At 43.1% G+C, this 57,671-nt stretch carries 51 protein-coding genes and 3 tRNA genes; 27 read left to right on the plus strand and 27 right to left on the minus strand.

The genetic code is table 11. The annotated features are described in order from the left end of the window. Window positions 1-102 precede the first annotated feature (102 nt). Window positions 103-666 carry a DUF4256 domain-containing protein gene (locus LJ707_RS18110; RefSeq protein WP_228953695.1) on the minus strand — a complete coding sequence of 188 codons (564 nt, stop codon included), beginning with the start codon at window positions 664-666 and terminating at the stop codon, window positions 103-105. A 221-nt stretch (window positions 667-887) separates the two neighbouring features. On the opposite strand from LJ707_RS18110, the gene LJ707_RS18115 reads away from it, so the two are divergent. Then, the gene (locus LJ707_RS18115; protein WP_228953697.1) at window positions 888-1,310 is read left to right on the plus strand and encodes a hypothetical protein; all 423 of its coding nucleotides are present in this window, start codon (window positions 888-890) and stop codon (window positions 1,308-1,310) included. Between the two features lie 68 nt (window positions 1,311-1,378). Here LJ707_RS18115 and LJ707_RS18120 read toward each other — a convergent pair whose 3' ends face one another. Beyond that, complete coding sequence (locus tag LJ707_RS18120; RefSeq protein ID WP_228953699.1) at window positions 1,379-2,482, minus strand: hypothetical protein; 1,104 nt, start codon at window positions 2,480-2,482, stop codon at window positions 1,379-1,381. Between the two features lie 335 nt (window positions 2,483-2,817). Next, window positions 2,818-3,258 (minus strand): nuclear transport factor 2 family protein, encoded by a 441-nt coding sequence (locus LJ707_RS18125; RefSeq protein WP_228953701.1) that lies wholly within the window; start codon window positions 3,256-3,258, stop codon window positions 2,818-2,820. 103 nt (window positions 3,259-3,361) lie between these two features. Between LJ707_RS18125 and LJ707_RS18130 the strand changes: the two genes are divergently transcribed. Then, window positions 3,362-3,748 (plus strand): helix-turn-helix domain-containing protein, encoded by a 387-nt coding sequence (locus tag LJ707_RS18130; protein ID WP_228953703.1) that lies wholly within the window; start codon window positions 3,362-3,364, stop codon window positions 3,746-3,748. A gap of 72 nt (window positions 3,749-3,820) precedes the next feature. Here the strand turns inward: LJ707_RS18130 and LJ707_RS18135 are convergent, their stop codons facing one another. From LJ707_RS18135 to LJ707_RS18150, 4 genes are all read right to left on the minus strand, one after another. Beyond that, a complete protein-coding gene (locus LJ707_RS18135) occupies window positions 3,821-4,090 on the minus strand; it encodes a hypothetical protein (protein WP_228953705.1) in 270 nt (89 codons plus the stop codon). 2 nt (window positions 4,091-4,092) lie between these two features. Beyond that, entirely contained in the window at window positions 4,093-5,112 is a 1,020-nt protein-coding gene (locus LJ707_RS18140) for a hypothetical protein (RefSeq protein ID WP_228953707.1), read from the minus strand. Between the two features lie 264 nt (window positions 5,113-5,376). After that, window positions 5,377-5,448, minus strand: a tRNA-Glu gene (locus LJ707_RS18145). A 67-nt stretch (window positions 5,449-5,515) separates the two neighbouring features. Beyond that, window positions 5,516-5,587, minus strand: a tRNA-Glu gene (locus tag LJ707_RS18150). 168 nt (window positions 5,588-5,755) lie between these two features. Between LJ707_RS18150 and LJ707_RS18155 the strand changes: the two genes are divergently transcribed. From LJ707_RS18155 to LJ707_RS18190, 8 genes are read left to right on the plus strand one after another with little or no spacing between them, the layout of a single operon-like run. Then, on the plus strand, window positions 5,756-6,268 hold the full coding sequence (locus LJ707_RS18155; protein ID WP_255679003.1) for a nucleoside deaminase: 513 nt from the start codon (window positions 5,756-5,758) through the stop codon (window positions 6,266-6,268). Window positions 6,269-6,281: 13 nt separating this feature from the next. Continuing rightward, the gene (locus tag LJ707_RS18160; RefSeq protein WP_228953709.1) at window positions 6,282-6,563 is read left to right on the plus strand and encodes a DUF427 domain-containing protein; all 282 of its coding nucleotides are present in this window, start codon (window positions 6,282-6,284) and stop codon (window positions 6,561-6,563) included. After that, window positions 6,560-7,942, plus strand: a complete 1,383-nt coding sequence (locus LJ707_RS18165; RefSeq protein WP_228953711.1) for a mercuric reductase — start codon at window positions 6,560-6,562, stop codon at window positions 7,940-7,942. Before LJ707_RS18160 ends, LJ707_RS18165 begins: the two co-directional genes overlap by 4 nt. A 6-nt stretch (window positions 7,943-7,948) precedes the next feature. Beyond that, window positions 7,949-8,914: an ABC transporter ATP-binding protein gene (locus LJ707_RS18170; protein WP_228953713.1), complete on the plus strand. Its 966-nt coding sequence runs from the start codon at window positions 7,949-7,951 to the stop codon at window positions 8,912-8,914. Continuing rightward, window positions 8,907-10,481 (plus strand): ABC transporter permease/substrate-binding protein, encoded by a 1,575-nt coding sequence (locus LJ707_RS18175; protein WP_228953715.1) that lies wholly within the window; start codon window positions 8,907-8,909, stop codon window positions 10,479-10,481. The genes LJ707_RS18170 and LJ707_RS18175 overlap by 8 nt, the downstream gene beginning before the upstream one ends. Then, window positions 10,481-11,632 (plus strand): ergothioneine biosynthesis protein EgtB, encoded by a 1,152-nt coding sequence (gene egtB, locus LJ707_RS18180; protein ID WP_228953717.1) that lies wholly within the window; start codon window positions 10,481-10,483, stop codon window positions 11,630-11,632. The genes LJ707_RS18175 and egtB overlap by 1 nt, the downstream gene beginning before the upstream one ends. 23 nt (window positions 11,633-11,655) lie before the next feature. Next, window positions 11,656-12,639: an L-histidine N(alpha)-methyltransferase gene (locus LJ707_RS18185; RefSeq protein WP_228953723.1), complete on the plus strand. Its 984-nt coding sequence runs from the start codon at window positions 11,656-11,658 to the stop codon at window positions 12,637-12,639. Between the two features lie 32 nt (window positions 12,640-12,671). Further along, on the plus strand, window positions 12,672-13,481 hold the full coding sequence (locus LJ707_RS18190) for an SDR family oxidoreductase (RefSeq protein ID WP_228953725.1): 810 nt from the start codon (window positions 12,672-12,674) through the stop codon (window positions 13,479-13,481). On the opposite strand, the gene LJ707_RS18195 is transcribed toward LJ707_RS18190, so the two are convergent. From LJ707_RS18195 to LJ707_RS18205, 3 genes are all read right to left on the minus strand, one after another. Continuing rightward, window positions 13,478-14,305, minus strand: a complete 828-nt coding sequence (locus LJ707_RS18195) for a response regulator (protein WP_228953727.1) — start codon at window positions 14,303-14,305, stop codon at window positions 13,478-13,480. The two genes, LJ707_RS18190 and LJ707_RS18195, sit on opposite strands and share 4 nt — an antisense overlap. After that, window positions 14,290-17,460 (minus strand): two-component regulator propeller domain-containing protein, encoded by a 3,171-nt coding sequence (locus LJ707_RS18200; protein ID WP_228953729.1) that lies wholly within the window; start codon window positions 17,458-17,460, stop codon window positions 14,290-14,292. Before LJ707_RS18200 ends, LJ707_RS18195 begins: the two co-directional genes overlap by 16 nt. 274 nt (window positions 17,461-17,734) lie before the next feature. Continuing rightward, window positions 17,735-18,766 carry a LacI family DNA-binding transcriptional regulator gene (locus tag LJ707_RS18205; RefSeq protein WP_228953731.1) on the minus strand — a complete coding sequence of 344 codons (1,032 nt, stop codon included), beginning with the start codon at window positions 18,764-18,766 and terminating at the stop codon, window positions 17,735-17,737. A 254-nt stretch (window positions 18,767-19,020) separates the two neighbouring features. Here LJ707_RS18205 and LJ707_RS18210 point away from each other — a divergent pair, with 254 nt between their 5' ends. Next, entirely contained in the window at window positions 19,021-20,349 is a 1,329-nt protein-coding gene (locus LJ707_RS18210; protein WP_228953733.1) for an APC family permease, read from the plus strand. A 19-nt stretch (window positions 20,350-20,368) separates the two neighbouring features. Then, window positions 20,369-21,553, plus strand: coding sequence for a PLP-dependent aspartate aminotransferase family protein (locus tag LJ707_RS18215; RefSeq protein WP_228953735.1), 1,185 nt, complete (start codon window positions 20,369-20,371; stop codon window positions 21,551-21,553). Between the two features lie 25 nt (window positions 21,554-21,578). Here LJ707_RS18215 and LJ707_RS18220 read toward each other — a convergent pair whose 3' ends face one another. Continuing rightward, window positions 21,579-22,958, minus strand: a complete 1,380-nt coding sequence (locus tag LJ707_RS18220) for a S41 family peptidase (RefSeq protein ID WP_228953737.1) — start codon at window positions 22,956-22,958, stop codon at window positions 21,579-21,581. Between the two features lie 294 nt (window positions 22,959-23,252). Here LJ707_RS18220 and LJ707_RS18225 point away from each other — a divergent pair, with 294 nt between their 5' ends. Then, complete coding sequence (locus LJ707_RS18225) at window positions 23,253-24,143, plus strand: ATP-grasp domain-containing protein (protein WP_228953739.1); 891 nt, start codon at window positions 23,253-23,255, stop codon at window positions 24,141-24,143. 46 nt (window positions 24,144-24,189) lie between these two features. Here the strand turns inward: LJ707_RS18225 and LJ707_RS18230 are convergent, their stop codons facing one another. From LJ707_RS18230 to metG, 4 genes are all read right to left on the minus strand, one after another. Next, the gene (locus LJ707_RS18230) at window positions 24,190-24,864 is read right to left on the minus strand and encodes a nuclease-related domain-containing protein (RefSeq protein WP_228953741.1); all 675 of its coding nucleotides are present in this window, start codon (window positions 24,862-24,864) and stop codon (window positions 24,190-24,192) included. A 118-nt stretch (window positions 24,865-24,982) separates the two neighbouring features. Then, a tRNA-Arg gene (locus tag LJ707_RS18235) sits at window positions 24,983-25,054 on the minus strand. A gap of 85 nt (window positions 25,055-25,139) precedes the next feature. After that, complete coding sequence (locus LJ707_RS18240; protein ID WP_228953744.1) at window positions 25,140-25,889, minus strand: hypothetical protein; 750 nt, start codon at window positions 25,887-25,889, stop codon at window positions 25,140-25,142. 87 nt (window positions 25,890-25,976) lie between these two features. Beyond that, a complete protein-coding gene (gene metG, locus LJ707_RS18245; protein WP_228953746.1) occupies window positions 25,977-28,049 on the minus strand; it encodes a methionine--tRNA ligase in 2,073 nt (690 codons plus the stop codon). 41 nt (window positions 28,050-28,090) lie between these two features. Between metG and LJ707_RS18250 the strand changes: the two genes are divergently transcribed. After that, on the plus strand, window positions 28,091-28,993 hold the full coding sequence (locus LJ707_RS18250) for an LD-carboxypeptidase (protein WP_228953753.1): 903 nt from the start codon (window positions 28,091-28,093) through the stop codon (window positions 28,991-28,993). A gap of 52 nt (window positions 28,994-29,045) precedes the next feature. Further along, window positions 29,046-29,453, plus strand: coding sequence for a DoxX family protein (locus LJ707_RS18255; RefSeq protein ID WP_228953755.1), 408 nt, complete (start codon window positions 29,046-29,048; stop codon window positions 29,451-29,453). A gap of 63 nt (window positions 29,454-29,516) precedes the next feature. Here the strand turns inward: LJ707_RS18255 and LJ707_RS18260 are convergent, their stop codons facing one another. From LJ707_RS18260 to LJ707_RS18270, 3 genes are read right to left on the minus strand one after another with little or no spacing between them, the layout of a single operon-like run. After that, window positions 29,517-30,503, minus strand: coding sequence for a DUF1735 domain-containing protein (locus LJ707_RS18260; RefSeq protein ID WP_228953757.1), 987 nt, complete (start codon window positions 30,501-30,503; stop codon window positions 29,517-29,519). 21 nt (window positions 30,504-30,524) lie between these two features. Further along, a complete protein-coding gene (locus tag LJ707_RS18265) occupies window positions 30,525-32,225 on the minus strand; it encodes a SusD/RagB family nutrient-binding outer membrane lipoprotein (protein WP_228953760.1) in 1,701 nt (566 codons plus the stop codon). A 19-nt stretch (window positions 32,226-32,244) separates the two neighbouring features. Further along, window positions 32,245-35,352 (minus strand): SusC/RagA family TonB-linked outer membrane protein, encoded by a 3,108-nt coding sequence (locus LJ707_RS18270; protein ID WP_228953762.1) that lies wholly within the window; start codon window positions 35,350-35,352, stop codon window positions 32,245-32,247. A 184-nt stretch (window positions 35,353-35,536) separates the two neighbouring features. Here LJ707_RS18270 and LJ707_RS18275 point away from each other — a divergent pair, with 184 nt between their 5' ends. The 4 genes from LJ707_RS18275 to LJ707_RS18290 all read left to right on the plus strand — a co-directional run bounded on the left by LJ707_RS18275 (window position 35,537) and on the right by LJ707_RS18290 (window position 40,410). Beyond that, on the plus strand, window positions 35,537-35,869 hold the full coding sequence (locus tag LJ707_RS18275; protein ID WP_228953764.1) for a PadR family transcriptional regulator: 333 nt from the start codon (window positions 35,537-35,539) through the stop codon (window positions 35,867-35,869). 33 nt (window positions 35,870-35,902) lie between these two features. Next, a complete protein-coding gene (locus LJ707_RS18280) occupies window positions 35,903-37,579 on the plus strand; it encodes a PspC domain-containing protein (protein ID WP_228953766.1) in 1,677 nt (558 codons plus the stop codon). Further along, on the plus strand, window positions 37,576-37,782 hold the full coding sequence (locus tag LJ707_RS18285) for a hypothetical protein (protein ID WP_228953768.1): 207 nt from the start codon (window positions 37,576-37,578) through the stop codon (window positions 37,780-37,782). Before LJ707_RS18280 ends, LJ707_RS18285 begins: the two co-directional genes overlap by 4 nt. A gap of 126 nt (window positions 37,783-37,908) precedes the next feature. Further along, window positions 37,909-40,410 (plus strand): outer membrane beta-barrel family protein, encoded by a 2,502-nt coding sequence (locus tag LJ707_RS18290; RefSeq protein ID WP_228953771.1) that lies wholly within the window; start codon window positions 37,909-37,911, stop codon window positions 40,408-40,410. A 285-nt stretch (window positions 40,411-40,695) separates the two neighbouring features. On the opposite strand, the gene LJ707_RS18295 is transcribed toward LJ707_RS18290, so the two are convergent. The 3 genes from LJ707_RS18295 to LJ707_RS18305 are packed head-to-tail and all read right to left on the minus strand — an operon-like array spanning window position 40,696 to window position 42,574. Next, on the minus strand, window positions 40,696-41,463 hold the full coding sequence (locus LJ707_RS18295; protein ID WP_228953773.1) for an exodeoxyribonuclease III: 768 nt from the start codon (window positions 41,461-41,463) through the stop codon (window positions 40,696-40,698). A gap of 56 nt (window positions 41,464-41,519) precedes the next feature. Continuing rightward, window positions 41,520-42,218 (minus strand): peptidylprolyl isomerase, encoded by a 699-nt coding sequence (locus LJ707_RS18300; protein ID WP_228953775.1) that lies wholly within the window; start codon window positions 42,216-42,218, stop codon window positions 41,520-41,522. Then, window positions 42,215-42,574 (minus strand): hypothetical protein, encoded by a 360-nt coding sequence (locus tag LJ707_RS18305; RefSeq protein WP_228954086.1) that lies wholly within the window; start codon window positions 42,572-42,574, stop codon window positions 42,215-42,217. Before LJ707_RS18305 ends, LJ707_RS18300 begins: the two co-directional genes overlap by 4 nt. A gap of 90 nt (window positions 42,575-42,664) precedes the next feature. Here LJ707_RS18305 and LJ707_RS18310 point away from each other — a divergent pair, with 90 nt between their 5' ends. The 3 genes from LJ707_RS18310 (at window position 42,665) to LJ707_RS18320 (ending at window position 46,441) form a co-directional block, all read left to right on the plus strand. Further along, entirely contained in the window at window positions 42,665-42,991 is a 327-nt protein-coding gene (locus LJ707_RS18310) for a hypothetical protein (RefSeq protein ID WP_228953778.1), read from the plus strand. A gap of 59 nt (window positions 42,992-43,050) precedes the next feature. Next, window positions 43,051-45,372, plus strand: coding sequence for a TonB-dependent receptor domain-containing protein (locus LJ707_RS18315; RefSeq protein ID WP_228953780.1), 2,322 nt, complete (start codon window positions 43,051-43,053; stop codon window positions 45,370-45,372). Window positions 45,373-45,460: 88 nt separating this feature from the next. Next, entirely contained in the window at window positions 45,461-46,441 is a 981-nt protein-coding gene (locus LJ707_RS18320; protein WP_228953782.1) for an alpha/beta fold hydrolase, read from the plus strand. Here LJ707_RS18320 and LJ707_RS18325 read toward each other — a convergent pair. The 3 genes from LJ707_RS18325 to LJ707_RS18335 are packed head-to-tail and all read right to left on the minus strand — an operon-like array spanning window position 46,436 to window position 49,058. Then, on the minus strand, window positions 46,436-46,972 hold the full coding sequence (locus tag LJ707_RS18325) for an O-acetyl-ADP-ribose deacetylase (protein ID WP_228953784.1): 537 nt from the start codon (window positions 46,970-46,972) through the stop codon (window positions 46,436-46,438). The two genes, LJ707_RS18320 and LJ707_RS18325, sit on opposite strands and share 6 nt — an antisense overlap. Window positions 46,973-47,007: 35 nt before the next feature. Then, entirely contained in the window at window positions 47,008-48,363 is a 1,356-nt protein-coding gene (locus LJ707_RS18330; RefSeq protein ID WP_228953786.1) for a HAMP domain-containing sensor histidine kinase, read from the minus strand. Next, entirely contained in the window at window positions 48,360-49,058 is a 699-nt protein-coding gene (locus tag LJ707_RS18335) for a response regulator transcription factor (RefSeq protein WP_228953788.1), read from the minus strand. Before LJ707_RS18335 ends, LJ707_RS18330 begins: the two co-directional genes overlap by 4 nt. A gap of 221 nt (window positions 49,059-49,279) precedes the next feature. Here LJ707_RS18335 and LJ707_RS18340 point away from each other — a divergent pair, with 221 nt between their 5' ends. The 5 genes from LJ707_RS18340 to LJ707_RS18360 are packed head-to-tail and all read left to right on the plus strand — an operon-like array spanning window position 49,280 to window position 54,981. Then, window positions 49,280-52,591: a DUF4175 family protein gene (locus LJ707_RS18340; protein ID WP_228953790.1), complete on the plus strand. Its 3,312-nt coding sequence runs from the start codon at window positions 49,280-49,282 to the stop codon at window positions 52,589-52,591. A 1-nt stretch (window position 52,592) separates the two neighbouring features. Further along, window positions 52,593-53,015, plus strand: coding sequence for an ATP-binding protein (locus LJ707_RS18345; protein WP_228953795.1), 423 nt, complete (start codon window positions 52,593-52,595; stop codon window positions 53,013-53,015). Continuing rightward, window positions 53,015-53,440 carry an rRNA maturation RNase YbeY gene (ybeY, locus tag LJ707_RS18350; protein WP_228953797.1) on the plus strand — a complete coding sequence of 142 codons (426 nt, stop codon included), beginning with the start codon at window positions 53,015-53,017 and terminating at the stop codon, window positions 53,438-53,440. Before LJ707_RS18345 ends, ybeY begins: the two co-directional genes overlap by 1 nt. Window positions 53,441-53,485: 45 nt before the next feature. Then, window positions 53,486-53,998, plus strand: coding sequence for a glutathione peroxidase (locus LJ707_RS18355; RefSeq protein WP_228953799.1), 513 nt, complete (start codon window positions 53,486-53,488; stop codon window positions 53,996-53,998). A gap of 44 nt (window positions 53,999-54,042) precedes the next feature. Continuing rightward, window positions 54,043-54,981 (plus strand): hypothetical protein, encoded by a 939-nt coding sequence (locus LJ707_RS18360; RefSeq protein WP_228953801.1) that lies wholly within the window; start codon window positions 54,043-54,045, stop codon window positions 54,979-54,981. A 9-nt stretch (window positions 54,982-54,990) separates the two neighbouring features. Here the strand turns inward: LJ707_RS18360 and LJ707_RS18365 are convergent, their stop codons facing one another. From LJ707_RS18365 to LJ707_RS18375, 3 genes are read right to left on the minus strand one after another with little or no spacing between them, the layout of a single operon-like run. Then, complete coding sequence (locus LJ707_RS18365; protein WP_228953803.1) at window positions 54,991-55,821, minus strand: MlaD family protein; 831 nt, start codon at window positions 55,819-55,821, stop codon at window positions 54,991-54,993. Then, entirely contained in the window at window positions 55,818-56,609 is a 792-nt protein-coding gene (locus LJ707_RS18370; protein WP_228953805.1) for an ABC transporter ATP-binding protein, read from the minus strand. The genes LJ707_RS18365 and LJ707_RS18370 overlap by 4 nt, the downstream gene beginning before the upstream one ends. Window positions 56,610-56,613: 4 nt before the next feature. Beyond that, complete coding sequence (locus LJ707_RS18375; RefSeq protein WP_228953810.1) at window positions 56,614-57,387, minus strand: ABC transporter permease; 774 nt, start codon at window positions 57,385-57,387, stop codon at window positions 56,614-56,616. Window positions 57,388-57,671: the final 284 nt, after the last annotated feature.

A 57,671-nucleotide genomic window follows, 5' to 3' on the forward strand; every position in this document is an offset into this window, starting at 1 on the left:
AAGGAAAGGGCGAAGCCGCCCCAAAACAAAAAAGCCGGCCAACTGTAGCTGACCGGCTGATGCCTGATAGGATGTAATAGTTATAATGATATACAGCGCCCCTTAAACTGTTAACCTGCCCCTAAAACCGCGGGAAGCGTAATAGGATGACGCACCATTGTGGTAGGTAAATACGGTGTTATACCGGCGATCGCAAAAAATAGCGCCGCCAAGTTTGCGGATCCCGGCAGGGGTTTGCACCCAGCTTGATGTTTTCAGATCAAAGTCACCCAGTTGTTGCAATTCACGATATTGCTGCTCCGTTAATACCTCGATGCCCATTTCGGCTGCCATATCAAGCGCTGTATTTTCAGGTTTGAATTCCTTGCGGGCTTCCAGCGCCTGGCTATCATAACAAATACTGCGGCGGCCTTTGGGGCTCTCGGCCGAGCAATCGTAAAAAATATATTCACCTGTTTTATCGTCACAGCCAACTACATCGGGCTCACCACCTGTAGCCTCCATCTCGTTAAGCGACCGCAGCTTTGCAGCATTAGCTTTAAGCCTGGCCTCAACATCCATCCACTTAATACCCGCGTGGCGGTTCATGTGTTTATCAAAACGTGCTTTTAGTGTTTGCAGGAGATCGGTTTGCTGATCGGGCGCCAGGTGGCTTGTGGTGGTCATAGGTTAGTCTTTAATGGTATTCTATCAAATATGCGAAAACAAAACCTGCAATGCAAATACAGGTAAACCGCTACTTTTCATATATTTTATTCTTATAAATGCAACTACTTTGATCATACGCACAACATTAGCTGATCTTTTTCATTAATCTAAATATTTACGAAACAAATAGTTACCCCAACAGTTGCTTTCGTACAAGTAAAATATTTAAACTAAAGATTATGAAACAACCCAACAAATGTTTATCTGGTATATCGGCAATTTTATTATTAACCTTCACTATCAGTTCGTGCGCTACCAACATGAACTTTGCTACTTCAACCGTTGTTCCCTCAGCAGAAGGAAGCGTGAAAGTTGATAGAGATGATAATGGAAATTACAACCTTAATTTGAAGGTGAAGCGCTTAGCCGATCCGAAAAGATTACAGCCCGCTAAATCCATGTATATTGTTTGGCTGCAAACAGAAAATGACGGCATTAAAAATTTGGGGCAATTGAAAAGCATAACAGGATTTTTTACTGATGCGCAAACCGCCTCTCTACATACTACAACCCCGTTTAAGCCAAAGCAGATATTTATCACGGCTGAAGATGATGCAAGTATCAGCAACCCCGGCTCGCAGGTAGTAATGACTACTAAATAATTTACACCTGAATTTAAACATCATATATCCATGAAAATCAAGTTTTTTTGGTGCAATCATCCGGTATACTAATCCTGCTTAATTTTAGTGAAAACTTTAACATCATCGCGATTATTTACACCTAACTGCCCAAAGGTATTACTGCCAGAGCACCAAAGCGTATTGTCTTTTTTCACAATGAAGGTATGATAGTCTATAGCCGAAACCCTGGCTACATTATCCGTTATGCGGATAAACTTATCCTGATCAGGCCCTTCAGCACCAAACGAGCTAAACGCGTTATAGCCCGAAGCCCACAGCGTATTATCGGTTTTAATTACAATTGAAAAGAAACGTCCGCCTGCCAGGGTCGAAACACCGTCCATCACCTTCACAAAGCGGCTTTGGTTGGTTTTATTGCCGATGCCCAATTCGCCGTATTCGTTATGGCCGGTAGCCCACAGGCTATTATCTATTTTTATAACCAACGAATGAAATTCAAGCGATTTGATAGCCTTTACGCCATCCATCACCTTCACAAAACCTTCCTGATCATTATTGTGCCCTAAGCCGAGTTCGCCATTTAAGTTTTGCCCGCATACCCATAAAGTGTTATCCGTTTTCAGCATTAATATATGGTTTCGCCTCGCTGAAATAGCCTTTACGTTGGTGGCAATTCGCGTATAGGTTGTAGTTAAACTTTTTTCACCCGGAAAAATATCATAATTATCAAACCCTATAGCCCAAAGTGTATGGTCTGTTTTAATAATAAATCCATTGTCTTCGCTAATCTCAACCTGTTCTGCACCGCTTAAAACCTTTTTAAACCTCGCGTTTGATGGGGCATCGCCAAAACCTAAATCGCCGAAAGCGTTGGATCCGGTAGTCCATACACTATTATCATTCCTGATAATCAGCGAACGCGATTCATCAATGGCGATCCCTTTAACCTGGTCAATTACCCGCACAAATTTAAGCCGGTGATTATTGTCGCCCGTACCAAGCACCTTTCCATAATTTTCTCCTACACCCCATAATGCACCCTTATCATCAACAGCCAGGGTATTTCTATAGGTGGTGTATACCGCTGTAAAATGCGCGTCAACCCCGGTTTCAGGGACAGGTTCAGGAGATAGGTTTCCATCATCATTCTTATCCTTTTTGCAAGATGAGGCTGCAATAAGTGAAAACATCAGTACAGATAATAATAATCTAATACGTTTGGGCGTGTTTCCTTTTGTAGATGTAGACATGAGGTTTACAATATAAATGGTTAATAACAGTGTACGGATTATCAACTGCAGGCTGTTAAGTTGTGTTAAACAGCTATGTTTCCAATTTGTTGTTTAACATCAAATAAGTTTAACTGCCCAATTGATTCATTAGCATATGTCACCTTCTAAAATCAGAATAAAAACACCTGCTCAACAAAAAAGCCGCTAAACTTTTGTGAAGCGGCTTTCTCTTGGCATTAGTAATGGTTTAGAAACCGATCACTATTCAAATCAGAAGATCTCCTTGTAAGGCATCAGTTATTTAATGACCGATTTTCTACGATTACAAAGTAGCCGGTGCGTTCTTTTATTAGCCACTTGCCATTTATACGCACATACAGGTCATCATATTTAACACTGTAATCTGTTAGTTCATCTTTACCGTCAGCCTCTCTTACCATTTTTATTTGTGAGAATGATACGCCTGTCGCCGTATCGCCATCTAACTGTACCGTGTGCTGCCCGTTCATGGTAAAATACGTTTTTACCTGTGAGGCGTGCCCGTTAAACTCCTTCTCTAAGTTTTGCACTCCCGAAACGTTTGCCGCTAAAAAGTTATTCATGTATGCTTTATAGGTAATGTCAGTAGTAAATAGGCTCATCTGTTCAGCTATTTTTTTTTTATCGCCTAAACTCGCATAAGCATCTATCAGGTTTCTTAGCTCTTCCCTCGTGTTTAAAATTTCAAGTGTCATAATTTTTAATATTTAATATTGACAAACTTAAATTAAGTATACTTACAATTTATTAGTAGTTACCTAAAGGTTAGCAGATAACTAATTGAGAATTAACCAAAACATGCACACAAACGAAACCACCAAAGAGTTTACAGATGAATGCAACAAGGTATTAAATGCCGTAAGTGATGCCCTGTACGCCATAGGCGGAAAGTGGAAACTCATGATAATTATTGCCATGGCAAGGGGCAATAACCGGTTTACTGAACTTCAAAAGCAAGTCAAAGGAATCTCAGCCCGAGTGTTATCAAGTGAGCTAAAGGAGTTGGAGTTAAATGGGTTTATTATAAAAAAAGTAACTAACGGGTACCCTGTAACCATTGAGTACCAATTATTGTCCTACAGCCACACGCTTGAGGAAATTGTAGGCGCCATGACCAGGTGGGGCATGCAACACCGCGAAAAAATCAGAAGCGAAAGATCAACCTCTGGTTCTGCACAAGGTTAAAGCTTTGTATGGTTTTCTGAGGGGATTATGTGCTTTAAAGCTATCGGCAACATGATAAATATATACCGAACTTTACTTCTTAGTCAGTTTATAGTTACTATTGGTTGTGTCCATTTCTAACAAATAACTATCAGTTAAGTCAAGCACCCAACCGTCGCCTGTTATTTTTTTCCCTTCTACTTTAATTGGCTTTGTTACTGAAATCTTATCCCAGTTCGCACTCATTAAAGCGCCATTCTCAACTGTTAAAACGCCCCACACGTCAGTAACCCTGATGTTTGGATAAACCGTTCCCTTGTCGTCTATCGGTATTATGTTTCTTGGATCAAACGAAACGTTCATTTTCACAAACTGTATCTCAAAATGAGGCTGTTCAATAAATTTGGCCTTATATTCAGCAATAAGTTTTTTGTTTTTTCCTCTCTGGCTGTTTCCTCCTCAAGTATAGCTTTCCCGTTATACCTGTCGGACAAATTTCCAACCGCTCCTTTTAAATCACCAGGTATGTTTACATGGAAAGCCTTGATAAAATAATTTGTCAGATTAGTTTTATTCGTGATTTCTCTATTCCAGTTTCTGTTTTTGCCATAAAGCAAATAACCGTAAACAGGAATGGTTTGGTAAGCAAATGAGCGGACAAATGTAGGATTACTTAAAAAACTATTTATCTCATTTGCAAAGTGCTCTTGTGCTTCTTTCCGCGTTCTGCCTGCTATTATTACTCCGGTAAATTCTGCAATTCCTTCATTTAATTCTAACTGGTTTTCGGTAGTGTCTGCACCATTATAGAGTAATTGTCTGTATTTTCTAAAGGTAAGGGCATTAGCCAGATGTTGGTGTACTTCTATTGGGGATGATGATTGAACCGCTTTTTTTAATGCTTCTAATTCCAAACGCAGGTACACTCTTCCATCCTTTTTGTCAAGATGATTATTTTCGGGATTGTAAAGTGTAAAACCTAAAGTAGGCTGTATGGTGTGAAATAATTCGTGAGCCAATAAATTAATCCTGTCGCTCTTATTTTGAGGAAGCGGGATCATAATCATTGCCCATCTTTTTCCACTAAAGTTTATTGAGGTATTGGCAATATTGATATTATTGGGTAAAACACCGAAAAAAATATCGCCACTTTGTTTTAAAATGCTCGCTGTATCGGGTTCATTTGCGAATACCTGCCGGGTTTGCGGGTTAACTAAAAGTATTGGTTTATATAAGTTTTCGTTCCAAAGGGAGTGCTTTTTGTTTGTCGCTATTTTTATCTCGTTAAAAAAAATGGGGATGTTATTTTGTAAAGACGGCTGCTCCTGCCCCATTACACGCTGCATGAGCAATAATAGTAATGGTATAAATATTACTTTTTTCATTGTAGAATACGACGTTGGGTTATTTATATCCTGAATATAGTATTAAGTTAAAGCAAATCACATTATTTATATGCTATAAAAATTACTGAAGAAACAGTGATATATTTTTTGTCGGCTCTAAGTTAGATTTGTTACTCCATTAACTGTAAATAACTGATAAATACGATATCTTTTTGCTTTTCAAAACCCTGATATTCTTTTAAGAATGTAAATTCTCTAAAACAAGAAAGCCGCCTTACAATTGTAAAGCGGCTTTCTTGTTTGTAGCCCGTAGGGGAATCGAACCCCTGTTTCCAGAATGAAAATCTGGCGTCCTAACCCCTAGACGAACGGGCCATCATGTAAAAGGCAATAGTGAATAGCGTGTATGAATATTAAATTCACAATCAACACCTCACTATAGTAGCCCGTAGGGGAATCGAACCCCTGTTTCCAGAATGAAAATCTGGCGTCCTAACCCCTAGACGAACGGGCCATGATGTAAAAAGAACAAATCCCCTTATTTTGGGTCTGCAAAGATATATCTTTCCAAATAAAATTAAAACATTATTTACAACAATTTAAAATTCTTAAACAGCGTGGTTATCGGCATCTTATAAAAAAACAAAATACAGCATCAAAGCATTGTATAGTTACCACCATTATGGACAAAAAAAAGATAGAGGCCAGCCACCTAAAGTTTATGCGCATGGCCGTAAAATGCGCTGATAATAACATCCGCACAGGCAATGGCGGTCCGTTTGGTGCCGCTATTGTTAAAAATGGCGAGGTAATAGCCTGCACCCCCAATTCGGTAACCGCTACTAATGATCCTACCGCCCATGCCGAAGTTAACGCCATCCGCGAAGCGTGCAAAAAACTTAAAACACCCGACCTGGAGGGCTGCGTTATGTATACCAGTTGCGAACCATGCCCCATGTGCACCAGCGCCATATATTGGGCACGCATTAACGTGGTATACTACGGCAATACCAAAACCGATGCCGAATGGGCGGGCTTTGGCGACACCTTTGTTTCGGAGGAGTTGGGTAAACCGCTGGATCAGCGCAGTGTGCTTTTTAAGCGCCTTGGTGCCAGTGATGCCATACGCAGTTTTGAGGAATGGATCAGCCTGAGCGATGCTGAAAAAAGTGAAGTAAAAAACGGAACTCTTTAGTAAATTTATAACCATGAAAGCTACCTGGAACGACCAAGTGATTGCCGAGAGCGATGCCACCATCGTGATCGAGAATAACCATTACTTTCCGCCTGTAAGCGTTAAGCAGCAATACCTGCAAAGTAGCGATACGCATACCACCTGCCCCTGGAAAGGGCTGGCATCATACTACACACTTAACGTTGATGGAAAGCAAAACAAGGATGCCGCCTGGTATTATCCTGAACCCAAAGATGCCGCGGCTGAAATAAAAGGCTACATAGCTTTTTGGAAAGGGGTTAAGGTAAGCGAATGAAGCAGTATGACGCGATTGTGATCGGCGCGGGCCAGGCCGGTGTGCCTTTGGCTAAAAAGCTGGCCAAGGCCGGTAAAAAAACGGCGCTTATTGAAAAACGCTTTGTTGGCGGCACCTGCGTTAATGATGGGTGCACACCCACAAAGGCCATGGTAGCATCGGCAAAGGCAGCGTATAACGCGGTGCATTCGGCAGAGGTTGGGGTAACTGTGAGCAGCTACACCGTTGACCTTAAAGCGATAAAAGCGCGAAAGGACAAGATCGTGATGAAATCGCGAAGCGGCGGCCAAAGCGCCGTAGAGAAAACTGAAGGCCTCGACCTGATATTTGGCGAAGCAAGTTTTACCGCGCACAAAACCATCAGCGTAAAGCTGAATGACGGCGGCGAGGAAGAGCTTACTGCCGAACTGTTCTTTATCAACACCGGCGCTTCGCCCATGATACCTGATATTGAGGGCTTGGAGGCGGCGGGTTATCTGACCTCAACCACCATCCTTGATCTGGAAGAAGTGCCGCAGCATCTGCTTATTATCGGCGGCAACTACATTGGGCTGGAGTTTGGGCAGATGTTTAGCCGCTTTGGCAGCAAGGTAACTATACTTGAACGATCAGAAAGATTACTCCCCCGCGAGGATGAGGACATAGCGCAGGAGCTGACCAAAATTCTGCAACAGGAAAACATAAATATATTGTGCAGCACCCAGGCCAAAAGCTTTGATAAAATAGGGTATAGCATTACCGCCACTATTGAGCGTAACGGCGAAACAAGCGATATTGATTGCACACATATACTGGTTGCAGCAGGCCGTAAGCCACAAACCGAAAGGCTTGGGCTGGATAAAACCGGTGTTGAGATCAATGAGAAAGGCTATATCAAAGTAAATAATAAGCTGGAAACCAATGTGGCGGGTATCTACGCGCTGGGCGATGTAACACCCGGCCCGGCTTTTACGCATATATCCTATAACGATTATACCATAGTATACCGCAACCTGTTTGAGGGAGAGAATTTCAATACTGACGATCGCCCGGTACCGTACTGTATGTTTACTGATCCGCAGCTTGGCCGTATTGGCCTGAGCGAAATGGAAGCAAAAAAACAGGGTATTAATTACCAGGCAGTTACTTTGCCTATGGCACATGTAGCAAGGGCCATTGAGGTAGGCGACACCCGCGGCATAATGAAAGCGATAGTTGACCCGGATAGTAAAAAAATATTAGGCGCGGCTATTTTAGGCGAACAGGGCGGCGAGATCATGACCGTGCTGCAAATGGCCATGGAGGGCGGTATAACGTATGACAGGATTCGCTATTGCGTATTCGCGCACCCCACGTATTCCGAGTCGCTGAATAACCTTTTCATGACGCTGGAGAAATAATACCGCATGATAAAGGCCGACAACCTGAGCAAACATTTTGGCGCTGTAAAGGCGGTTGATAACGTATCATTCGAGGTAGCCGAAGGTGAAACCATGGTTTTATTAGGCACCAGTGGTTGCGGTAAAACTACTACGCTAAAAATGCTTAACCGCCTTATCGAACCAAGCGAAGGCAGCATCAGCATAAACGGCAAGAACATTAAAAGCCAGGAACCTGAAGAACTGCGACGGGGCATAGGCTATGTACTGCAAAACAACGGCCTTTTTCCGCATTATACCGTTGCCGAAAATATTGCCATAGTGCCTAAGTTACTAAAATGGAATAAGGCCAAAACACAAAAACGCACCACCGAACTGCTTGAAAAGCTGCACTTATCCTCACAATACCTTAGCGCCTACCCTAACGAGTTGAGCGGCGGGCAGCAGCAGCGCGTGGGCCTTGCCCGTGCTTTGGTTGCCGATGCACCCGTGCTGTTGATGGATGAACCATTTGGCGCGCTTGACAATGTTACCCGTACAAAAATTCATGCCGAATTTAAGGCGCTTGACGAGCTAAAACGCAAAACCATCATTATGGTTACCCATGATGTGCAGGAGGCCTTTACCCTTGGCGATCGTGTAACAATAATGGATAAGGGGCGCATCGTACAACAAGGCACACCGCAACAGTTGCTGTTCAGTCCGGCCAATAGTTTTGTAAGCGATTTTTTAAAGGAACAGCGCCTGCAACTGGAGTTGCGCACCATAAAGCTGGTTAACCTTTGGAATAAATTGACCGATACCGGGCGCAAAACGCATACCGACCTGCTATCAGCCGAAGAAGATATGTGGACCGCTATGGAAAGCTTTAAATTCACGCGGCACGATAATATCAATATTATTAATCAGGATAGCCGTGAAATAAAAAGCGTGAGTTTTGAGGATTTGATGGGTGCCTATAATCAATACAAAAAACAACCGCGCCATGAATGAACAGCAACAAACCCTGCTGGATTTCATGCGCCAGCAATCAGATAAACTACTCTCGCAAACGCTTGAGCATATTGGCTTAACCTTTATTTCACTATTGATAGCGGTTATCATTGGCTTGCCTTTAGGCATAATTATCGCCCGTAAAAAACAACTATCGGGTACAGTATTAGGCATAGCGGGTGTGCTACAAACCATACCAAGCATCGCCCTATTAGGTTTTATGATACCGGTATTAGGCATCGGCCCAAAGCCCGCAATTGTTGCGTTGTTACTATATGCCCTGCTGCCCATCATCCGTAACACCTACACCGGCATAACCGGGGTTGACGCAGTGGTAAAGGAAGCCGCCGTGGCCATGGGTATGAGCAAATGGCAGGTATTAAAGCAAGTTGAGTTACCTCTGGCCATGCCCGTTATTTTGGCCGGGATACGTACCGCTACGGTAATTAACGTGGGCGTGGCTACCCTGGCATCGTACATTGCGGCGGGTGGCTTGGGTGAGTTTATTTTTGGAGGTATATCGCTCAATAATACCAACATGATATTGGCGGGGGCCATACCCGCAGCGCTGTTGGCTATTATATTCGATTTCTTGTTATCTCTGGTACAAAAGCTGAATTTGAAGAAGGTAAAAACAGGTGCTTATGCCCTGCCGGTAGTTACATTGCTGCTGGCTTCCTTTTATTTTATCCCATCGGCATACGGCGGAAAGCTTACCGCAGGCTTTACGCCCGAGTTTATGGGCAGGCAGGATGGCAACCTCGGGCTGCGCGAAAAATATGGCTTAAAGATCCATACCATCGTGATAAATGATGCCGTAATGTACAAAGCGGCTTATGAGCAGGAACTGGACGTGATCAGCGGCTATTCAACCGATGGTCGGCTTAAAGCCTATAATTTGGTGGTTTTAGAGGACGATAAACACATCTTCCCCCCTTACTATGCCGCGCCTATTGTAAGCGAGGCAGCGTTGACCAAATTTCCGGAACTGGAAAAAACGCTTAACCTACTCGCGGGTACAATTACCGACTCCATCATGACGGAACTGAACTACCGTACCGATTATCTGCACCAAACACCTGAAAGGGTGGCTAAGGATTTTTTAGAATCCAAACATCTGTATAAACCAGCACGTAATGGCAAGGCGGGCATCATCCGCATCGGCTCAAAAATATTCGGCGAGCAGTACATTTTAGCCAATATTTATGCCATGCTGATAAAAGGTTATACCGATTATGATGTATCCACCAAAACCGGCCTGGGCGGCACCAAAATATGCTTTGATGCCCTTACCAATAACCAGATAGATTTTTACCCCGAATATACCGGCACCGGCCTGCTGGCCATTTTGCAGGCACCGGCCGAAACGGTAAACAAGATTATTAGTGATAAGGAGAGTACTTACAATTATGTAAAAGCCGAATTTAACAGGCGCTACAGTATAAAATGGCTTACTCCCATAGGGTTTAACAATGCCTATGCTTTAATGATGCGCCAAAAACAAGCGCGGGAGTTAAATGTTAAAACCATATCTGAGCTGAAGAACCACCTTGACAGCAATAAATAATGAATTTAGCACAACGTTACCAACAAATACGTCAACATACCGAATACATCTGTAGTCCGCTGCAAACGGAGGATTATGTTGTTCAGCCAATTGAAGATGTTAGTCCGCCTAAATGGCATTTGGGGCATACCACCTGGTTTTTTGAAACCTTTATATTAAAGCCCTACGTACCTGCGTACAAAGAATACAACGCCGAATATAACTACGTTTTTAACAGCTATTACGAAAGCGTAGGGACCCGGGTCATCCGCACAGATCGTGGTAATTTGAGCCGCCCAACGGTGATCGATATTTATAGTTACCGCAAATATGTAGACGAGGCCATGTACCATTTTTTATGTGGCGATGTTTCAGCAGAGGTACATGAACTGGTGATATTAGGCTTTAACCATGAGGAGCAGCACCAGGAGCTTTTATATACAGATATAAAGTACATTTTGGGCCATAACCCGCTGTTCCCGGTATACTCGCATGAATACAAGGTTCCGCATCAAGAAACAGCGGCTGATTCGCAGTTTATCCAAGTGCCCGAAGGCATTTATGAGATAGGTTTTGAGGGCGATGGCTTTTGTTTTGACAATGAGCTGAATCGCCATAAGGTTTATTTAAATGAATATCGCATTAGCCCCAACCTTGTTACCAATGCCGAGTACCTGGAGTTTATAAACAGCGGCGGCTATCATGATTTCAGGCACTGGCACTCCGAGGGATGGGGCTGGGTAAATAACAACAAGGTGGAGGCGCCTTTGTACTGGTACCTGATTGACGGGCACTGGCATCATTATACCTATCATGGCCTGCAACCATTGGATATGCACGGCCCGGCAACCCACATCAGTTATTTCGAGGCTTATGCCTATGCCGCCTGGAAAGGCATGCGCCTGCCTACTGAGTTTGAGTGGGAAGCGGCATCCGCAAAATTTAACTGGGGCAAGCGCTGGGAGTGGACGGAAAGCTCATACCTGCCGTACCCCGGTTTTTCAAAGGCGCCGGGCGCCATAGGCGAGTATAACGGCAAATTCATGGTGAACCAAAAAGTGCTGCGCGGCGCATCAGAGGTTACGCCGCCGGGGCATAGCCGTGCTACCTACCGCAACTTTTTTCAAACCCATTTACGCTGGCAATTTACAGGCATACGCCTTGCCATGTAATCCTTACAAAATCATCAACCACCATGATACTTACACCTACCGCACCTGAAAAAAAACCCGAAAATCAATGCAGCCGGTTTATGCACGATGTGCTTACCGGACTGAGCACAAGCCCCAAGCATCTGCAATCAAAATATTTTTACGATGAGCAGGGCGACAAGCTGTTTCAGGACATTATGAACTGCCCCGAGTACTACTTGACCGGTTTGGAGATGGAGATATTCACGCAGCAAACCGATTTGCTGGCCAACACCATACGTAAGGGCGGCGAACCGTTTGACCTGATCGAGTTGGGCGCGGGCGATGCAACAAAATCCATACACCTGCTGCGCAGGCTGGTTGAGCAAGGTACTGATTTTGAGTATATGCCCATTGATATATCAGGCCATGTGATCAGCGAACTGGAGGCCGACCTGCCTGCAAGCGTACCCGGCATTAAACTAACCGGGTTGGAAGGTGAGTACTTCCAGATGCTGGAAAAGGCATCGTCCATATCAAACAGGCGTAAGGTGGTGATGTTCCTGGGATCAAACATCGGCAATATGCCGGTTGAGGAAGCGCAAGGCTTTTGCATAGAGATACGCAAGCACCTTTCTGAGGGCGATATGATGCTGATGGGTGTCGATTTGAAAAAGAACCCCAACATCATCCGCGCGGCTTATGATGATAAAGGCGGCATCACCAAGGCCTTTAACCTTAACCTGCTTACCCGCATAAACCGTGAGCTGGGTGCCGATTTTGATGTTACACAGTTTGACCATTATTGCAGTTACGACCCTGAAACCGGGGCCTGCAAAAGCTACCTTATCAGCCTGAATGAACAGGTGGTGAACCTGCACGGAAAAAGCATCCGCTTTGAAAAGGATGAATACATCTGGATGGAGATCTCACAAAAATATACCATTGAGCAGGTAGATGAAATGGCCATACAGGCCGGGTTTAAACCTGCCGGCCATATTTTTGACAGTAAACATTGGTTTGTTGATGCTGTACTTATAGCCGGGTAAATGCTATATTAGCGTCACAACATCATCAACATATGGAAAACTTCTCGTTAAAGGGTAAGGTAATTATTGTAACCGGCGGTACCGGTGTTTTGGGCGAGGCTTTTGTTAAGGGCATTGCGCAGGCAGGCGGCATAGTGGGTATTTTAGGCCGTAATGAGCAGGTGGCCACCGAGCGTGCCGAAGCCATTAAACAATCAGGCGGAGAGGCTATAGCTTTGGTTGCCGATGTGCTGAACGAGGCCGACCTTATTGCCGCGCGCGAAACCGTACTCAGCATTTATGGCCGTATTGATGGCCTGGTAAACGGTGCCGGTGGCAACATGCCCGGCGGTGTGGTACAACCCGAGGACGATATTTTTAGCATGAACCTTGATGGCTTGCGCCAGGTGCTTGACCTTAACCTTTGGGGCAGCGTTATACCTACCCAGATTTTTGGACAGGCCATGACCAAGGATGGCGGCAGCATAGTAAATATCTCCTCCATGACAGCGAAACATGTTGTTACCAAGGTATTAGGCTACAGTATTGCCAAAGCCGCTATTGATAGTTATAACCAGTGGTTCGCGGTAGAGGCGGCTAACCGTTATGGCGATGCTATCCGCATGAATGCCATTGCACCGGGCTTTTTCCTGACTGAACAGAACCGAACGCTGCTTACCCAGCCTGATGGATCATACACGCTGCGTGGCAACCTGGTGATACAAAACACTCCATACAAGCGTTTTGGCCACCCGGATGAACTTGTAGGCGCGTTGATCTACCTGCTGAGTGATGCCTCAAGGTTTGTTACCGGCACTGTTATCAATGTTGATGGCGGTTTCTCCGTATTCAGCGGGGTTTAGTGGTGCAGCTTTTCGTCATGCAGGCTGTACAGATAGTCAGACGGCGACATGCCGAACTGCTTTAAAAAGTTACGGCCAAACTGGGTTTGCGAGCTGTAGCCCACCATGTCAGATATTTCGTAGATCTTGAATTCACCTTCGCCCAACAATTCCGCGGCGCGCTTTAAGCGCCCAAGGTTTATCAGTTCATTCGGGGTAAGGTCAGATATGGATTTGATTTTACGGTACAGCGTAGGGCGGCTCATATTCATCATATCGGCCAGGTGCTCTACATCAAGGTCTTTATTATCCAGGTTTTTCAGGATCAGCTCATTCAGCTTCTCTAAAAACGCCTCATCGGCACGGTTATGCGCAATGGTTTTTATATGTACCAATGGCGATTTGGCAAAGTATTGTTTTACCTTATTACGATTGCGCAGTAAACAGGCAACCTGCACTTGCAAGTACTCCGGCGAAAATGGCTTTTCAATATAAGCATCGGCACCAAGCTCAAGCCCTTCAATTTTTGATTGCAGGGTATTTTTTGCTGTAAGCAATATAACCGGTATGTGGCCCAGCTCAAAGTCATCCTTAACGGCATTGCACAGCGCAAACCCATCAAGGCCGGGCATCATTACATCGCTTATCACCAGGTGTATTATCTGCTCGCGCAAAATATTAAGCGCAACTATACCATCAGGCGCGGTTATAACCCTATACTTCTCGCTCAGATCCTCAGATACGAATTCAAGAATTTCCTCATTATCGTCCACGAGTAATACAACCGGTTTATCAATGCCAGCATCATTGGCCTGATAAGCAGTAAAGCTTAATGTTTTTTCCATTTGCCGCTTAGGTTAAACTCAATTAATTGGTGCACAGGTAGTGTTAAAGCAAATATATTAAAACGTTTTACATATCCAACTAATTCAAGTTTGCCTTTGTGCAGCTCAGTCAATGCTTTTGATATGGAAAGGCCTATACCCGTTCCGGACTGGTGGCCATTATCGCTTATCCTGAAAAAAGGTTCAAATATCCGTTTGTTAAGTTCAACAGGCAAGGGCTTACCATCGCTACGCACTTCAATGGTAAAATTTTCATCGGTGGCGGCAACCGGCATAAGTTCAACCTCAACCTCATGGTCGCCATATTTTATCGCGTTATGTACCAGGTTACTTATAATTTTAGTTATACCTTCCGGATCAACATAGGCATGTAACGGCTTTTCGGGCAACAGCAGTTTGTAACTGATCTCGCGCTGTTCGGCGGCTAACTGAAAGCCGATAAATATATCAGCCAGCAGATCGGTAATATTCACATTAACAAAGTTGAGCGAGAAACCCTTGGCCTCGGTTTTCCTGAAATCCAATAATTGATTAGTAAGGGCCAGCAACCTGCCGGTATTGCGGTCAATAATGCGCAGGTTCTTTTCAATATCAGGCACCTCGCCGGCTTTTTTCATCACCTTTTCCATAGGGCCCTTTATCAGCGTCAGCGGTGTACGTATCTCATGGGCTACATTGGTAAAAAATTCAATCTTGGCTTCATATATCTCACGTTCCTTTTCGTTCTCAAATAACTCCATTTGCCTGCGATGCCTGGCATGGAGGCGTTTGTTGTAGGCGTTTATTACCCATATCACCACAGCCATCATTAACAAAGTGTATATGAGGTATGCCGTATTGCTTTTCCAATACGGCGGCAGTACTTTAATGGTAAGGCGTGCTTCTTTATTACTCCATATTCCGCTACTGTTGGCTGCTTTTACCCTGAAGGTATATACCCCGGCCGGCAATTCGGTAAAGTAAACTTTACGGTTGGTTTTAATATACGTCCATTGATTATCGAGCCCATCCATTTTATAGGCATACTCCAATGTACCGGGCGAGTTATAACTGAGTGCCGAAAAATCAATACTGAACGAGGAGCTTTTATAATTGAGCGTTAGTTTGCGGGTAACCAGTATGGACCGCTTGAGCGGCGAACCCTCCTGCCCCACCACCAGTTCGCGGTTGTGTACCTGGAAACCTGTAATATATACCGGCGGCACTACGGTATTGGTTATAAACTCATCCGGATCAAAACTGATAAGCCCTTTTACCCCGCCAAAATACATACGCCCGGTAGCATCCTTATAAGCTGAGTTATAATTGAACTGATCGGTAAGCAGCCCGTTGGCCTTGGTAAATACGCGCACCTTTTCTGTTAGTATGTCAAAACAAACCAGCCCTTTTGAAGTGCTTATCCACAATTGTTTGCGGGCATCTTCCAGTATGCTGTACATCAGGTCACTGGGCAAGCCATCCTTAACAGTGTATTGCCTTATCTTTTTAGCCTTACGGTTGTATTTAAATAAGCCCGACTCAGTAGCAAACCATATATCGTGATCTGAATCCTCGAATATGCCGGTTATACGCACTTTGGCCATATCAACGTTCAGAGCAGGTAGTTTTATGATGCTCCCGCTGCTTGCATCAGCATTAAGATAATAAATACCATCACGAAACGTGCCTGCCCATATAGTGCCTTCACCATCTTGTATCAAAGCGGTTATGAATGCTGTTCGCGGCATATAAGGCGCCGGCTCAAAGTTGTTTGCAGACCTGTTATATTTATACAAACCGGTAGGTGTACCAACCAGGATATTGTTGGCACGTGTTTTCAGGATGCTAAAAACAAAGTTGCTTTTAAGCTCATTAACACCGGGGCCTGCGTTGTAGTGCCGTACAACCTTTTCGGTACGCAGATCCATAACATCAAGGCCATGTTCAAAGGTACCTACCCATAATTCGTTACCGTTTACCATCAGGCCATGTAAATTGGTATTTGATATACCCGATTGCCCGTCGCCTGGCTTGTAAGCAGTAAACCTGCGTGTTTTAAGGTTAAACTTGTTGAGCCCGGCATCCTCGGTACCTATCCACAAATTGCCGTTGTTATCAGGGCATATTTCACGCACTGCATTGCCGCTTATGGAGTTTTCGCCTATCCGCGGAAAGTATTTTTCAAAGTATGTATATTTAGGTTGATAATAATTAGCACCGCCAAAATAAGTGCCTACCCATATTCCACCTTCATTGTCTTTACACAGGCTATACACCGCATTATCTGCCAATGAGTAAGGATTATTGTATTGCTTACGCAGGTTTATAAGTTCTTTTAACTTTTCATGGTAAATATAAATGCCCGACTCGGTGGCTATCCACAGTTCATCCGCGGCAACGCGCAAAAAATCACGTGCAAAAATATCAGTACCATTATCGTTTCGTGTAAGCAGATCAAATGAAGTGTTTTTTTGTGTATTAAAAATTTTAACGCCCTGGTTTGATGTACCTACCAGCAAACGCCCCGCACCATCACTGCTGAGTTTCTCAATCCAGTTGGATACGGCCCCCTTATTGCTCCGCTTAAAAGCCTCGTAACTATCAAAGCTATCGGTGCGTTCGTTATACTTTTTTAAAAATCCGTCTGAGGTTGACACCCATAACTTACCCTCAAACGATCGGCATATTGATGTTGCCTGGAACAGGCTACGGTATGCACGGATAGTTTGCTTTGCAAGATTATATTTGAATAAGGATAGATCAGAAACTATCCAAAGGTCATTATTATACCTTAAAACACTTTTGATTGCCTGCAGCGGGCTACCTGGCAAAAGCACAAAGCGCTCGTTCTCCCAATCGTACCGGTACAGGCCGTTTTCAGTACCCACCCATAAAACTCCTGTTTCATCCTCATACAAGGTTGATATATAGTTGCTGCCCAGTGTATTTTTGTCGGCCGGATCATTACGGAATGTCTTGAAGCTATAGCCATCAAAGCGGTTAAGGCCATCTTTTGTGCCAAACCACATAAAGCCCCGGCTATCTATCATACTACAGATTACCGCATTGTTTGACAGGCCATTCTCAACCTGGTAGTGCGTAAAGTAATACGATTGTGCCGCGGCCGTAAAACCAGCGGCAATAAAATAAATGAGCAGTAATAGTTTAACTTTCAACCGGCGTTTAAATTGATGGCAGTATCAAATATAGTTAAACATGATAACTATTGCCATCACCACACCTGTAACAATTGAGAGGATTTGAAGAAATATTGATACGATTTGAATAGGCCTCCAGCATAATTAATGATCATATTTGAAATAACCATTACTACTGCCTGCGGGTAGCCAATTAAATTATTCTGTTTACTACTTATACATACATACCGTATGTTATGATATAGCCAGGCAGGCCTGTAAGCACAGTTTTGCCCGGTTTTTACTATTAATATTATTTTAATATTTTGGTTGATCCGCGCCTGATCAGGTCGGCAGGTATTTGCATCCTGATCTCTGATATATCCAGCTTATCATCATTCAATCGCGACAGCAGCAAATCAATGGCTGATTTTGCTATCTGATAAGTAGGCTGCTTAACAGCGGTTATGCCTGGCGGGTATAACTCAAAAAGCTCATTATCATCAAAGCTCACCATGGCAATATCATCCGGAATATTCAGTTTTAGCTCGTTAATGGCCTGCAAGCCCATTGAGCCAAGGTAGTTGGTGCTGAAAAAAACCGCGTCAATCTTTTTATTCTTTTTCAAGAAATCCTTAATAAAGCCTATTGCCTCGGTTTTTTCACACCCGAAAGGTACTTTAAGCAGGTTTTTTCCGTCCTCTTTTAGTCCGCCTGCTTTAATGGCATCATAATAACCGCTTTTGCGTTCCTCAAGTTGCACCAGGTCAAGGTCAGGGGTAACATAAGCTATGTTTTTATACCCATCGGTGATCATTGACCGTATGGCGTTAAAAACACTGTTATAGTTATCAACAAGCACATGCGGTATCTTCAGCTCAGGGAAATAGCCATCAATCAGCACAACTGGCTTACCGTTGTTCATAATAGCCTCAATATCATTTTCCAGGCCTTTCATGGGCGTAACAATGTAACCATCAACCAATTGGTTCGACAGCATTTTTATTACATTTTTGCCTGTTTGCACATTGTTGTTGGTACTGCAATAAATTACGCCGTAGCCTGCTTTTTCAGCCTCTTCCTCTATCACTTTGGCCATAGCGCCAAAAAACGGGCCGCCTATGGTTTCAACTATCAGGCCAATAACTTTTGATACACCTGTACGCAAACCAACGGCCATACGGTTAGGCTCGTAACCATTTTTCATGGCCACATCAAGCACCTTCTTTTTTATTTCGCTGCTGATACGCCCCTTACCATTTATTACAAATGATACTGTGGTGATTGACGTATTAGTAAGCTTCGCGATATCTTTTATCGATATCTTTTTTTTATTATCGGCCATCTCGCTATAACAACTGTAAAATGGTTAGCCTTGGTTAGAGTGTTAATTACGCAATATAGTTTTTATATTATAATGCGATAAATATTTGATAAGTGTAAAAATAACTTTTATTAGCAGATAAGCAATACCGTTATATATTTACCCGATCAATAACTAACCCGGCTCAATACAACTAACAACTTTACACGCCTGTAATATATTGCATTTGCCATACCTAAATACTATCTTAACACTCCCTATTGGTTGGCATAACGATGAACATACTCCCTAAACTTAACCGCTTTGATCTGTCCATGATCGTGATCAGCCTGGTTATAGGTATGGGTATATTTGCTACACCAACTGAAGTATCTCAAAACCTGACCAACCCCTACCTGTATTTTGGGGTATGGCTTTTTGGTGGGCTGATAAGCCTGTGCGGGGCCCTTACCTTTGCTGAAATTGGCGCACGATACCCGGCTACAGGCGGTTTTTACAAGGCTTTTTCATTCAGCTTTCACCCTGCCATAGCCTTCATGATCAACTGGATACTTGTGATCAGCAATGCTGCCTCTGTTGCCGCGGTAACACTTATTGGGGCGCAATACATTGCTCCGCTTATTATGCCTAATCACCTTCAAAACACACTTTGGGTCAAGGTCATCGCCATATCATCCGTACTGATATTGTACATTATTAACCTGCGCGGCATTAAAATGAGCGCCCAAACGCAAAACCTGCTTACGCTTTTTAAGATTGCCATTATACTGGTTATATGCAGTGCCATTTTCAGGGTTGATACGGTACCGCTACAGCCCATAATTGTACAGGGTGATTACAATACCTGGTCAGACATCGGCATAAGCCTGATCGCTGTATTTTTTACTTATGGCGGCTACCAGCAAACTATAAACTTTGGCGGCGACAGCATTAATGCCAAGGTGAACATACCCAAAGCCATATTAACCGGCATGTTTGTGGTGATAGCGTTATACCTGCTGATCAACATTGCTTATTATAAGGTATTAGGTATTGCGCAAATGCAGCAAACACCCGCCTTGGCCGCTGTACTGGCCGGTTCGCAATTTGGGGTTATGGGGTATAAGATCATCTCGCTGCTGATGTTTGTATCGGTATTAACATTTATTAATGTTAACATTATGGCCAACCCACGTATTTATTACGCCATGGCCGAGGATGGGATACTGCCCGGCATCTTTAAAAAAGTAAACCCTAAAACCCAGGTACAGGAGTTCGGGCTTACCTTTTTTGTGCTGATAGTATTATGCGTATTGCTGTTTGTTGATTCATTCAGGAGTATTATAAGCTATGTGATGTTTTTTGATACGATAGGCCTGTCAACCGCGGCCCTTTCGGTATTTATACTACGTAAAAAAACCAGGCATTTAAAGCTGCCCGGCATATATGCCACAAAGTTGTACCCAATAATTCCGGTGGTTTTTATAATTACTTACTGGCTTATTACGTTGTTCATATTCATGAAACATCCTGTGGCGGCAGCCGTATGCATGGGTATATTTGCACTTGGCCTGCTTATTTATTATATTACTAAGCACAGGCAAAAAATCAATTATAAAACCTAATCACTCACAATAAATTTTTATGGATCTGTCGTATATTTTAAATGAGCTTGGCGAAGAAAGGGGCCAATATTACAACGCGGTATCGCCGCCGGTTATGCAAAGCAGCAATTTTGCTTTTAATACCGTTGCCGATATGCGCAATGCCATGGGCAATGAGTTTGATGCCACACTTTACTCGCGCGGGCAAAACCCCACGCTTAACATATTACGTAAAAAATTGGCCGCGCTGGATGGCGCCGAAGATGCCCTGCTGTTCTCGAGCGGTATAGCGGCCATCAGCACTTCAGTAATATCATTGGTAAAGCAGGGCGACCATGTGGTGTGCGTAGAGAACCCATATAGCTGGACGGATAAACTCTTCAGGCAGTTACTGCCTAAGTTTGGCGTTACCAGCACTTTTGTAACCGGTACATCTATAGATGATTTTACCAATGCCGTTAAGCCAAATACCCGGCTTATTTACCTGGAGAGCCCCAATACTTTTACGTATGAATTGCAGGATTTAAAAGCTGTGGCTAAGTTTGCCAAAGCGCATGGCATCATCACCATAATTGATAACAGTTACTGCACTCCGCTTTTTCAGCAACCTATTGAATCGGGTATTGACCTGGTGGCACAATCGGCCACTAAATATATCGGTGGCCACTCTGATGTAATGGCAGGGGTGGTTACCGGCAGCCGCGAACTTATACGGCAGATATTTGAGCATGAATTTATGAACCTTGGGCCGGCACTGTCGCCGCACAGCGCCTGGCTGTTATTGCGCGGGTTGCGCACCCTGCAACTGCGCCTGCAACGCAGTTTTGAAAGTACCCGGATAATTACCACCTGGCTTGCCGAACATGATGGCATTGAAACTGTGCTATGGCCGTTCAGCTCGTCATTCCCGCAAGCTAAACTTGCCCATGAACAGATGCAGGGCTGCGGCGGTTTATTCAGCATCGCCCTTAAAAATTCAAGCTATGCTAAAATAGAGGCTTTTTGTAACGGTTTACAGCATATGCTGATAGCCGTATCATGGGGAGGGCATGAAAGTTTAGTGGTACCGGCCATAGCATCAATACCACCCGAAAAATATGATGCCGATAATGAAAGGCATCAATACATTCGTGTATATATCGGTCTTGAAGATCCGCAATACCTGATAGATGATATACAGCAGGCGCTTAAAAAAGTAAAACTATCAGAAACTGTTTACAGCTAAAAAAAGCTGTAAACAGTAAAAGGTTTTATTGCTTTTTATAGGGTTGCGGCGCTACATAAATAGTACCGTTCGCCATCATTGTTTTGCGGGTAAAGCCCTCTATTTTACCTGCCGCGTTACGCTTTATATAAACACGCGAACTGTTTGGAGCAATGTTGGCATTAAGGCCGTTAATTACCAGCACATCCGCCTTAACCTCCTGCAATACATAGCTTTCAACAGGCTTGCCGGGCACACTGTATTTATACACCAACCCGCCATTACCGGCAGCTATTGATACATTGTTTTGATATTTACCTATCAATTCGCCGTATTTGCTTTTTACATTTACCGGTTTGTTAGCGGCCATGCCGGTGTTGTCTATCACCCATTGCGCGCCCTCGCGGGTAACGCTGTCCTTGCCATTTTTTACAATATCTTCGAGTATTAGTTTACGGGCCGCCAATAACGCGTCGGCTTTGCCGGTGTTAACATCGGGTATAACGCCTGTGCCCTCCCAACCTACATTACTGCCGGGGCCAACCACCATTTTAAAAGGTGTAAAAACAATCAGGTTATTTTTTAGGGCCACATACGTACCGGCTATACCTGCACCAGCCGTGGTATCGCCTACTATGGTTGCCCGGTTAAGCTTTTGCATGGCATAGGCAAACCCTTCCGAAGCTGAGCCTGTACCACGGCCAACAAGCAGGTAAACTTTGGCATCCGGGTTTCGATTACCGGGTACGTAGGCATAGGTCCACTCCTGCTCATCCTGCTTACGGTCTTTATAAAAACCATTCAGATAAAACTGCTCATGCCCTGCATTGTAAAAGTACGACGACAGGAAACGCCCCATTTGCCCGGTACCGCCGGGATTATGCCTGATATCGATAATAATATTTTTACTGTAAGCCGCCATGTTCATTACCGCAGCAGCCATTTCAAACGCTTCCTTTGAGCCGTAGAACGGACCCGGCGCATCAATATAGGCTGTTGAGGTAGCGCCATCTATCTCCACTTTTTTAAAGCCGTAGTTTGCACGGCGTTCCGAATCGTCCTCTCGGTTACTACCACCCTCGGAGCGCGGTTCGGTCATGTTTTTATATACCTGTTCATTACGCATTACGCGCAGGTGTACATCCTTATGCGCCATGTTCAGATCCTCAGTTAAGCGCGATGCCAGCTCGTCTTCGCTCACATTATTGTATCGGCCTGCTGCTTCGGCCTTCTTAAGCGCTTCACTGTATTTGGCGCTGATCTCCGGGAAGGGGTAAACATCAACCAGCTTATCGGCCAGCTTAGTGACTATCTCGTGGCGGTCGGCCTCGTTAACGGTTTGAGCAGAGGCGTGCTGCACGCAAGCAAGGAGCGCTGTGGTTAACAATGCCGATAGCAGGCTTTTTTTGTAACGGGCTTTTTTCATTATGAATTGTGATGTATAAGTTAAGGTAAATATAGTGATTTTGATAAAACGTTTTTTCTATTATTTATATATGCACTTATAATAACGAACCCCGCCCCGTCTTGAAATAAATTATTTTTCAAATTAAAAAATGTACCAAAGTTGTTACATTTGTATCCCCTAATTGATCCGGTGACTATTGCTACGGAAGCATTATGCCTGCAGCCTACTATTTGCTGCGCTGGTGTTTTTCCCTTTTGGTGTGTGCCGTTAATTGGAGCTTGTGATGACGGGGCAGCATATTATAAACTATTGATGATAAGGGAAAAACTCACAATTGATTATTTGTATCCACGAATAATCCGCAAAAGAACGTATCAAAGAATTAAAGCCCGGACTATTGATCTGGCATATCGTGTAAAAGACCGGTTCCTGTTTCCGCAGCAAAAATATGCGCAGTACTCGATATTGCTTACCAAAAAAGGTGAACGCAGAAACGAGATCACCTCCCTGCCATTTAAAAAACTGCCCATTAAGCTCAACTTTGAGGAGTTTTGCAGCGACACAAACTTCGCAATGTATGATCTTGTGATCCCGATGTCGGTACAGGATGTTACCTATTGCCATGCGGCCAGAAATATTATAAAAACTGATCTCATTCCCATCCCATCATTAGAGGCCATAACTATTTGCGACAAAAAGGATATGCTGGTTTATAAGCTGAGGGAAGCCGGATTAGGTCACCTTACGCCTTCAGTGCATCGTAGTTACCCTTACATCCTGAAAAAGAACGCGGGTGATTTTAGCAGGAATACCTTTATAATTAATAATAAGGATGATGAAAAAACCTTTGAGCAGGAATTAAATGACCCGGACTATTTTACCCAGGAACTTATTTTTGGCAAAAAGGAATATGCATCGCACATTGTATTTAAGAATGGTAAAATTATGGCCAACGTAACCGTATGCCACAGGTACAGCGAGCGCGCTTATCTGCAGGGCAAAACTACGTCTGAGGCGCGCAACAGGGTACCGAACAGGCATCAGGAAGCATTTACACAGGTATTAAACGCCATTGGCTTTGAAGGCCTCTGCTGCATAGACTACAAGGAAGTAAATGGCAAACCCAAGATATTTGAGATAAACCCACGCTTTGGCGGTAGTTTGCGGTTTTATTTTAAGGGGCTGTTGAGCCAGTTGAGGTAACAGAAGTTAACCGCGAGCGGGACGCTTGCGGGAGCGAAAGAATTCATTATACTTTTTTTGTAAAACGGCACTTGGGATAATTGGCGCAACCGAGAAATTTAGAACTTCTGCCATAACTCTTTGTCGCATTTCTTTCAACTAAGTCAGAACCACATTTAGGACAAGTAGTGACTGAACTATACCTATCAAGAAGCCCTCTGATGTGATTTTTAGCAGTAAGTGAGGAATTATGTTTTAGCTCTTTAACTTTGTACAACACAGATATTATATCAGCCTCATTAAGTGCGACTTCCTGCTCCCTTTTAATACATTTAGCTAAATCTTTGTTTATAACATTTGACGGTAAAAGCGTTTTAAATTTGCAATCACCATTAAAATAAATTAACGTATGTATCATCATTTCATTGATTTTCAGGTATTCTGAAAGAACTTTCTTTTGTCTGAAAGTTTGATGAATAGGATTTTGAAAATGATATTTATATCCGAATATAACTTGCGTCCATCGCGGCTGACTAACCGACCCAAATATCCATCCTTTAAGATTTTTTGTTTCGACAATAAATAACCCAAATGGAGATACGATTAAATGATCAATCTGCGCAGTACCGTTGTGTGCCGGCACAATAACATTATGAATCTTTTTATATATGCAACTATCAAGGTTTAACCACAAATGGAATGTAGTTTTCTTTTCGCCTATCCAACCCAATAAGCCTTTCATCTATGTATTTAACAGGCACTTAAAATATTAAAGAGCAAGTTTTAGTAAAATAAGCTATTTTACATAATTTCACAAAAAAAAATGCCGAACATCTAAACAGACATTCAGCATTTCAGTGTAGCCCCGACGAGAATCGAACTCATATCTAAAGTTTAGGAAACTTCTATTCTATCCGTTGAACTACAGGGCCGGATATTTTGAGCAAGCAAATTTGCAAAATTTAGCTGACGCTGGCAATCTCACCTGACAAATTATTTATTACCCATTAATCCACGCTAACGGCTGATAAAGTAGTCGCCGCGCCGGCGTGCAAATTCATCATATTGTGCCGGGCTTACTGAACTCATTATTGACCGTGATACGTAAAAGCTATGCTGGTACGTTGCCGGGCTTACCTCATTACCGTTAACTACATACATGGTAAGGTAACTCTTGAATTTTAACGGCGAATTATCTTTACTAAAAGTGGCCGACTTTACCGGTTCTGAACTCACGGCATCGCCGTAGGTTTTGGTCATGGGTATTAGATGATAGGCCGTATCGGTAACAAACAGCTTTTTATCATTTAAATACAATGTGTTGATGCTTGACCGTGTGTGCGGAGGCAGGTATGTGCTGTTTTTGGGCAAGGTTATATTCGCATTAATGTTACCATTGGTATAACCTGAAGCATTAGGCAACCAACTGCTTTTGCCGTAATAAAAATAATCGGTTACAGTACTGATGCTTCCATTTAAAGCAATATTGTTGGGCACATAGCTGATGGCCTTATCATCAATGATCAGGGCCGATTTCTGCCAGTCGATATATATTGGTTTCTCCAGCTTGTTGTAAACGCCCACGTTGACAGGGCCGTTTTGCCCATTAAACGAATAGGATACTTTAACAGAATCGTTTTCAAATACCCATTCTCCGGTTTTTTCATCCTTTTGTCCGGCATCACCGTTAACAACATTTAACTGGTACGATTTGCACGAAGCTAAAAAGCCGCAGCAAACTGCCGCGGCAAATAATATTTTTTTCATCATGATATGGTGTTTAGCAGCATTTAAACTCTGACTCAAAATTATAGCCACAGTTTAAAATACATATTAAATTATCACACCATTTTTTTATCGTATCACTGCTCCGTTCGGCATTTCATCCGCAGGGGCAACAAAGCTTAGCTTGCCTTCGGCATTTTCGGCCATCAGTATCATGCCTTGCGAGGTAATGCCCTTAATATCGCGCGGCTCAAGGTTTACCAGTATACTTACCTTAGCACCTACAATAGCTTCCGGCTCGTAGCACTCCGCAATGCCTGATACTACCGTACGATGGTCGATACCTGTATCAATGGTCAGTTTCAGCAATTTCTTGGTTTTAGCTACTTTTTCAGCAGCTAAAATGGTACCGGTACGAATATCCAAACCGGCGAATTGCTCAAAGCTGATGTTCTCCTTCGCCGGGGCAACAACAGCCTCTAAGGCCTGAGAGGCTGACGCCTTTTGTGCTTGTAGCTTTTGCAGTTGTTTTTCAATTACCTCATCCTCTATTTTCTCAAACAGCAGCTCAGGCTTGTTCAGTTGATGGCCATTAATAAATGATAGTTCCTCCTCAAAACCGATAGTATCAACTGGCCAGTTCAGCATGTGCAGTATTTTTTTAGCGGTTGCCGGTAAAAATACCTGCAGGCAGGTAGCCAGGTGGCCAATAAGCACCAAACTGTTATGCAGCGCTTCCTTAGCGGCTTCGGGTTCGGTTTTAATCGTTTTCCATGGCTCTTTTTCAGTCAGGTAACGGTTACCCAGGCGGGCCATGTCAATAACCGACTGCAACCCCTGGCGAAACTTGAACTCGTTGAGCGCCTTTTCCAGTTCATCATAACCCTTGCCTATCTCCTCATTCAACGCAGTATCAGTTAATTGCAGGTACGGGCCCGATGTTTCTATCTTACCATCGTAAAACTTGTGCATCAATATCATTACCCGGTTAATGTAGTTACCTAATATGGCCACCAGCTCATTATTAACCCGTGCCTGGTAATCTTTCCATGTAAACTCACTGTCGCTGGTTTCAGGTAGTATTGAGGTAAGCACATAACGCAATTCATCCTGCTTGTTCGGGAATTCTTCCAGATATTCATGCAGCCAAACCGCATGGTTGCGCGAGGTTGAAAGTTTATCACCTTCCAAATTCAAAAACTCATTGGCCGGTACATTATATGGCAGCACGTATTCGCCATGCGCGTGCAACACCGATGGAAAGATGATGCAATGAAAAACAATATTATCCTTACCGATAAAGTGGATCAGGCAGGTATCATCCTCCGTGTTCTGCTGCTTTTTCCAGTACAGTTGCCAATCCTTATTATTATCAATGGCCCATTGTTTGGTTGCTGATACATAACCTATTGGTGCATCCAGCCAAACGTATAGCTTTTTGCCTTTAGCTTCCTCAAGCGGAACATCAATACCCCAGTCCAGATCGCGCGTCATGGAGCGTGGTTGCAGGCCTGATTTAAGCCATGATTTACATTGGCCGAATACGTTTACCTTCCACTCACCCTCCTTCTCGTCTATCCATTTCTCCAGCCATGGCTGATATTTATCCAGCGGTAAATACCAATGCTTGGTAGGCTTTAATACCGGTGTTTTTCCACTTAAAGTTGATACCGGGTTGATCAGATCAGTCGGGTTAAGTGATGTACCGCATTTTTCGCACTGATCGCCGTAAGCATTTTCGTTATGGCAGTTAGGGCAGGTACCTACAATGTAACGGTCGGCCAAAAACTGCTGGTATTCCTCATCAAAATACTGCTCAGAGAATTTTTCCTCAAACTCGCCTTTCTCATAAAGGTTTAAAAAAAATTCTTTTGAAAGATCATGATGTATAGGTGATGAGGTGCGGTGGTATATATCGAATGAGATACCGAACTTCTCAAAACTATCCTTTATCTGGTAATGATATTTGTCGATTATGGCCTGCGGCGTGGTACCTTCTTTTTTTGCTTTTATGGTGATAGCTGCACCATGCTCGTCAGATCCGCAGATGTACACCACGTCGCGTTTTTTGAGGCGCAGGTAACGCACAAAAATATCAGCCGGTAAATAAGCCCCCGCCAAATGGCCAATGTGTAATGGCCCGTTGGCATAAGGTAATGCTGAGGTTATGGTATATCGTTTAAATTTATCAAGTTGTGACATTATGTACCGCGTTATTTATAATTTGGCAAAGATAATTCAATATGAGCATAACTCCCCCATATCTTAAAAAAGGTGATAAGATAGCAATCACCTGCCCGGCTAAAAAGCTGCCCAAACCCATGACGGATGCCATTAACCTGCTGCAATCATGGGGGCTTGAGGTAATTTTGGGCGAAACAGTTGAGGCATCTTACCACCAATTCTCCGGTGATGATGCCTTGCGGGCAAAGGATATGCAGCGCTTTGTTGATGATGACAGCATTAAGGCCATCATAGCTGCCCGCGGTGGCTATGGCACTATCCGGATTATTGACCATGTAAATTTTGACCGACTGGCAACTCACCCAAAATGGGTTTTAGGGTTTAGCGATATTACTTTGCTGCATAGCCACCTGTACAGCAAATACCAATTACAAAGCATACACGGGCAAATGCCGGTAAACATACCCGATGCGTCTGCACAATCAATACAAACGCTGCACAGGGCCTTATTTGGCGAAAAACTAAGCTATGAATTCACCTCAGCCGGAAAATACAATATCAACGGCGAGGCTACGGGCACTTTAGTTGGCGGCAATCTTACGCTGCTGGTATCTACGCTTGGTTCTGTATCTGATATTGATTACAGCGGCAAGATACTTTTCATAGAGGATGTAGGCGAGTATCTATACGCTATCGACCGGTTGATCCGTACGCTTGACCGCGCAGGTAAGCTCAATAATTTGGCAGGCCTTATAGTGGGCGGCTTTACTGAAATTAAAGATAATGAGATTCCCTTTGGCCAAACGGTTGAAGAGATTGTGATAGATGTGGTGAAAAATTACGGTTACCCGGTATGTTTCGATTTCCCGGCGGGGCACATATCAAACAATCAAAGCTTAATATTAGGCGGCACACTGCATTTGCAGGTAAGTGAGCAGCGCGTAACCGCAAACTATATATAACCTTAACTGTTTAGCTGCTATAACATTCCGTTTACTTTTAAATAAATAGCTTATGGCGGTTTTGAGCAACCTGGGCCGGTACAAAGATGCCGGTTTACTGATATTACACGTTGGCCTTGGTGCCATGATGATATTTCATGGTTATCCTAAAATAATAGGCGGGCCGGATGGCTGGGCACAGTTAGGCGCGTCAACAAAGTATGTAGGCATAACCTTTTTACCCACTTTTTGGGGCTTAATGGCCGCTTTGGCCGAAGGCTTGGGCGGTGTGCTTATCCTTTTAGGCCTATGGTTCAGGCCTGCAGCCATTTTTTTAACGCTGAACATGATCGTAGCCTCAGCCATGCACCTTGGTAAGGGCGATGGTTTAATGGATGCCTCACACGCCGTTGAGCTGGCGTTTGTATTTGCCGGGCTTATATTTATAGGGCCGGGTAAATATAGTATTGATAAACGCTGATTTTATACCCAAAACGAAAAAGCCGCTTAATAAGCGGCTTTTTCGTTTTGGGTAATAGCAGAATTAACGACTTCCTTCAAAAGTCCATTTTTCATGGAAGAATGTTCTGTCGCCACCGCCTTGAACCATTATATAACTTACTTCAAGTGTTTTAGTAGTACCATCTGCTGATACAGTAAACTTATTAACACCTGATGGGTCAAGCCTTGCAGAACGACTATTTGAATTGTTACCCTGACCGTAGAAGTTTGTAACACTTACTACGTTACCATTATCATCCATTGTAAAGATTGGGGCAAAGTTACCGTAGTATGAGTTTGCTGTGCCACTTTTAATAGGGTGACCTTGCAACCCCCCAAGATATGTGTTACAGAACATTACTACTGAATTTGGTGAAGTAGTAATCAAATCTGAATCTAACGGGTAGTATCCGGTTAAACCAGGGTTGGTAGCGTCAACCATAGGCGCAGTAGCAGTAACAGTATAATTTCCATCATACTTGTTTTTTACGCTTACCTTAGTTAAAATAGTACCATAATTACCACTAATAGTAGTACCATCTGCATCAGTAATGCTGATTGGAAGTATATATTGCGCATCAAAATCTTCTATCAAAGTAGTGTTCAACTTTACATTGATTTTAACCATACGCTGCCCTTTAGGAATTGTAACCTCGGCAGGTATCGAATAAAATGCGCTTGGCAACAATGTGTAATCCAAATCGATGCCGTCTTCAGCTTGTTCTGCAACGTATTCATCGATGGCCTCAGGCTTGATTCCAAGTTTAATTTTAATATCCTTTGGAGCTGCTGACCCACCTGTGTAATTAATTACATAAGGCATTTCAATATTTGGATCTAACTCATATGCTCTTTCATACAGGGCATATTTTGCACCCACTGATGAGCTTGGCAACTCAAGGGTTGATGATGAAAATTCAACAACTGCAGGAGAATTTGTAGGGGTTAAATTAGCCCTGTCATCCTTCAAACAAGATGTTAAGCTTGTAACGGCAGCTGTGAATAATATTATGCTTAAATACTTTTTCATTTCTTTTAATTTAAATAGATATTAATTTAAATCGTAAAACACACGAGACGTAAACGGATTAATACCTGAAGGCACATTCTGAGCGTTAAGTGCATATTCCGATGCCGGGTACAATACGCGAACAGGCAATTTATCCTGACGTGTAGATACTGATTGAAGCGAAGCGAAGTTAGTAAACTCGTTGCCGCCCGGATTTGTAGTAGGGTAACCTGTCCTTCTGTAATCAGACCAGCCTTCATTACTGTGGATATAATTAACAGCGATCCATTTTTGCGTTATAATGGCTTCAAGTTTTTGTGCAGTAGTACCAGCCAAGCCCAAATCAACCAAATAAGGTTTAGAAGCACCTGCATTTTGCTCAACATAGTAATCATAAGACTCCTGCCCCGCGCCATTGCCTTCAGCAGCATCTGGCTCAAGTTCGTAATCAGGCTGTAGTGCTTCGTTTTGATTCGTTAACAAATAACGCTGTGAAGCGCGAATGCCACGGGCGAACAACTCATCTTCAGTTAATGCTGAAGGAATAATACCGAACAACTTAGCTTCAGCCTGAACGAAATAGCTCTCTGCAGCTAACATTAACGGCTGAGCCATTTTTGCTCCCTTAATAGTACCGTAACCCTCCGACGCCGCACCATTGCTATTGCCTGTAAAAAACTGGCCGCCAGTTGCTGATTTCTCTGCGTCATCACCTACATAACCTAATTGATTAGCGGCGGTATAGTTACGATAAGTCACTACAGGATCATACAGACCTACACCCCTAACGTCGTCAGCTAATTTATGACCATCATAAAAACCAACCGCGTAGTAAGTAGGTACGGTGGTTAACTGTGCCGATCCGCCAGTGTAAGTATAAGCATAAGCATTGAATGATGGGTTTTGTTTACCATCCTGGCCTGCTGCGTATTCTGGTTGCGCTTTAACATCGTAAGTAACAAAAGCAGCGCTTGCAAGCTTTGCTTTCTCAGTATTGAAAGTTGTTGAAAGGCTTCCAACTTCGCGAATACGCACTAGCATTTTTAGCTTTAAAGTGTTTGCAAAAGCAGTCCACTTAGCAGTAGGGAAACCATTATTTTCCCATGCTCCGCCACCGCTTTGGCCAGACGTAATAATATCAATACGTTGGCTGTTTGGACTTGTTGCAGTAGAAATAGTTGTTTGAGGATCATTAGCTATTGCTAATGACGCTATAGCAGCATTCAATTCTCCAAATAAAGCAACATATATATCTTCAGCCTTATCATATTTTGGAGTAAGGTTTTCAACCCCCTTCAAGGCATCAGTGTAAGGTACATCGTTATAAACATCAATCAAACGCAGGTAGCAAAAAGCTTTCATGATTCTTGCTATAGCATTATAGTTTTTATAAGGACCAGTAGCTTCCGTTTTGTTTATTATGGTTTGATAGCTATTAAGATTGCTATAAGTAGATGACCATAAATTATTGTAATTGGCAGTTGAATAGTTGTATGTTAAGTCTGAACCAAACCCACCGTAACCACCGGCGTTAGCCTGATAGCCACCGGCCCAAGCCCCGTAGCTATTAAATGCTACATTGTTTGCTGCAGTCTGCGCAAGCGCAGCAGGCAGGATCAAATCCGGACTAACATCAACTGGGTTATTCGGATTATCGTTTACATCCAGATACTTGTTACAAGAGGTGGTTGCTAATAAGGCCCCCCCTAAAAGTATCATATTTAAAAATTTTATCCTTTTCATTGTCTTTTTCTCTTTTAAATTATAATGTTACTGATAGGGTTGCACCGAAGTAACGGGTTGGAGGGGTTTGGCTTAATGATTGGATACCAATAGCGTTACCATCTGAGAAGTTAAACTCCGGGTCAGTGTAAAGGTTTGATTTTGGAACCCACAGCAACAGGTTTCTGCCCTGTGCACTGATAGTTACGCCCTTAACATATTTTTGATTTCCTAAAATAGATTTTGGAAGGTCATATGATAATGACACCTCACGCAGCTTCCATGATGCACCGCTATAAATGTAGTTTGTTGCAACGTTGGTGTTGTAGTTGCCATCAGGGAAGAAACCTGCACCACCATCAGATACTGTGATATTTGTGTTAGCAACATAAGAATTTGTGGCTTCATCAAAGTAAGATGAGTTAGGGAACACGAAACGCTCACGATTGTAGTATGCTGTTCTGATACCTGAACCTGAAAAATCATAAGTACCGGCACCGCTGTTATATACTACGAAACCAGCACGGTATTCAGCTAATGCAAATAATCTGAAGCTTTTGTATTTAACTTCCATATTTACGCCAACACGATGTTTAGGGCTGGTGTTACCTAATATAGTTTGCGCTGAGTTAGCAATTGGGTAACCGGTAGCTCTGTTGATAACTACACGGCCTTGATCATCGCGAACATAGTCGGTACCTTGAAGTACCGGATAAGGCAAACCGGTTACAGCATAAACTTGAGCTGCTGCACCAGTACTCAAAGCAACTTGATTTAAGTCCGGGCTGATTTCAACAACTTTGTTGATTTGATAAGTGTAGTTACCGCCTAAAGTTAATTGCCAATCAGTGTTTTTGTATGCTATTATGCTTAAAGTACTTTCTAAACCTTTGTTTAACACATTACCTGTGTTGGTAAGGTAAGAGGTAAAACCTGTAGCGTTTGATACACCAGTAGGAACTGTTTGGTTAGTAGTATTTGTTTTGTAGTAAGTAAGGCTTGCGCTTAAACGTTCGTTGAAGAACAAACCGTCAAAACCAGCTTCCCAACCTTTTGTAATCTCAGGGCGTAATGAAGCAGATACTAAACGATTGCTTAAGATATAACCAGGACCAGTGCTGAATGGATAGCCTGCAGCCTGGCTGTAAGTTGGCACATTAGCGTAAGCATCAATATTAGCCTGACCTACTTTTGATAATGACGCACGGATTTTTAAGCTGTTAACCATATCATTATCTTTAAGAGATTCGAAAGCCATTGTTGGAACGAACGAAGCGCTTAATGATGGATAGAAGAAAGAGCGGTTATCTCGTGCCAAAACTGAAGTCCAATCGTTACGGCCCGTACCTTCTAAAGTTAAATAATCTTTATAAGTTACACGTAAATCACCGTAAACGCCCATTTGTCTTCTTGTAGCTGAACTTTGGCCGCCGCCTGTGTTAGCAGTGTAACGTGCACCAACGTTAAACAGATCTTCCTGAATTAAACCACTTGCATTGATGGTTTGCTGGTTATCATTGTTACCGCGTAACTGAGTACCAGCGGTGAATGATACTTTGAAATCACCATAGGTTTTAGCAAAAGTACCTTGAAACTCAGAAAGCAATTGAGTGGTGTATGAACTACCGTCTTCAACACTGCCGGCAATATTATTAGCTCCATTGAACTTGCCGCTTGCAATGGTGTAAGGGGTAAATACGAATTTATTAACAGTGCTTTTGTATGATGTGTTGTATGTTGAGATACCTACACGGCCTACAAATGTTAACACATCAATAGGGCGCCATTTTAATTCGGCTTTACCTATCAAATAATCCTGACGGGTATTGTTACGGCTGTTAGCTGCCCTGTAGTAAGGGTTGTCATAATAGTCGTTGTAAAAACCGTTAGGGTTGGCGAATTTATTATTGCGCCAATCTTTGTAATCAGTAATACGGATGTTGTCCGGTTGATTTAACAAGTTGTCATAAATAGTACCGGTAGCGCTGGTTACATCTAAACGATTTTGAACATAGTTTGCAGAATAATCTAACGATACAGTGTTACCTATGTCACGGGTACCGTTTAAACGTAAAGATACACGATTGTACCTATCACCAGGCGTTGTACCTTTTTGAGTAAAATACTGTCCGGAAAAATAAGTTGTTGATTTGTCATCACCGGTTTGTAAGGTGAAGTCTGACTGATTTGCCACACCTGTTTGCCAAAAATCATTTTTTGAATTAGTAGCAGCATATGGAAGTATTTGTTGAGAACCATCTTCAAGTACACGGCCTACTGGTTTCAATGAACCGTCGAATGCAGGCCCGTACTGTTGGTTTTCGTACGGAGTATACTGCTGTATACCCGAAGCAGAACCTGAACCAAACAGATTTTGAACTTTAGGGAAGTAGCTAACCTGTTCTAAACTGGTTGTGTTTGAAAAGCGTATTGATGTTGAACCCTTTTTACCTTTTTTGGTAGTGATCAGGATCGCACCGTTTGACGCATCTGAACCATAAAGGGCAGCACCAGAAGCACCATTCAACACTTGGATATCTTCGATATCCTCAGGGTTAAGGCTGTTTAATACCGCGTTCGGAACAATAATGTTATCCAACACGATCAGGGCCTGGTTGTTACCAAGTAATGAACGGTTACCACGAAGTACGATACGTACGTTAGGGTTAACACCGCTGCTTACAACGTTAACTTGCAAACCGGCAACTTTACCTGAAAGGGCTGCAGCAACACTTGGGGTTTTACCCTGGGTGATAGCCTGGCTCTTTAACTGGGTAGTAGCATAACCTTGCGTACTTTTTTGTACTTGCAGACCGGCCGCTGCCACAACCACCTCATTAAGCTGGTTTGAGCCTGATGAAAGCGATACCGACAGGTTGTTACCTGAACCGATAGATACATCCTGGCTTTCAAAGCCAATAAAAGAAAAACGGAGGGTTTTTGCATTTGCAGGTGCAGAAATTGTGAATTTACCTGCTGCATTTGTTTGCGTACCAATTGTAGTTCCTGCTACAGTAACACTTACTCCAGGTAACGGCAAGCCGTCATCTTTTGAAGTAACTGTACCAGTAACTGTCCGGTTTTGCGCAAAGGTCTGAGTTACGCACAACATCAGAAAGCACAAACTTACGAGTAGAAGTTTTTTCATTTCGTTAATAAATAAGATCAGTTAATAGTTAATTGAACATAAAAGTAATGTTACATTATTAAAAAGTCAAATTTTATGTTAAAAAAAGTTAAAAAACTTTCAGTAAAAGGCTTTAAAATAAAAAATATGAAAAATACAGTACTATGTATTGCATAATACATTCTTAAACATATATCTTTGCATTATGATTGTTGAAAATACTCAAACCCAAATGAGGAAAGGCATACTGGAGTACTGCATACTTTCCATAATTGCAAAGGGTGAAACATATGCCTCTAACATCATTGCCGAATTAAAAAAGGCGCAACTGCTTGTTGTTGAGGGCACTCTGTACCCATTGCTTACCCGGTTAAAAAATAATGGGCTGCTCACTTACAACTGGGTAGAATCCACATCAGGCCCGCCGCGCAAATACTACGTACTGTCTGACGAGGGTAGAAAAGTGCTCGAACAGCTCGATAAAACCTGGCAGGAACTTGAATTTGCCGTACGCACTGCAATTGGCGACAGAAAGTAACCCCTAAACCATCACCCCAAAAAAAGAATCATCATGAACAAAACCATTATAATAAATATTAACGGCACCGTATTTCATATTGAAGAGGATGCCTATGAAGTGTTAAAAAATTACATGACTGATGTTAAGCGTCATTTCATGAACTCGGCTGATAGCCTGGAGATCACCACCGATATTGAGAACCGCATTGCCGAAATGTTTAGCGAGATACTTACCCGCGACAGCAAGCAGGCACTTGTTGAAGCTGATGTGCAATTTGTGATCGAGCAAATGGGCCGCGTTGAAGATTTTGCCAGCGCAGAGGAGGACAGCACAGCCGAACAACCATTTTTTGCAGAAACCAAAACCACCAGCCGTAAGCTCTTTCGCGATGCGGATGAGCGTGTTATTGGCGGCGTTTGTTCAGGTATAGCAAGCTATTTCGATCTACGCTCGGTATGGATCAGGCTGGCGTTCATAATTGCGGTGTTGTTTTTTGGCACCGGCTTTATATTATACATAATACTATGGCTGGTGGTACCCAAAGCCGCCACCCGCGCGGATAGAATGGCCATGAAAGGCGAAAAGCTGAACCTTCAAGGTTTTAAACGCAACTTTGAGGAAGAGATGACAGGCCTTAAAGGCAGCATGAGCAATTTTAGCGATGAGGCCCGTCCGTTTATTTACCGCGCACGAGATTTTGTGGGTGATTTATTTACGCATTTTGGCTCTTTTTTGCGTACGTCAGGCAAATTTATTATAAAAGCCCTCGGTGTTACAATTGTTATCTGCTCATTTTTAACAATAATAGGCCTGGCAGTAGTTATCATAGCATTTTTGGCCTATGGCAATATGGGCATATATAACTGGTTTCCCTTCAATATTGTTAATTACCAGGCTAATGTTATTTTTTTGATATGCGGATTTTTACTGGTAGGCATTCCTTTGCTTACGATCATCTTATTAGCAGTAACCCTGTTGTTCAAAAACTTCAGCTTTAACCGCGCTACAGGTTTTACACTTTTGGCTATATGGCTAACATCGGTATTTGTAGTAATTTATTATTCAGCCCAGGCTACTGCCGATTTCAGATATCCGGCCAGCTTCCGTAAAACGGTAACCCTGAAACCATCAAGCAACGGCATCTACTATTTAAGGCTTAATGATATAAAATACCTTACCGGCGAAGACAGCACCAGGCTGAATATTAAGGAACGCTTTAAAGGCCTGACCATTGTTGATAAACCATATAGCCACGAGATAGATGGCCCCGGCAGTACCGTTTACCTGAGTATTGAAAGGGGCGACGTGGCGGCACCAAAACTTATTGAAGAATTTAGCGCCCGGGGCAAAACATTTGAAGAAGCGCTGATAAACGCGAGGGCAACCAGCTACCAATTCTTTCAACAGGATTCTGTTTTAAACTTTTCGCCAAAGCTCGATAGGCAATCGGGAGCTTTGTGGCGTGCCCAGAGTTTGAATATTACCATTAAGGTGCCATTAAATACTGTAATAGTTGTTGAGGATGAGGTGAACCGCCTTGCCAATAACTTTGACATATGGGGATGCAGATCAATGAACGGGCAGGATAGCGGCAGTTCAACCACCTTTATCATGACGGCCGATGGCTTGCAATGCAAAGTAAATACGCCTCCGGCTCCGCCAAACCTACCTGCTTCTGATACTGTTGCAATAGCTAAAGACACTGTTATCACCACTACCAAAAAATGAAAGCCCTGATAAAATATATAAGCCTGCTGATATTCAGCGGGCTTATTATTCCCCTTTATTTTTACTATCTGCCTGAGAAAAACAATTGCCTTGATACACCTATTATCAATGCTTTATCAAACCAACAACCTATAGAAAAAGCGCATACTTACCTGCATAACTTAGCCTCGATAATATTCCCGGTGATAAAAAAGTTTGAATAAACTGTAACCTGCATGCATGTTTCAGCATCTTATATAAAAAACGGATGCTTGTTTACTGAACACCATCTAACGCGGTTTAGCTGAAACCGTAAAGCCGAAATTTTTTAACTAAACACTTAAAAAAACATGAAAATGCTTTTACAGGATAAGTATTGCCCTAACTTTTACACCTTATATATATATATATGTGCATTTATTTTTAGGATAGCGGCAACTATGGCGCTTTTTATAGCGGCATTTAATGTTACAAATGCACAAACTTCATCAAAAATATCAGGCTCGATATTAAATGAGGCCGGCAAGCCCATGGAATTTGCCACACTTAGCCTTTTACGCGCTAAGGATTCGAGCATTGTTAAAGGAACCATGGCTGATGCGAACGGAAAGTATGCTTTTGAGAAGATAACAGCGGGAGATTATATTGTTGCCGCCACTACCATGGGCTATCAAAAATCGCATAGTGCAAAATTCACATTAGGTTCGCAAGCTGTTAACCTGCCTGCTTTAAGTATGCAGCCTGCCAGCCAGAGCCTCAAAACGGTAAACATTACCGCTGCCAAGCCATTAGTTGAACGTAAGGCCGACCGCCTGGTAATGAATGTGGAAAATAGCATTGTAGCCACCGGTAACAGCGCCCTTGAGGTATTGGAGCGTGCGCCAGGGGTAACTGTGGACAAGGATGATAACATCAGCCTGCAAGGCAAGGCCGGGGTAACCGTAATGATTAACGATAAGCTTACCTATCTGTCATCAACACAATTGGCTAACCTGCTGCGCTCAACTGATGGCAGTACCATTCAGTCAATAGAACTGATCACCAACCCGTCCTCGAAATATGACGCGGCTGGTAATTCGGGCATTATCAACATCAAACTAAAAAAGAACAAGCAATCAGGTTTTAACGGTTCGCTTACTGCGGGCGCGGGTTACGGCCTTAATTTTAGGGACAATACCAGCCTCAACCTGAATATAAAGGAAGGCGACTGGAACTTTTTTGGCTCGTTTAGTCGCGGTGATATAAAGCGCGAAAACACCATGAACCTGCTACGCACGGTTACAAACAGCACCGGCACTACATTTTTTAATCAGCGTACTGATTTTGTTAACCAGGTACATTTTAACAACTACCGCTTTGGCGCTGATTATAATACCTCAAAAAGAAACGTAATAGGCTTTATTGTAAGCGGCGACCACTCAAACGGGTTTGATGATAATGGCAACGTAACCAACATTGGCCCATCGTTTAACCAGGTAGACAGCGTTCAAAATACCCCGTCAACCATTGACCAGTCATTCCGCAACATAGCGTTGAACCTGAATGATAAATTTGATATTGACACTTTGGGCCAAAGCATCAGTGTTGATGTGGATTATTCAAAGTTCCGCAATAACTCTAACGCGTTGTATACCACCAACTTTTTTTTAGGTGATGGCACGCAATACAAAGACCCGTTGATGATAGCCAACATCACACCTTCAAAAATTACCATCAACACGCAAAAGGTTGACTATGTGAAGCCGCTTAACAAAACCCTTAAACTGGAACTGGGCGCTAAATTCAGCTTTGTAAAAACTGATAACGACCTGCAGGCAAAAATTGACTCGACAGGCAATGGGCTGGTTGATGATGCCGGCCGTACTAATCATTTTATATATGATGAAAAAATTAAGGCGGGCTACTTTAACCTGAGTAAGGAATTCAAGACCACATCGGTACAATTAGGTTTACGTGCTGAACATACCAAATCAAAAGGCGACCTGGTAACTACTAACAATGTGGTTGAACGCAGTTATCTTAACTTTTTCCCTACCCTGTTTGTTAATCAAAAGCTGGGCAAAAAACATGAATTAGGGTTTAACTATAGCCGCAGGATAGACCGCCCAAGCTATGAGGACCTGAATCCGTTTGTTTATTATCTCGATCAGTTCACTTACTCACAAGGCAACCCATTTTTAAAACCACAATACACCAACTCATTTGAGCTAAACTATACTTATAACAAAACCATTAACCTGAGCTTTAACTACAGCCACACCAGCGATGTGTTTACCGAAGTTATTTTAACAGATACGGTTAGAAAGGCTACTTATCAAACCAACCTGAACTTTAACTCGCAGGATTCATATTCACTAAACTTAAATACCCCGTATACACTTTTTAAATGGTGGACAGGTAACTTAACCTTTACCGGGTTTTACAATAATTTTAAGGCAAATGATTTGCTGGGCGGTAACCTGAATAAAGGCCGTGCGTCATTCTTTGTAAAAACCACCAACACCTTTTTATTACCAAAGGAGATTAAGGCAGAGATCATGACTTTTTACCAGTCATCTGTAGCTTATGGCATTTATAACATCAAGCCACAGTATTATATTGATATGGGCTTGAGCCGCTCATTCCTGAATAAAAAGCTGAATGTGAAGTTTGCCGTGAGTGACGTTTTTTGGATGCGCCGCAATAACATTACCGCCAACTACCAAACCGTTGACCTTGACATTCGCCAGAAACGCGAAACCCGTATTGCCCGCATCAACCTTACATATAACTTTGGCAACACCAAAATTAAAGCCCGCAACCGCCAAACCGGTGCCGATGATGAAAGCAACAGGGTAAAATCAAGGAATTGACAGGTTCTTTTACCATTGCGATGTACCGCTATGTCATGCTGAGCTTGTCGAAGCACTCGCCGCCTGGTTAGGCCCTCGCTCGCCCCTCGACAAGCTCAGGGTGACATGGCTTTCACTGTCTAATTCATTTTTTCATTTCGATGCAATAGTGAGATCTGCCTGCGTTCATTAGCAAGCGACAGATTTCTCCTCGTTCCTCGTTCGAAATGACACATTTTTATGTAGTACTTTAATAAAAAGTCCTCCCCCTCGGGGAGGATTTAGTAGGGTTGAGGGGTTGACGGATTAAAACTCCAGATCCAGCAACACCGGGCAATGGTCAGAATGCTTTGCTTCGGATAATATCGCCGCGCGGCGGATGTGGGGCTCAAGCGCTGAAGTTGCCATGTTGTAATCAATACGCCAGCCCAGGTTTTTAGCGCGGGCATTGGCGCGGAAACTCCACCAGGTATAGTTGTGCGGTTCCTGGTTCAGGTGCCTAAAAGTATCGATGAAACCCGAGTTGATAAAATTCTCCATCCAGTCGCGCTCGGCAGGTAAAAAGCCCGATGAGTTGGCGTTTGATTTTGGGTTGTGTATATCTATCGGCCTGTGGCAAATATTATAATCGCCGCAAACTACCAGCCTGGGGTGCGTTTGTTTTAGCTGTTGCAGGTAAGCGCCAAACTCATCCAGAAAGCGAAACTTAAAATCCTGACGCTCATCACCGCTTGAGCCCGACGGAAAGTATACGCTCATTACGGATACCTCATCAAAATCCACCCTGATGTTACGGCCTTCGCGGTCAAAATCGGCAATGCCGCAGCCGTACTCTACATGGTTGGGTATTTTTTTGGTAAAGATGGCGGTACCGCTGTACCCCTTTTTTTCGGCAGGGTACCAGTAATGCTGATAGCCCATCTCTTCAACCAAAAGCAAATCGGTCAATACATCAGGTGTAGCCTTTATCTCCTGCAAACAAACCACATCCGCATCGGTAGCCTGCAGCCATTCCAGCCAGTTTTTACTAATGGCTGAGCGTATTCCGTTAACGTTATAAGTAATTATCTTCATAAATATCGCCTTTAAGGCAGTAAAAGTCCGTTAAAAGAAAGTCCCCGCCAGGGGATTTAGGGGCGAGGGTTTAATATCTTATCCAACTGGTTACATTCCTTTTTGCTCAGCAGCTCAATCGTCATGGGTACATCTGTAAGCGGACGGTCGTTACCGTCGGTTTTTTGTGCGGCAATACGGTCAACCATATCCAGGCCGGTAATTACTTCGCCAAAAACTGTATAACTCTGGTCGAGATGCGGCGTGCCGCCAACAGCTTTATAGTATTCGCGCCAGCTTAATGGAATCTTGCGGCCTTTCAGGCGGGTTTGCTCCAGCTTATCAAGTTGCTCGTCGGTAAAGCGCTTGCCTTCCACAATATAAAACTGGTAACTGCTCGATGCCTTGTCGGGATTATCCTCGCGGGCAGCGGCCAATACGCCTTTTTTATGAAATATGCTATCGCGAAACTCGGCTGGTACGGTATACGTTTCTTTGCCATTCCCTAAAGTATCGCCCGGTTTTGCATTTTTGGAGGTTGGGTCGCCGCCCTGTATCATAAAATCCTTGATCACCCTATGAAACAGCGAACCATTAAGTGTACCGGCCTTGGCCAGTTTTATAAAGTTATCGCGATGCAGCGGTGTTTCATTATACAGGCGGATTATGCAGGTGCCGTATATGGTTTTAATACGCACATACTGGTTTTCAGGCCCTTTGGCAAAAGCGCCAATGCTGCAAAGCAGCAATAAAAAAGCGAATAAAATTTTCTTCATACCTGATCTTCGTACGGATATATATCTGCAAAATAATCAACAATAAGCGTTTTCAGTACCATTTCCTGCTCAAGCAGGGTATAGTTTGGTATTTGTTTTACCAGTTTCCAATGCGGCCAGCCGTCCTGGTCAAGTCCTTCCAGTTCATAAAACCCCATTTGGCTAAAAAGGCGGCAGTTGGCAATGTGCATCAACTCCTCTTTTTGCCTTTTGGTAAATTTACGCGGCCCTTGCCCCAGTTCCTGCACACCTATTAAAAACAACATCACCTTCATATCGGGTGTGTCGGTATCAAAATCCCTGGCGATGTGCTGTTGCAGCGCGTCCCATCTTTTATTTACTTCGGCAGGTTTCATACCGGCAAATATACATTTCACAATATTGTTACCCTATGCTGATGATTTGTTTATTTGTATTAAACTATATTTGTCCAAATTGCAATCATCTTGAAAAAGAAGCGTTACACATTGATCGCCGCCTGGCTATTACTGTTCTGCTTTATAGCAGGGCAGGCTGTAGTGTATTCGCATCAGCACCACATCTTGAAAGGCATCCACCACACGGATGCCCAAGCAAAGGGCCGAACGCAGGTTAGCGAAAAATGCCAGATTTGCGACAGCATGCACCATGCAGACATGGCGCTGCACCAAAATTATGTTGCCTTTGACCTGCAGGCAACGCTGTTTAACCATCCATCCGTTAAGTTTGAATTTAAACCCTTTGGCCTCATACTTGCCGATGGGCTCTCCCCTCCTGTTTTCATATTATCCTAAAAAAGAGAGAACACACCACCCGCGAAAGCGGTATTTATTTATTTTTCTGAACGATAATCATGAAATTCAAGCTATTGATATGCTTGCTATTGGTTTTTTTCCAAAGCATGGCATCAACCCCTGTAATTACTTTAAAAGGCAAAGTTGTTGATAATAACAGCCAGCCACTACCCGGTGCTACCGTAACTTTTCCTGACCTTAAAATATCAACCCAAACTGACGCGAACGGCGAATTTTCGCTTAACAACCTGCCTGCACGCGGTAAGTTTTTAGTACAGATACAATTTGTGGGCTTCCGTACCCTTACCCAACTGGTTGATATGGCTGCCACCACCCCACCGGTATTTACTTTGCAAACCAGTGTTATTGAAACACGTGAGGTAGTAATAACCGGCACACCCATAAGCGGCAACAGCAAACAAAACAGCACATCGGCTACTACAGTTACCCGCGACCAGTTGCTGCGCCCATCAACCAATATTATTGACGCGCTGGCCAGCCAGGTACCGGGCATGTCGCAAATAACTACCGGCCCATCTATATCAAAACCTGTTATTCGTGGCCTGGGTTATAACCGCGTGGTTACCCTGAGCAACGGCATTAAACAGCAAGGCCAGCAATGGGGCGATGAACATGGTATTGAGATTGACCAATATGGTGCTGACCGCGTGGAAGTTTTACGCGGCGCGGCTTCGCTGCTTTACGGATCGGACGCGCTGGGCGGCGTTATAAACCTGCTCGACCCGCTTACCCCACCAAGCGGACAAATAAAAGGCGAATTTTTAACCAACTATGCTACCAATAACGGCCTTACCGGTACATCATTAATGCTTACCGGCAATGAGGATGGCCTGGTATGGCGCGCCCGGGGATCATACAAAAATGCCTACTCGTTTAAAACGCCCGATTATTATTTCCCGAACTCCGGTTTTAACGAAACCAACATTAGCGGTATGCTGGGTTTGAACAAACAATGGGGTTATTCGCACATCAATTTCTCGTACTTTAAAAACAATATCGGCTTTTTTGATGCTGACCCGGCTAACGGGTTCAACTTTTTAAAAGAGGATGGCGAACCATTTACTAATGACGATTACAAAAGCCGCAGCCTGCTATTCCCCCGTCAGGATATCAGGCATTATAAAATAAACTGGGATAATAACTTCATTATCGGCAGTGGTTTTTTAAAGGTAAACCTGGGCTACCAAAAAAATCAGCGCCGCGAACTGGAGGAAAGCACTGATCCATCCCTGTTTTTTGACCTGAATACCTATACAGGCGATGTTAAATACTACCTGCCCGAAAGCAATGGCTGGCAGCCTGTATTTGGCGCAAGCACAGAGATAGGTAAGAGCCAGAATAAAGGCCAGGAGTTTTTAGTACCCGATTATAATTCATACGGAATAGGCGCATTTGCTTACGTAAAAAAGACCTGGGATAAAAACACCTTTAACGCCGGTATCCGGTATGATTACCGCAAGAATACGGGTAAAGGCCTGGTAGAAGAAGGCGAAACACGCTTTGAGCCCTTCACCAATAAATTCTCAAACATTAGCGGCGCGTTAGGCTATACCCACCAGTTTAATGATCAGCTAAACTTTAAGGCCAATGCCGGTACAGCATTCCGTGCGCCAAACCCCGCCGAACTGGCATCAAATGGTGTACACGAGGGTACCTTTCGCTATGAGGTTGGTAACTCTACCCTGGCACCGGAGCGCAGCTACCAGGCCGATGCGACACTGGAGTATGATAACAAATTTGTGAGTGCCAGTGTAGGTATTTACGAGAATTACATCCATAACTTTATTTACGCTTCGCACACGCAGGGCGATGTGCAGCAAGACGTGGATGAAGATGGCAATCAAACCCAGTACGATGTTTACCGCTACGGCCAGGTAAATGCCAATTTGTATGGTTTTGAGGGAAGCTTAACCTTACACCCGGTAAGCTTTATTCACTTAGAGAATACATTTGGCTATACCCATGCGCAAAATAACACGCTTGACCGGCCTTTGGCTTTTATACCTGCAGGTTCGTTAAGAAATACGCTGCGTTTTGAGCCGAATATTAAAGGTTTGAAACAATCATACATTTATGTTGGCATTGATAACTTTTTTAAACAAGGCCGTTTTGATGACACCTTTGAAACTGGTACCGACGGCTATACCTTACTAAATGCCGGCTTAGGCACTACGGTAAAACTGGGCAACCAGCCGCTTAAACTATATGTGGCAGGCAATAACCTGCTTAACAAAAAGTATTACGATGCGCTTAGCCGTTACAAACCCGGCCGCCTGAGCAGTGAGGACCCTACATTTGGTATTTACAACCCGGGCCGAAACATTACGTTCGGGGTTTACCTGCCATTTTCGGTAAAATAATATAAACGTACAAACGCCTCCTGATAACTTAGGAGGCGTTTTTGCTTAAAGGATAAACTTTTAATGGGGTAAGCTGTATGTTACTATAATGAAAAATATTGCACTTACCCTTTTTGCGGCCATATTTTACCTGGGCGCTTACGCGCAGCCCGATACCGTTTCCATAACGCTTGATAATGTTGCTTACCCTTACCCGGTTAAGTTTTTACCGGTGACAACCAACGGACAGGATTTGCGGATGGCTTATATGGATGTACAGCCTACCGGCAATGGTAACGGCAAAACGGTAATGCTTTTTCATGGTAAGAATTTTGGGGGATATTACTGGACCAATGTAATAAAAGCCTTAACCGAAAAAGGCTATCGCGTAGTGGTGCCCGATCAGTTGGGTTTCGGTAAATCATCAAAGGCTTTTATACACTACAGCTTTTATAAAATGGCGAGCCTTAATAAAAAACTGCTGGATACTTTAGGCATTAAAAAGGCTTATATACTCGGCCACTCCATGGGTGGTATGCTGGCTACAAGGTTTACGTTGATGTACCCCGGAACGGTTGAGAAACTTTTATTAGAAAACCCTATCGGTTTGGAAGATTACCTGTCATTCGTGCCCTATAAAAGCGCTGAGGAGCTATATAAAAGCGAACTTAAAACCACAGCCGAAAGCGTAAAGAAATATTACCAGACATCATACTTTGAGGAGTGGAAGCCGGAATACGATTACCTGGTTAAAATAGGCGGCAATGTAAGCAGGAGCGCCGATTTTCCGCGTTATGCCATGGTATCGGCATTAACTTACGAGATGATATTTGAGCAGCCGGTTTGCCATGAGTTCGGTAATATAAAGGTGCCCACCGTTTTGTTTATCGGGTTGGAAGATAATACCATTGTGGGTAAAGCTTACCTATCGCCGGAGGAGCAAGCCAAACATGGCAACTATAAAAAGCTGGCCCCGGAAACAGCCAGAAAAATACCGGGCGCTAAACTAATCAGTTACCCGGGCGTTAAGCACGTTCCGCATTGGCAAATACCCGATAAATTTTTAAAAGATCTTATAAGTAATTTATAACGCTTTACCGCCCAACCGTTGTTGGTACAGTTGATAGTTATCATCATCAAAGCATACAAAAAACACCCTGGTAATGGTATCATCAATATTTAAAAACTCAGCAACTGTTTCAATCGCAATATCAGCCGCCTCCTGTTTAGGAAAATGATATATACCCGTGCTGATATTGGGGAACGCAATTGTTTTTATACTGTTATGTACTGCCAGTTTTAAACTATTACGATAGGCATTGGCTAAAAGCACCGCGGCTTTGTTTGCGCTATTGCCGCTCCATACAGGCCCAACGGTATGGATAACATACTTTGCAGGCAGGTTACCGCCGGTGGTTATTACGGCTTCGCCTGTTTTGCAGCCGCCCTGTTTATCCCTGATTTTTATGCACTGATCTAAAATAGCATTTCCTCCGGCACGATGTATGGCACCATCAACGCCGCCACCACCAAGTAATGAAGTATTGGCCGCGTTCACAATGGCATCAACCTGTTGTTTGGTAATGTCGCCCTGTATTACTTGTATCCTGCTGCTTTTCATGTTGATTTAACAAGCAACGTCTTTCAATGTTGGGCTTATTCGGCAACGGGTAACAGTATTTGCATTTCTGTGCCCTGTTGCTCTTCAGAGTGGATGTTTATTGAACCCTTATGCAATTTAATGATGTTGAGGGTTAGCGGCAAACCGATACCATAACCGGCAAACTGCCCCGTGTTTGATGCTCGAAAAAATGGCTCAAAAACGTGCCGTTGCTCCGGCTTGGGTATACCTATACCCCTGTCGGTAACGGTGATTATTATTGTACCGTTACGTGATATTATTTTTACTGATACCGGCTGGTTGCTTGAATACTTGCAAGCGTTCATCACAATATTACTTAAAGCCAGGTGCAACAGATTAATATTACCTTCGGTTTGTAATTGCCGTTCATCATCCGGCAAGGCCGAAAAGTCAATATCTATCACACCGTCAGGCGCTATCTTACGTACCGATTCGGCCACGGTGATCACCAATTCGTCAAGCCTGATCAGTTGCCAGTTTTGCTTTTTACCGTCAAAACCGCTTTGTGCCAGGCCTAACAGGCTGGTAAGTATATTTTCCAGTTTTTCCGCTTCCAGCAAAATGATTTTTACATTGGCTGCCGCGTCAGCATCCAGTCCCTTTTTAGCAAGCAGAAGTTCTGTTTCGCCGGTTATGATGCTCAGCGGGGTACGCAACTCGTGCGAGGCATTGCTCACAAAATTGTTCTGTGTGTCAAAGGCTGTTTCCAGCCGGTTAAGCATATTGTTAAAGGTTGATACCAACTCGGCTATTTCATCCTTACCCTTTACCTCTTCAACACGCATATGCAGGTTGTTGGCCGTAATGTTTTTTACACTTTTTATGAGATTACGTATAGGCTTTGTTGTATAGTGCGAAAATATATAACCTACTATGTATGATAGTATGAGCGAGATAATAAAAATGATGATGAGTATCTTTCGCAACTCGTTCAGCTCTTTATAGCCATACGGATCAACCGCTTCGGCAATAACTATATACCTGCCGTAAGGTGTAATAAATAATGCCCCTGAGTAAAAGTGATTTTTTTGATTGTAACGGGCTTTGCTACCGCTTAAAATAGTACTGTAAAACTCGGCAGGCAAATGTAAAGGCTTTTTAAAGCTGCTATCTGCATTCATCTTTACCACAAAATCACGCTCTCCTTCAAGTTTTTCAAGGTTACGTGACTTTGCTTCCTGGTAAACAGCAGTACGCCCGTCCGGGTGAATTTTTATCTGCGCGGCAAAACGTACACGCGCTTCAAGCCGTTTAAAAAAATCCTCAAAATTAAATTCAGAAACAAAGTAAAATATAGCAGCGTTCATCACCAGCAGCCCAACTGTTGATATGGCAAAGAACAGCAGCGTTATTTTACTTTGCAGTTTCATTCACCCTCGGTTTTGAACATATAGCCCATACCAAAAACCGTTTGAATAAGGCGGGTGGCATAATTATTATCCAATTTTTTACGCAGGTAGTTTACATATACATCAACCACGTTTGTACCCATGTTAAAGTCAATATCCCAAACGTTCTCCAGTATCTGTATGCGTGATAGTACTTTGTTGGGGTTTTTTACAAAATATTCCAGTAGCCTGTATTCAGTTGCGGTAAGGTTGATCTGTTTATCGCCCCGTTTGGCTGTTTTTGATACCAGGTCAACCTCAAGGTCGGCCACGGTTACTACATCTTTAGGGGCGGTATTATTACGGCTGCGGCGCATTAAGGTGCGTATGCGGGCTTCCAGTTCGGCAAGTTTAAAAGGTTTGGCTATGTAATCATCAGCGCCGCTATCCAATCCGGTTATAATATTTTCGGTGCTTGAAAGCGCGGTGAGCATAACAATGGGTATGGCATCATCCTTTTTGCGGATCTCCCTGCATATCTGCACGCCATTCATACCCGGCAGCATAATATCCAGTATCAGCAAATCAAACTGGTAGCTATTTGCCATTTGCAGCCCGGTAACTCCGTCGGGCGCAATACTTACTTCCATACCCACTGCGGCAAGCCCTCTGCTGATAACCGAAGCAAGCCCGGGTTCGTCTTCAACTACTAAAACTTTTTTATCTTTTAATATCATGCTACAGCTTTAACGGTAATGGTTATTAATAAACCAATTATAAGTAATTAAGTTCGGAGCCATACAGTTTGAAGTTAAAAAGTTGCTTAACTGCAATCAAAGGGGGTTATTGAGCCAATTATTTGGCTGTAAAGCTTTTTATTTTTTAATACTTAGCATCAATACGATTTATTTTCTGATTTTCGTTTTTAACATACAATTAACCTGCGGAAACCGTACTAATGAATAATGCTGATAACTTTGACCTGCTCATTGTTAAGGTAAATACTTTTATCCGGAAGTATTACTTTAACAATTTGCTGCGGGGCATTATTCTTTTAGGTGCCGGGCTGTTTTCGCTGTACCTCATTATAGCACTGGCTGAGTATTTCGGCAATTTCAATATTGTATTACGCTCGGTATTATTTTACCTTTTTATACTGATAAACGTGGCTTTGCTGGTGTGGTTGGTAATACCATCATTTTTAGCCTGGCTGCGTATTGGCAAAACCATTACTTATGATGAAGCCGCGGTTATTATAGGCAGGCACTTTGGCAACGTTAATGATAAGCTGCTTAACACCCTTCAGTTAAAAAAACAGGCATTGGCCGACCCAAACCAGCGGCAATTGCTGGAGGCCGGTATCGATCAAAAAATAAATGAGCTCAATCCGGTAAGCTTTCCTTCGGCTATAAATTTAAAAGAGAATACGCGTTATCTTAAATGGATACTTATACCGCTTGGGGCAATATGTATAATTGCACTGGCCGCGCCATCAATACTGACCGACAGTACCGAACGCCTGCTAAAACATGATAAATATTTTGCACCGGTAGCTCCGTTCAGGTTTGTGGTGCAAAACCCATCGCTTACAGCAGTACAGGGCGATGACCTTACCCTTGAACTAAAGCTGGAAGGCAACAACCTGCCAACAGATGTTTATATTGAAAATGGCGGCAACACGTTCAGGCTCGAAAAAAAGTCGGTAAGCAGCTTTACTTACACTTTTAAAAATTTGCAGCAAAATGTACCATTCAGGCTTACGGCCAACGGCTATAATTCAACACCTTATGTAGTTAACGTAAACTACAAGCCTACGCTGGTAAGCTTTGATGCTACGTTACAATACCCGGCCTATCTGCATAAACAAACTGAAACCATTGCCAACGCTGGCGATCTGACAATACCGGCTGGTACCCTGGTTAAGTGGCATATTAAAACGCAACATGCCTCAACCCTGGCATTTAATATCGGGCAAAAGCAACATGTGCTTAGTGCAGTGGCTGAGGATATGTTTACGTACCAGGAAAAAATAACCAGCAACACATCATACAAAATAAGCGCCTCAAACCAGGCGGTAAAGCGCAATACCGATTCATCCGCTTATAATATTAATATGGTGGCCGATCAGGCGCCGGCCATTTCGGCTGAGCAAAAGCAGGATTCGGTAAGCAGCAAGGCGCTTTATTTTAACGGTTCGATACAGGATGACCATGGCTTTTCGGCATTAACATTTAATTACCGCATTGGCGATAAGTTGTACCGCTTACCTGTAAAGGCCGAACTCTCGCAAACTCAGGCTGGTTTTTTCTTTTTTTGGAACCTGAAAGAACTTAAACTGCCCGAGGGCGCGCAGGTATCTTATTATTTTGAAGTGGCGGATAACGATGCTGTATCAGGCCCTAAAAAAGCCCGCACACCCGAGCAAACATTGAACATTCCAGATGCCAAACAGCTTAATGAACAATTAGCGGCCGGTACAAAGGCGGTAGCTGATAAAACACAATCAGCCATTAAGCTGGCTGCACAGATAGAACGCGAATCGCAAAAACTCAATCAGCAATTACTTGATAAGAATAACCTGAGCTTTGAAGAGAAGAAACAGGTGGAGCAACTGTTGCAAAAAAAGCTGGAGCTGAATAAACTGGTAAAAGATATACAGGACGAGAACCGAAAAAACCAATATAACCGCCAGGAGAACCAGCAGCAAAGTAGCGAATTGCAACAAAAACAGCAACAAATTGCAGACTTGTTCAACAACGTGCTTGATCCTAAAACACAGGATCTGCTAAAAAAATTACAGGATTTGCTTGATAAAGGTGAAAAAGATGATACCCGAGATGAACTTAAAAAAATGCAGCAGGATAACCACTCCTTAAAAAAGGAACTTGACCGCGTGCTGGAACTGTATAAAAAACTGGCCTTTGACCAAAAAGTTGAGCAGAATATCAATCAGCTCAATAAGTTAGCTGAAGAGCAAAAGAAACTTGCCGAACAAACCACGAAACAAAACCAGGATAAAAACGAGCTGCTGCAAAAGCAACAAAAACTTAAAGAAGAGTTTAATGAGGCGAAAAAATCGTTGGATGAACTCAAAAAAGATAACGAGGCGCTGAGCGAAAAAATGGATCTGAAAGATCAGCAAAAACAAGGCGAAGAAGTTGACCAGCAGATGGACGACAGTAAGCAGAACCTGCAAAAAAACGACAAGCAAAAGGCTGCAAAGGCTCAGCAGCAGGCGGCACAAAAAATGCAGCAAATGGCCGCAAAAATGCAGCAACAGCAGCAGGAGGGCGAGGAAAGCGAGAATAACGTTAATGCCGAGCAATTGCGCGAGCTTTTAAAAAGTTTGGTTAACAGCTCTTTTTCGCAGGAAAAACTGATGGTGTTATTACGGGGCATAAGCCCGGCCGACCCCGGCTACACAGGCCTTGCCCAGCAACAAAAGGATATTAAGGATAACCTTAAAACAGCCGAGGATAGTTTGTATTCGCTTAGTAAGCGGGTGCCGCAAATACAATCAGCGGTTAATAAGGAAGTAACTGCCATTAATGAAAATATTGATAAAGCATTGAGTATGATGGGTGAGCGCCGAAGTGCCGAAGCAGGCCGGAGCCAGCAGTACGCCATGACCGCCATGAACAATTTGGCATTACTATTGAGTGAAGCGCTTGAACAATTGCAAAATATGCAAAACCGCCAGGGTGGCGGCAAAGGCAAAAAACAGCAATCGGTATCGCAACTGGCAAAAATGCAACAGCAGCTTAATAAGAATATGCAACAGGCCCGGCAGCAAATGCAGCAGCAGGGCAACCAGGGCAAAAGCGGCCAGGGGCAAAACAGCATGAGCGAGCAATTGGCACGCATGGCAAGGCAGCAACAGCAAATACGCCAGGCGCTTGATCAGATAAACCGCGAACAGAACAAGGATGGGCGTAATGGGTCGGGTAATCTGGACAAAATATCAAAAGAAATGGAACAAACGGAGAACGATATCGTAAACAGACGAATAACGGAGGAAACCGTAAAGCGCCAGCAACAGATACAAACACGCCTGCTTGATGCCGAAAAGGCAGAGCAGCAACGTGAGCAGGATAATAAAAGACAAAGCGCTGCCGGTAAAGATATGCCCCCCGGTTATATTAAGGCCTTACAGAACTACCAACAGATTAAAACCAAACAAACCGAACAACTGCGTACCGTATCGCCGGCGTTCAATTTATATTATAAGAATAAAATACAAGCTTACTTTGAACAACTTAATGGAAAGTAAAATGGAACATGATAATGTTCACACCAGTGAACTATATACGTTGCAGCTTCCATCAAAATTAGAGAGCATTGCACAGCTCGAAGCTTTGATTGAAGAATTAGCCGATAAATATAATGTGAGTGACGATGTTTTTGCCAATATGATGACCTGCCTTAACGAGGCTGTAATGAATGCTATTTTACATGGCAACAAGCAGGATGAAAGCAAAATTGTGATTGTAAATGCTGAAGCCGATGCAAAACGCATTGTATGGACCGTAACGGATGAGGGCGATGGTTTTGACTATAACCACTTGCCTGATCCGACTGCGCCCGAAAACCTGGAAAACCTTACAGGGAGGGGTGTATTCATATTAAAACAACTGGCCGATCAGTGCATATTTAACAGCCGCGGTAATGAAATTGAACTACACTTTAAGATATAATGCCCGCTATACAATTTTTTGAAGAAGACATTCAATTTAAGCTGAAACATAAAACACAGGTAAGGCAATGGATAAAAGCCACCATTGAGGCTGAGGGATATAAGTTAAAGGAACTCAACTATATTTTTTGCTCAGACGCTTACCTGATAGAGATAAACCGGCAGTACTTAAACCACGATACATATACCGATATTGTAACCTTTGATAACAGCGAGATACAAGGGAACATTGTAGGTGATATTTTTATTTCTGTTGAACGTACCCGCGAAAATGCCGCCAAGTTTGGCGTTGCCGAAGCTGATGAATTGCACCGCGTTGTTATTCACGGGGCATTGCATTTGCTTGGCTATACTGATAAAAAGCCTTCCGATAAAAAAAATATGACACTAAAAGAGGATTATTATTTGAGCAAACGCTCATTTTAATTCATAATTTTACCTTTATAAATCTCTATATCAATTTATTGAACCATGAAAACATTGACCATATTACTGGCATTATTATTTGTTGCACCGGCAAAAAGCGTGTACGATTTTAAACTAAAATCAATTGAAGGCAAAGAATTCTCGCTGGCTAAATACAAGGGCAAAAAAGTATTGATCGTTAATACAGCATCTGAATGCGGTTTTACACCACAGTACGCCGAATTGCAAAAGCTTGCCGATAAGTATAAGGACAAACTGGTGGTTATCGGTTTCCCGGCAAACAACTTTGGCGGCCAGGAGCCTGGTGCTAATTTGGAGATCAAATCATTTTGCCAAAAGAACTACGGCGTTACCTTTCCGCTAAGCGAAAAAGTTAGTGTTAAGGGAGATGACATCAGTCCGCTGTTTGCCTACCTTACTACTGCCGAAAACCCTGACTTTACCGGCGAGATAAAATGGAACTTTGAGAAATTCCTGATTGATGAGAACGGAAAGCTTATCCACCGTTTTCGCTCAAAAACAACACCGCTATCACCAGAGATAACAAATGCATTATAAATAAAGAAGGCGCTTAAAGGCGCCTCTTTTATTTAACAAGCGTTATGCAATACGCGCATTCGGTAAGCGTTAACAGCATAATGAAAAACCTGTTACAATTTTTAAAAAAACCTTATCTATATCTTTTACTGGTACGTTACTCTTTGGCAATTACCATGTTGCCTTATGCGTTTACCAAAATACTCCGTACCCAGTTTGTACTTACTTCATCATCGTTATTAACACCGCTTGAACAAACACCCGGAACAGTTTTAACCTGGGCTTTTTTAGGCCACTCACCCTGGTTTGAGGTGTTACTGGGCTTTTTTGAGTTGATACCTGCCCTGCTACTGTTTTTTAGAAGGACAACCTTTTTAGGCGCAGTATTAATGCTACCGGTAACCCTTAATGTTTTCCTGATAAACTATGCGTTGGAGCTGTGGGATGCTACAAAACTTATTGCCACGGTACTATTAATTCTCAATCTTTTAATATTATTTATTGAGTGGAAAAAGGTGTTGGGCATATTGAAATTAATGCTATCTGAAACGCGTAAGTTAAATTTTATACGTACAGAATGGTTGATCAATACGCTGATTATTACGCTATGTGTATGGTCTTTTTGCCCTGGGCTATTAAATTATAGCCGCATAAACGATGAACTCATAGGCGACTGGTTTAATAATCATCCTATTGAATGGGTACAAACTGAAGAACGATTGAATGATAGTTTAATAACTAATAAAAATTTAAAAATATATTTTAACCAGTTAGGTACCTATAACGAAACCGGAGGTATCGCTGTATCGCCATATCAATATCAGCTTGATCGGGGCAACAATACCATCAAATTCATCTACCAGTATAACCACCAAAGCTTTTCATGTAACTATAAGTTATCAGGCGATACCTTAATACTTGAGCGTTTGGTTGACAAGGAAAATCCTAAAAAACTAACCCGAACTTTTACTAAAAGGATCATGAACATGCAGCCAAAAATTTAGCGTAATTCATTAGTTTCCTTCTTCCTGCTTTTTCTTAACCTCTTCTTCCTGTTTTTTACGTTCTTCTTCGGCTTTTTCCTGAGCCTTCTTTTTTTCTTTTTCAGCCTTTTCCTGGGCCTTGCGGATCGAATCCTGCCTGGCTTTGGCTGCCTTCTCCTTCTTTTTAAAGAAACCACGCAGCAGGAAGTTACTTTGCGCCGCTTTCAAATCTTCGTGCAGGGTAACGGTGGCCGCGTCAACCGTTTTTATGGTTGATTTTGCCTGCTTAACGGTGCCGCGCAGGTCGTCCGCTATCTTATCGTCGTTCAGCAGGCGGCCAAGGCTGCCTTTGCCGTTGTTGATCTTGTAAACCACGTCAGACAGGTTGGCTGATAATTTTTCGGCATTATCGGCTACCCTGGTCAGCTTGTTAATCATCTTATCCACATCCAGCGGGTTAACCGCGGTCAGTTTATCGCCGTTTTGTACCACTTCCTGTGTTTTTACACCGCCCGGGGCTATGGCCACCAGCTTATCCCCCATCAAACCATCACTGCTAATGCTCAACCTGGAATCCTTTTTAATGAATTTATTTACGTTGCTGTTAAGGGTAAGGTCAACCCGAACCATGCTATCGGTAACTATGGTTATGTTTTCAACCACACCTACATTTATGCCGGCAAAGCGTACATTATTGCCCACCTGCAAGCCGCTCACGTTTTTAAACTCTCCATAAACGTTAAAGGTGGAATTAAACATGCTTTTTTGGCTGCCTATTAAAAATATAGCTACCACCAGCACGGCTATGCCAAGTACAGAGAATAAACCGATTTTTATTTTTTGGGAAGATGTTGCTTTCATTTCTGTTCGTTAAAAAAGGATCGTACAAATTCATTATCTGAAGCCTGCAGCTCTTCATAACTGCCTTCGGCTATATATTCACCATCGTTCATCACCACAACACGGTCGGCGGTTATTTTGGCGCACTCCAGGTCGTGGGTTATGATGATGGATGATGTTTTATATTTTCGCTGCATATTGAGTATAAGCTCGCTGATCTCGCGCGAGGTGATCGGGTCAAGCCCGGTGGTGGGTTCATCATACAGCATAATTTCAGGCTTTACAATAAGTGTACGGGCCAAGCCGATGCGTTTGCGCATACCGCCTGACAGGTCGGACGGCATTTTATCGGCCGCGTCAGCCAATCCTACGCCCTCCAGCACTTCTTCAATGCGTTGGTCAATCTCTTGCTGGTCTTTAAGCTTTAAAACCCGTGTAAGCGGAAATTCGAGATTTTCACGCACGGTCATCGAATCGTACAAGGCTCCGCTTTGAAACAGGAAGCCCAACCTGATACGTAGTTGTTTCAGTTCATCCTCATTCATTTCGGTAACGGCTTCGCCAAATACATCAAGCTCGCCATCATCAGGCGTTAGCAGCCCTGCTATACATTGTATAGTTACTGATTTTCCCTGGCCGGATCGGCCAAGCACTACTACATTCTCGCCACGTTTAAGGTCGAGATTGATATCGCGCAGCACCTCCTTATCACCAAAGGATTTTTTGAGGCCTTTAATATGGATAACCACCTCATTATTGTTAACCTTATCCGTTTGTTCTGCTATTGCTATATCGTTCTTTTGCGCCATGATATCAATAGTATAATAAGTTGGTTATCTGAACGGCAATGGCATCTATCACAAAGATCCAAAGCGAGGCTGTTACTACAGCCGAGTTAGCCGCAATACCTACGCTTTCGGTGCCTTTATTGGAGTTATAGCCTTTATAGCATCCTACAAAACCTATCGCGAAGCCAAAAAATATGGTTTTAATAAATGCCGGTATAAAATCGATGAATTCGATCGAAGCGATACATTTATGGAAGTATAGGTAAAAACTGGTATCATCAGTTAAGTTAATAGCAATATACCCACCGAATAAGCCAATCACATCGCCTATAAGGGTAAGCAATGGTACCATAAAAGCGGTAGCTATAATGCGGGTAACCACCAGGTATTGCACCGGGTTAGCGCCTGATACCTCCATAGCATCAATTTGCTCGGTAACCTTCATGCTGCCCAGTTCGGCACCTATACTTGACGCTATTTTACCCGCGCAGATGATAGCCGTAATCACAGGCCCTATCTCACGTATAAGCGCTATTGATAGTGTTCGCGGCAGCATGCTTTCGGCACCAAAATCAACCATGGTTGGCCGCAGTTGCAGTATCAGCACCAAGCCCATTATAAAAGAGGTTATGCCCACCAATGTTAACGATTTATAGCCAATCTCATAACACTGGCGCATAAACTCCGACCACTCAAAGCCTCCGGCAAAAATATTGCGAACAAAGCGCGTAAAAAATACGCCCTGCTCACCTATGCCTTCCAGCCATTTTTTCCACGCGGGTATTGCCTGCTCTGCCATAAACATCAGTTTAAAATCCAACTACACACAAACATTCCTGTTTGTTTTACATAGCCGGTGTTCAATAATTAACTCACAGATATTTTGCGCAAAACGGGGGAGCTTACATGGTTACTTAAAGTTTCAGCAAACGCAGGTGCGCAACGGTTTCAATGGTTACAGAACTTGGTATGATTAACACCGGGTACACCAGTTTTGTTTAATTCAGTGCCGTCAATTTAAAAGAGTATCCTCGCAAATGATCTTATATCATATAACCATCTGATCAGCAGAACTCAACTGCC

It is taken from the genome of Mucilaginibacter sp. UR6-1 (genome assembly GCF_020880975.1).
GTDB lineage: Bacteria > Bacteroidota > Bacteroidia > Sphingobacteriales > Sphingobacteriaceae > Mucilaginibacter.

Excerpts from the sequence above, each read along its gene's own strand:
- LJ707_RS18110 (WP_228953695.1), bottom strand. The coding sequence starts at position 666 with ATGACCACCACAAGCCACCTGGCGCCCGATCAGCAAACCGATCTCCTG.
- LJ707_RS18115 (WP_228953697.1), top strand. The coding sequence starts at position 888 with ATGAAACAACCCAACAAATGTTTATCTGGTATATCGGCAATTTTATTA.
- LJ707_RS18120 (WP_228953699.1), bottom strand. The coding sequence starts at position 2,482 with ATGTTTTCACTTATTGCAGCCTCATCTTGCAAAAAGGATAAGAATGAT.
- LJ707_RS18125 (WP_228953701.1), bottom strand. The coding sequence starts at position 3,258 with ATGACACTTGAAATTTTAAACACGAGGGAAGAGCTAAGAAACCTGATA.
- LJ707_RS18130 (WP_228953703.1), top strand. The coding sequence starts at position 3,362 with ATGCACACAAACGAAACCACCAAAGAGTTTACAGATGAATGCAACAAG.
- LJ707_RS18135 (WP_228953705.1), bottom strand. The coding sequence starts at position 4,090 with ATGAACGTTTCGTTTGATCCAAGAAACATAATACCGATAGACGACAAG.
- LJ707_RS18140 (WP_228953707.1), bottom strand. The coding sequence starts at position 5,112 with ATGAAAAAAGTAATATTTATACCATTACTATTATTGCTCATGCAGCGT.
- LJ707_RS18155 (WP_255679003.1), top strand. The coding sequence starts at position 5,756 with ATGGACAAAAAAAAGATAGAGGCCAGCCACCTAAAGTTTATGCGCATG.
- LJ707_RS18160 (WP_228953709.1), top strand. The coding sequence starts at position 6,282 with ATGAAAGCTACCTGGAACGACCAAGTGATTGCCGAGAGCGATGCCACC.
- LJ707_RS18165 (WP_228953711.1), top strand. The coding sequence starts at position 6,560 with ATGAAGCAGTATGACGCGATTGTGATCGGCGCGGGCCAGGCCGGTGTG.
- LJ707_RS18170 (WP_228953713.1), top strand. The coding sequence starts at position 7,949 with ATGATAAAGGCCGACAACCTGAGCAAACATTTTGGCGCTGTAAAGGCG.
- LJ707_RS18175 (WP_228953715.1), top strand. The coding sequence starts at position 8,907 with ATGAATGAACAGCAACAAACCCTGCTGGATTTCATGCGCCAGCAATCA.
- egtB (WP_228953717.1), top strand. The coding sequence starts at position 10,481 with ATGAATTTAGCACAACGTTACCAACAAATACGTCAACATACCGAATAC.
- LJ707_RS18185 (WP_228953723.1), top strand. The coding sequence starts at position 11,656 with ATGATACTTACACCTACCGCACCTGAAAAAAAACCCGAAAATCAATGC.
- LJ707_RS18190 (WP_228953725.1), top strand. The coding sequence starts at position 12,672 with ATGGAAAACTTCTCGTTAAAGGGTAAGGTAATTATTGTAACCGGCGGT.
- LJ707_RS18195 (WP_228953727.1), bottom strand. The coding sequence starts at position 14,305 with ATGGAAAAAACATTAAGCTTTACTGCTTATCAGGCCAATGATGCTGGC.
- LJ707_RS18205 (WP_228953731.1), bottom strand. The coding sequence starts at position 18,766 with ATGGCCGATAATAAAAAAAAGATATCGATAAAAGATATCGCGAAGCTT.
- LJ707_RS18210 (WP_228953733.1), top strand. The coding sequence starts at position 19,021 with ATGAACATACTCCCTAAACTTAACCGCTTTGATCTGTCCATGATCGTG.
- LJ707_RS18215 (WP_228953735.1), top strand. The coding sequence starts at position 20,369 with ATGGATCTGTCGTATATTTTAAATGAGCTTGGCGAAGAAAGGGGCCAA.
- LJ707_RS18220 (WP_228953737.1), bottom strand. The coding sequence starts at position 22,958 with ATGAAAAAAGCCCGTTACAAAAAAAGCCTGCTATCGGCATTGTTAACC.
- LJ707_RS18225 (WP_228953739.1), top strand. The coding sequence starts at position 23,253 with ATGATAAGGGAAAAACTCACAATTGATTATTTGTATCCACGAATAATC.
- LJ707_RS18230 (WP_228953741.1), bottom strand. The coding sequence starts at position 24,864 with ATGAAAGGCTTATTGGGTTGGATAGGCGAAAAGAAAACTACATTCCAT.
- LJ707_RS18240 (WP_228953744.1), bottom strand. The coding sequence starts at position 25,889 with ATGAAAAAAATATTATTTGCCGCGGCAGTTTGCTGCGGCTTTTTAGCT.
- metG (WP_228953746.1), bottom strand. The coding sequence starts at position 28,049 with ATGTCACAACTTGATAAATTTAAACGATATACCATAACCTCAGCATTA.
- LJ707_RS18250 (WP_228953753.1), top strand. The coding sequence starts at position 28,091 with ATGAGCATAACTCCCCCATATCTTAAAAAAGGTGATAAGATAGCAATC.
- LJ707_RS18255 (WP_228953755.1), top strand. The coding sequence starts at position 29,046 with ATGGCGGTTTTGAGCAACCTGGGCCGGTACAAAGATGCCGGTTTACTG.
- LJ707_RS18260 (WP_228953757.1), bottom strand. The coding sequence starts at position 30,503 with ATGAAAAAGTATTTAAGCATAATATTATTCACAGCTGCCGTTACAAGC.
- LJ707_RS18265 (WP_228953760.1), bottom strand. The coding sequence starts at position 32,225 with ATGAAAAGGATAAAATTTTTAAATATGATACTTTTAGGGGGGGCCTTA.
- LJ707_RS18270 (WP_228953762.1), bottom strand. The coding sequence starts at position 35,352 with ATGAAAAAACTTCTACTCGTAAGTTTGTGCTTTCTGATGTTGTGCGTA.
- LJ707_RS18275 (WP_228953764.1), top strand. The coding sequence starts at position 35,537 with ATGATTGTTGAAAATACTCAAACCCAAATGAGGAAAGGCATACTGGAG.
- LJ707_RS18280 (WP_228953766.1), top strand. The coding sequence starts at position 35,903 with ATGAACAAAACCATTATAATAAATATTAACGGCACCGTATTTCATATT.
- LJ707_RS18285 (WP_228953768.1), top strand. The coding sequence starts at position 37,576 with ATGAAAGCCCTGATAAAATATATAAGCCTGCTGATATTCAGCGGGCTT.
- LJ707_RS18290 (WP_228953771.1), top strand. The coding sequence starts at position 37,909 with ATGAAAATGCTTTTACAGGATAAGTATTGCCCTAACTTTTACACCTTA.
- LJ707_RS18295 (WP_228953773.1), bottom strand. The coding sequence starts at position 41,463 with ATGAAGATAATTACTTATAACGTTAACGGAATACGCTCAGCCATTAGT.
- LJ707_RS18300 (WP_228953775.1), bottom strand. The coding sequence starts at position 42,218 with ATGAAGAAAATTTTATTCGCTTTTTTATTGCTGCTTTGCAGCATTGGC.
- LJ707_RS18305 (WP_228954086.1), bottom strand. The coding sequence starts at position 42,574 with ATGAAACCTGCCGAAGTAAATAAAAGATGGGACGCGCTGCAACAGCAC.
- LJ707_RS18315 (WP_228953780.1), top strand. The coding sequence starts at position 43,051 with ATGAAATTCAAGCTATTGATATGCTTGCTATTGGTTTTTTTCCAAAGC.
- LJ707_RS18320 (WP_228953782.1), top strand. The coding sequence starts at position 45,461 with ATGAAAAATATTGCACTTACCCTTTTTGCGGCCATATTTTACCTGGGC.
- LJ707_RS18325 (WP_228953784.1), bottom strand. The coding sequence starts at position 46,972 with ATGAAAAGCAGCAGGATACAAGTAATACAGGGCGACATTACCAAACAA.
- LJ707_RS18330 (WP_228953786.1), bottom strand. The coding sequence starts at position 48,363 with ATGAAACTGCAAAGTAAAATAACGCTGCTGTTCTTTGCCATATCAACA.
- LJ707_RS18335 (WP_228953788.1), bottom strand. The coding sequence starts at position 49,058 with ATGATATTAAAAGATAAAAAAGTTTTAGTAGTTGAAGACGAACCCGGG.
- LJ707_RS18340 (WP_228953790.1), top strand. The coding sequence starts at position 49,280 with ATGAATAATGCTGATAACTTTGACCTGCTCATTGTTAAGGTAAATACT.
- LJ707_RS18345 (WP_228953795.1), top strand. The coding sequence starts at position 52,593 with ATGGAACATGATAATGTTCACACCAGTGAACTATATACGTTGCAGCTT.
- ybeY (WP_228953797.1), top strand. The coding sequence starts at position 53,015 with ATGCCCGCTATACAATTTTTTGAAGAAGACATTCAATTTAAGCTGAAA.
- LJ707_RS18355 (WP_228953799.1), top strand. The coding sequence starts at position 53,486 with ATGAAAACATTGACCATATTACTGGCATTATTATTTGTTGCACCGGCA.
- LJ707_RS18360 (WP_228953801.1), top strand. The coding sequence starts at position 54,043 with ATGCAATACGCGCATTCGGTAAGCGTTAACAGCATAATGAAAAACCTG.
- LJ707_RS18365 (WP_228953803.1), bottom strand. The coding sequence starts at position 55,821 with ATGAAAGCAACATCTTCCCAAAAAATAAAAATCGGTTTATTCTCTGTA.
- LJ707_RS18370 (WP_228953805.1), bottom strand. The coding sequence starts at position 56,609 with ATGGCGCAAAAGAACGATATAGCAATAGCAGAACAAACGGATAAGGTT.
- LJ707_RS18375 (WP_228953810.1), bottom strand. The coding sequence starts at position 57,387 with ATGGCAGAGCAGGCAATACCCGCGTGGAAAAAATGGCTGGAAGGCATA.